Genomic DNA, 55,663 nt, shown 5'->3' with positions numbered 1-55,663 from the left:
GAGAGGATCAGCGCGCCGCCGGGCAGCAGTGCCTGGCGGATCCTGCGCAGCAGGCCGAGGCGCTGGTCGGGGGCGACGAACTGCAGGGTGAAGTTCATCGCCACCAGCGAGGTGGGTTGCAGGTCCAGGGCGAGAATGTCGGCCTCGATCAGCTCGACCGGCAGCAGCTCCTGGTACATGGCGTCCTGGGCATGCAGGTATTCACTGCAGCGCTCGATCATCGCGTGCGAGTTGTCCACCCCGATCACCCGGCAGCCGTCGTTGCGGACGTGGCGGCGCAGCGACTGGGTGACCGCGCCGAGCGAGCAGCCGAGGTCGTAGAGCACGCTGTTCGGCTGGGCGAACTGCGCGCCGAGTACGCCGATGTTCTCGACGATGGTGGGGTAGCCCGGCACGGAGCGCTTGATCATGTCGGGGAACACGCGCACCACGTCTTCGTTGAACACGAAGTCGGCGACACGTTGCTGGGGTTGGGCGAACAGGCGATCGGACTCGCTCACGCGGGTGACCTCGGGCATCACGGCTTTTCAGGGGGCCGAATTGTAGCCGAGGGATGAGCGTCGCCCAACTGCGCGGCGACGATTCACCCATGCGCGCAGGCGAATCACCTGAGCTTGTCGGAGAAGTACTCTCCCGCGCCCTGCAGCGGACCCAGCGGGTTCTTCTTGTCTTCCAGGCGATGGATGTTCGGTTCGCCGTTGCTGACCTTGTGCACCAGCACGTCGTTGACGAAGACGAACACCGCCTTGAACGACCAGCCCTGCAACTCCCGTTTCTTGCGGAAGTTGAACACGTCCGCCCAGAAGCTGCCGACCCGCTGGGTGTCGGTCTTGCTGAAATCGAAGGCGTAGCCGATGCAACGGTCCTTCGCTTCCAGGCATTGCACCAGGCCGCCCGGCAGGTAATCGATGGGGATGTTCGGCTGGATGAACATGAGCCGCACGTCGATGAACGACAGCATGCGGCCGTTGCCCTGGGTCAATGGATCGAAACCCAGCCCGAACAGCTGCGAACGGGTCGTGCTGCCGGGTTGCGCCTGGGAATAGCGCAGTTCGGCATCGAGGTAGTCGACGAAGGGGGATTGGACTTCCGCTCGTTCGCTGGGCAGCAGGCTGCCGCAGGAGGAAACGAAGACAGTGGATGCCCAGAGCAGTGAGTAACGAAGAGCGGTGCCCATGACGCGCCTCCTTTCGGTGCCGTCGTAGATTGAGTAATAGACGACGCCAAAAAGGCCTGCCGGAATTTATTCAATCGGCTGAAAGCAGCGTGGTTGCTGGTCTGGCGGCGGATTTCCGGCGGCCCGGAAAGTCATTCGAAAGAAAGCCTATAGCGCTCGCCGAGGACCTTCAGGGTGCCTTCGCGACGCAGTTGGCGCAGCCCTTCGTCGAGTTCCGCGAGACGCGCGTCGACCTCCGGCAGGTGCGGGCTGAGGCCGACGTGCAGCGGCTGCCGCCCGGGTAGTCCGCCGGCGCGGCGGATCTGTCCGGCGAGCTGCGGATGATGCTCCAGGTAGTGCTCGATGATGTCGCGGTCTTCCAATAGCACGTCGATGCGGCCGAGCAGCAGTTTCTGCAGGTTGCGCGGCAGCACGCGCTCGCCGCCGAGGACCTGCAGGTGCAGGTCGTCGTCGCCGGCCTGGCTGCGCCAGGCTTCGAAGCGCGGATTGTTCACGTAGCCCTGGGCGAGGCCCAGGCGCTGGCCGAGCAGGGATGCATCGCCGGAGTAGTGCCAGTCGCTGTCGTGGCGGGTATAGAAGGCCAGCCCGACCCAGCCGATGGGCTCGCTGCCGACCCGCAGGCCGTCGAGTCCATAGGCGCCGACCAGGCCGTCGCGATGGCCGTCGCGGACCATCTGCACGGCGCGCGGCCAGGGCAGGCTGTCGAAGTGCGGTGGCTCCCGAAGGACCTGGCTGAGCGCCTCGACCAGGTAGCCGGGCCGCTGCGGCGTGCCAGGGCACAGGTAGGGGCAGCCGTCGTCGCCTGCGAAGCGCAACGGTTCGGCCAGCGAGAGCAGAGGAGCGGCGCAGGACAGGGCGAGCAGGACGAAGGAGGCGCGGAGCATGGAGTCCTCAGGGCGACGGGGCCTGTCAAGATAGGCCAGGTCGCCACGGCGCAGGACGTCGCTCTTCGTACAGAATGTGTCCGCCGCGGGCAGCGGTTTCAGCGCACCTGGATCGCGCAGGAAAAGCTTTCCGCCGGTTCCGCGTCCTTTTCCCAGGGCCGCCGGTAGACCAGTTCCAGGCGGTCGTCGCCGCTGGCGGCGACGCGGAAGCGCCAGGTCGATTCGCCGCCGCTGCCAACCAGGCCGCTGTCTTCTTCGGAATTGCTGTAGACCTCCGGGCCAAGGCGCTTGAGCACGCTGGCAGCAGGGTTGCGCAGTTCCCAGCGGAAGCCGGTGGTGGGATTGCTCGGCAGGGTCAGCACCAGTTCCTGGCCTTGCGTCAGCTTCAGCGGCGAACAGTCGTCGGCGTCGTCCAGGGTGACCACCGGCTTCTGTTGCCCGGCGCAGCCGGCCAGGACCACGATGGACAATGGCAGCAGCAGACGGGAGGGGGAAAAGGACATGCAGCGCTCCTCGGCTCGAATGGAAAGGGCGCCAGCATAAACCTTGCTGGCGCCCGAGTGCCAAGGTTGGCGCGGCGGACGGCCGAACCGGTCGGCCATCCGCCGCCGGCTCAGGCCGGGAACAGCACCTTGGCCACGTCGCCGTAGCGCTTGGCGAAATGCACGGTCAGCCCTTCCCTGAGATAGTCGGGCAACTCTTCGAAGTGGCCGCGGTTGGCTTCCGGCAGGATCAGCTCGAAGATCTTCTGCCGGCGCGCGGCGATCACCTTCTCGCGGACCCCGCCGATGGGCAGGACCTGGCCGGTCAGGGTCAGTTCGCCGGTCATCGCCACGCCTTTCTTCGGCACCTGGTTGCGCGCCAGGGAGAGCAGGGCGCTGGCCATGGTGACGCCGGCGCTGGGACCGTCCTTGGGCGTGGCACCTTCCGGCACGTGCAGGTGGACGAACGCCTGGTCGAAGAAGGTCGGGTCGCCGCCATACTTCTTCAGGTGCGAGCCGATGTAGCTATAGGCGATCTCGGCGGATTCCTTCATCACGTCGCCGAGCTGGCCGGTGAGCTTGAAGCCACGGTTCAGCGTGTGGATGCGGGTCGCCTCGATCGGCAGGGTGGCGCCGCCCATGCTGGTCCAGGCCAGCCCGGTGATCACGCCGATCCCGGAAAGCACCTGCTCGCTGCGGAACACCGGCATGCCGAGGTAGTCCTCAAGGTCCCTGGGACCGATCTTCACCTTCGACTCGGGATCCTCCAGCAGTTTGACCACCGACTTGCGCACCAGCTTGCCGAGCTGTTTCTCCAACTGGCGCACCCCGGCTTCCCGCGCATAGCCCTCGATCACCGCGCGCAGCGCGGCATCGCTGATGCTCAGGCGGCCCTTAGGTACGCCGGCCTTTTCCAACTGCTTGGGCCACAGGTGGCGCTTGGCGATGGCCAGTTTTTCCTCGGAGATGTAGCCGGACAGGCGGATCACTTCCATCCGGTCGAGGAGCGGTCCGGGGATCGAGTCGAGGGTGTTGGCGGTGCAGACGAACAGCACCTTGGACAGGTCCAGGCGCAGGTCCAGGTAGTGGTCGAGGAATTCGACGTTCTGCTCCGGGTCGAGGGTTTCCAGCAGCGCCGAGGCCGGGTCGCCCTGGTAGCTGGCGCCGAGCTTGTCGATCTCGTCGAGCATGATCACCGGGTTCATCACCTCGACTTCCTTCAATGCCTGCACCAGCTTGCCGGGCAGGGCGCCGATGTAGGTGCGGCGGTGGCCCTTGATCTCCGCCTCGTCGCGCATGCCGCCGACGCTGAAACGGTAGAACGGCCGGCCGAGGCTCTCGGCGATGGATTTGCCGATGCTGGTCTTGCCCACTCCCGGCGGGCCGACCAGGAGCACGATGGAGCCGGCGATCTCGCCCTTGAAACTACCCACGGCGAGGAACTCGAGGATGCGATCCTTGATGTCGTCGAGGCCCGCGTGATGCTTGTCGAGGACCTTGCGCGCATGCTTGAGGTCGAGCTTGTCCTTGCCGTACACGCCCCAGGGCAGGGCTGTGGCCCAGTCCAGGTAGTTGCGGGTGACGGCGTACTCGGGCGAGCCGCTCTCGAGGATCGACAGCTTGTTCAGCTCTTCGTCGATACGCTTGCGCGCCTGCTCGGGCAGCACCTTGCCTTCCAGGCGGGCGCGGAATTCGTCGGCGTCGGCGCTCTTGTCGTCCTTGGTGATGCCCAGCTCCTGCTGGATGATCTTCAACTGTTCCTTGAGGAAGAATTCGCGCTGGTGTTCGCCGATCTTGCGGTTGACCTCGGCGGACAGTTCCTTCTGCAGGCGCGCGACTTCCACTTCCTTGCGCAGCAGCGGCAAGACCTTCTCCATCCGCTTGAGGATCGGCACGGTGTCCAGCACTTCCTGCAGTTCGCCGCCGGGCGCGGTGGTCAGGGCCGCGGCGAAGTCGGTGAGTGGCGACGGGTCGTTGGGACTGAAGCGGTTCAGGTAGTTCTTCAGTTCCTCGCTGTACAGCGGATTGAGCGGCAGCAGCTCCTTGATCGCGTTGATCAGGGCCATGCCGTAGGCCTTCACTTCGTCACTGGGATCGATCGGGGTCTTCGGATAGTCCACCTCCACCATGAACGGCGGACGATGGCGCTTGATCCAGCCCCGGATACGCACCCGCGACAGGCCCTGGGCGACGAACTGCAGCTTGCCGCCCTCGCGCGAGGCATGGTGCACCCGGACCAGCGTGCCGTGCTCGGGCAGGCTGTTGACGTCGAAGTGGCGCGGGTCTTCCGGAGGATTGTCCATGAAGAACAGGGCCAGCGAATGGTGGTCGGTCTTGGCCACCAGTTCGAGGGTTTCCGCCCAGGGTTCTTCGTTGACGATCACCGGCAGCACCTGCGCCGGGAAGAACGGGCGGTTGTGGATCGGGATCACGTAGAGGGTGGTCGGCAGGGTCTGGCCGGGCAGCACCAGGCCGGTGCCGGCGGGCTGCGCGTCGCTGATGTGTTCGGGATTAACGTCCTGGTCGCTCATGAGGCACCTGACTGACTGAAACATGAGAGTCTAGATGGGGCCCCGGGGGCGGGTTTCAATCCCTGTCCGTTCAAGGATGTTGCCGAAGGTTTCCACGCAGCACGCGGTACGCGGGTACCACTTGCGGCAAGGTGCTGGGCAGCGTCGGGCAAGTCGAGTAGAGTGCGCAAAAATTGAGCAGTTGCCGTTCATGTTCGACACCCGCCTCATCCGTCTGCCCGACCAGTCGCATACCCACGCCCACGAGCATCACCAACTGGTGATGTCGCTGGCCGGGCGCGCCGAATTCGAGGTCAACGGCTGTGGCGGGGAAGTCTGCCGGATGCGCGCCTGCCTGGTGCCGGGCGAGGCGGGCCACGTGTTCGCCGGGGTGGGCGACAACCGCATGCTGATCATCGACCTGGGCGAGGACAACCCGACCCCGGAAGACCCCGACCTGCTCGCGCGCCTGTTCGAGGCGCCGCGCTACCCGACCCTGGACGCCGACTTCCAGAACCTGCTCAGCTACGCCGGCGCCGAACTGGCCCGCTACGGCAGCGACCCGCTGCTGACCCGTGCCCTCGGCGGAGTGCTGATCCGCGCCCTGCACCTGCGCCTGTTCGGCGAGCAGCAGCCCCTGGCGGCCAGCGGGCCGCTCGACCTGGAGCGCCTGGACGCGCATATCGTGCGGAACCTGGCGCGGCGCATCACGGTCGCCGAACTGGCCCAGGTCGCCTGTCTCAGCCCGAGCCATTTCCACGCGCAGTTCAAGGACAGCGTCGGCCTGACCCCGCACCAGTACCTGCTCAAGGTCCGCCTCGACTGCGCCGCGCGGTTGCTGCGGGAAAGCCGCCTGCCTCTGGTGCGGATCGCCGAGGAATGCGGCTTCTCCAGCCAGAGCGCGCTGACCACGGCGATGCGCCGCTACCTGGGGCTGACGCCGAAGTCGCTGCGCAAGGGCTGAGCGCCATCCGCCACCTTCGGCGGATAACCGCAGGCGGTTATTCGCCCTACCGGGAGTGGTGTAGGGCGGATAACGGCGCGGACGTCATCCGCCGAGCGAATTCGTCCCGCACGGCCTGTCTCAGAACGCCACCTTCACCCCCGCCTCGATGCCGCGTCCCGCCGCCGGCACCCGGTCGCGCAGGATCGAACTGGCGTAGCGCACGGTCTGGTTGGTCAGATTGGTGCCCTTGACGAAGGCCAGCCAGCGGCTCTCGCCGAGGTCGAAGTTGTAGCCGAGGCTGGCGCCGAGGGTGGTGTAGCCGTCGGTGGAGAGTTCTTCCTCCGGCACGCGGTGCTGCGAGGCGGCGTGTTCGACATCGACCCGCGCCTGCCACTGCTGCAACTCCCAGATCAGCGCGGTGTTCAGGCGCAGCGGGGCGATGCGTGGCAGCGGTTCGCCGGTGTCCTTGTTCTTGGCGCGGGTGTAGTCCCCGGAGAGTTCCAGGTCGAAGTTGCCGTACGGGCTTTCCAGCAGGTGGATGCGGTCCTGCGCCTCGACGCCGTAGAAGTCCGCGCGAACGCCGCTGTAGAGGTATTCCGGCAGCGCCTCGTCATCGCCGGCGGCGACCACTTCGCCTTCCTCGTTGCGATGGCGACCGCTGGCGAGCAGGCCGATGTAGTTGGAGAAGCGGCTGTAGAACACCCCGACGCTGCCCTTGTGCACGCCGTTGTCGAAGCGCAGGGCGAGGTCGGTGGAGACCGCCTTTTCCTTGTCCGCGTCGGCATCGCCTACCTCGTAGGTGCCGGTGGCGGCGTGCGGACCGTTGGCGTACAGCTCGTAGAAGGTTGGGGCGCGCTCGGTGTAGCTGAGGGTGGCGGCCAGCGACCAGATCGGCGTCAGCTTGTACACCGCGCCGGTGGACAGGCTGCCGGTGGTGAAGCTCTGTGAACCGTCGTTCTCGGCGAAGCGCTCGTTGCCCTTGGCGTCGGGGTCCACGCGGGTGTGCTCCAGGCGGGCGCCGAAGCTGAGGTCGAGGCGGTCGCTGAGCTTCCATTCCTCCAGGGCGAACAGCGCGGCGCTGTCGGTTTCCGTGTGCGGCACGAAGGCTTCCTCGCCGAGGGCGGAGAAGCGGCTGTTGGCGAACTGCGCGCCGACCACCCCGTTCAGCGGGCCGAGCGGGCGGTGGCGGGCCTCGATGCGGCCTTCGTAGCCTTCGTTCTTGAAGGTGGTGCCGGTCTCGCCGTCCTCGATTTCCTTGTGCTCGTACTTGGTATAGGCGGCGTCCAGCTTCAGCGAGGTGAACGGGCCTTCGAGGTCGCGGATCTCGGAGGCGAAGGCGTAGCGGTCCTGCTGCATCTTCAGGCGCACGTCGTCCTCGGCCGGCGAGCCATAGTTGCTGTCGTAGCCGCTGTAGGAGAGGCCGGCGTAACCGTGCTCCCAGTGATAGGAGCCACCGACGGCGCCGCCGTCCTGGCGGCCGTCGCTGTTCTGCACCCGATGCTTGCCGGTGTCGCCGTCGATCTGCCGCTGGCGGCTGGAATGGGCGTAGCCGGGAATCCTGACGTCGTTGAACTCGCGGCTGGCGGCGTCCACGTGCAGGGCGAAGTTGCCGTCGCCGGCCTCCAGTGCGCCGGAGCGGCTACGGGTGGTGTCGGCGCCGCCGTAGCGCAGTTCGCCGCTGCCGTGGATGCCGTCGACGGGTTCGCTGGGGATGCGGTTGTCGAAGCTGTTCACCACCCCGCCGATGGCATTGCCGCCGTAGAGCAGGGCGGCCGGGCCGCGTACCACTTCCAGGCGCTCGACGCTGTTGGGGTCTTCCGGCACCGCGTGGTCGTAGGACAGCGACGAGGCGTCGAGCGCACCGACGCCGTTGCGCAGCAGGCGGATGCGATCACCGTCCATGCCGCGGATCACCGGTCGGCTGGCGCCCGGTCCGAAGTAGGTGGAGGACACCCCGGGCAGGCCGTTGAGGGTTTCGCCGAGGCTGCCTTTCTGTCGCAGGGTCAGCTCGTCGCCTTCGAGCACGCTGCTGGGCGTGGCGGGAGATTCGTTGCCCAGCGGGTTGGCGGTGATCACCTGGGAGGGCAATTCGCTGGGGCGGCCGTCGGCGCCGAGCGTTTCCCCCGAAACAATCAGGCAGGCCAGCGCCAGTGGCGTGAGAGGCCAGAGCGGACGGGAAGGGAAAAGGCCGGAAGAGGACATTGCGGGCTCCATGGTCATGGGTCGGACTTTTTTCAGGCCAAAGCGAACCCAGGCCCTTCCCGGAGGAAGGGCGACGGGGTCGGATCGGCGTATTTATTGGGATGTTATATTATTTCTTTTTGTGTCGGTAGACCCGCGTAGCCACTCTGCATGGCGTCGTGCCGACGTGCAGCGGCAATGTCCGCATGCCTGCCGGCGAAGAGGAACGGGAAAGTTCCGCAGCCAGGAGTTTTCCGCAAAAACTCCAGAGTCTTTCGCAAGAATCGCCCCTCTCGCAGCCACTACATTCCGCTATCCGCTGGTGCCTCGCGCCGGCGGAATGGGCCTGACCCATACTGATCCGTATTCCCGCGCCACAGGACGTGCCGCGCCGCCGGCACAACCCGCCGGCGGCGGTGCCCCGGGCAATGGACGCCTGGCCGGACTTCTTTCAATAACAATGGCTCCACAAGAGGAGGGCGTGATGTTCAAAGCCAGTCACGTCTTGCAGGGCGAGGACCAGACCCGGTCCGCAGCCGAATTCTTCCCTGTCATCAGCGCCAACTACGCGGTCGACGAGGAAGCCTACCTGGGCGAACTGCTGCAGCTCGCCGACCCCGGTCCCGACGGCATCGAGGCTATCCGCCGCAACGCCCGCGCACTGATCGAAACCGTGCGCAGCCGGGACAACGCCGTCGATACCCTCGACGCACTCCTGCGCCAATACAGCCTGGACACCCAGGAAGGCCTGATGCTGATGTGTCTGGCCGAGGCGCTGTTGCGTGTGCCTGACGCGGCGACCGCCGACGCGCTGATCCGCGACAAGCTGTCCGCCGCCGACTGGCAGCGCCATCTCGGCCAGAGCGACAACGTTCTGGTCAATTTCGCCGCCTGGGGCCTGGTGATGACCGGCAAGGTGGTGAACATCGACGAACGCACCGACGGCCGCGCCCCGAGCGTCATCAGCCGGCTGGTGCAGCGCTCCGGCGAACCGGTGATCCGCGCCGCGATGAACCAGGCGATGAAGCTGATGGGCAAGCAGTTCGTGCTTGGCCGGACCATCTCCGAAGCGCTGAAGAACGGTCGTCCATGCCGCGAGCAGGGCTACACCTATTCCTTCGACATGCTCGGCGAGGCCGCGCTGACCGCCGCCGACGCCGAGAAATACATGGCCGACTACCGCCAGGCCATCGACACCGTCGGCGCCGAGCCGCAGGTCGGTCCGGGGCCGCGGCCGTCGATCTCGATCAAGCTCTCGGCGCTGCATCCGCGCTACGAAGTGGCGCAGCGCGAGCGGGTGCTCAGCGAGCTGTTCGCCAACGTCCTGGAACTGGCGGTGCGCGCGCGCAAGCTGAACGTCGGCATCACCATCGACGCCGAGGAAGCCGATCGCCTGGAGCTGTCCCTCGAACTCTACGAGAAGCTGATGCGCGACCCGGCCATCGCCGGCTGGGGCGAGTTCGGCCTGGTCATCCAGGCCTACTCCAAGCGCTGCCTGCCGGTGCTGGTATGGCTGACCCTGCTTGGCCGCGAGCTTGGCGCACGCATCCCGCTGCGCCTGGTGAAGGGCGCCTACTGGGACAGCGAGATCAAGCAGTGCCAGGTGCAGGGCGCCGACGGCTACCCCGTCTACACCCGCAAGGAAGGCACCGACACTTCCTACCTGGCCTGCGCCCGCTACCTGCTCAGCGAGCACACCCGCGGGGTGATCTACCCGCAGTTCGCCAGCCACAACGCCCACACCGTGACCGCCATCCTCGCCCTGGCCGACGAAGCCAGGGCCGCCGGCGGCGAGGAGCGCGACTTCGAGTTCCAGCGCCTGCACGGCATGGGCGACGCGCTGTACGACACGGTGATCGAGAAGTACCGCCGCAACGTGCGCATCTACGCCCCGGTCGGCGCGCACAAGGACCTGCTGCCGTACCTGGTCCGCCGCCTGCTGGAGAACGGCGCCAACTCTTCCTTCGTGCACAAGCTGGTGGACCCGCGCGTGCCGGTGGAGACGCTGATCCAGCACCCGGTTACCCAACTGCGCCAGTTCAAGACGCTGGCCAACGACCGTATCCCTCTGCCCCAGGCGATCTTCGGCGCCGGGCGGAAAAACTCCCAGGGCATCAACATGAACATCCAGAACCAGTGGAACGAGCTGGAGCTCGCCTACAAGCCGCACCTGACCCGCCAGTGGCAAGCCGCGCCGATCGTCAACGGCGAGAAACTTTCCGGCCCGGCCCACGAAGTGCGTTGCCCGTACGACCTGGAGAGGCTGGTCGGCAGCGTCCAGTACGCGTCCGCCGAGCAGGCCGGCAAGGCCCTCGACGTGTTGCAGGCGGCCTGGCCGCGCTGGAGCGCCACCCCGGTGGACGAGCGTGCCGGCATCCTCGAGCGTCTCGCCGACCTGCTGGAAGCCCAGCGCGGCGAGCTGATGGCGCTGTGCACCCTGGAAGCCGGCAAGTCGTTGCAGGACGGTATCGACGAGATCCGCGAGGCGGTCGACTTCTGCCGCTACTACGCCCAGCAGGCCCGCCAGCGCCTGGTCCGCGAGGAACTGCGCGGCCCGACCGGCGAGCGCAACGAGCTGTTCTACGAAGGCCGCGGCATCTTCGCCTGCGTCAGCCCGTGGAACTTCCCGCTGGCGATCTTCCTCGGCCAGATCAGCGCCGCGCTGGTGGCCGGCAACACTGTGCTGGCCAAGCCGGCCGAGCAGACCAGCCTGATCGCCGCGCGCACCGTCGAACTGATGTTCGAAGCCGGCCTGCCGAAGGACGTTATCGCCTTGCTGCCGGGCGACGGCGCCACCCTCGGCGGCGTGTTCTGCCGTGACGCGCGGGTCGCCGGGGTGGCCTTCACCGGCTCCACCGACACCGCCCGCATCATCAACCGCCAACTGGCCGAGAAGCCCGGCGCCATCGCCACCCTGATCGCCGAGACCGGCGGGCAGAACGCGATGATCGTCGATTCCACCGCTTTGCCGGAACAGGTGATCAAGGATGCGGTACAATCCGCGTTCACCAGCGCCGGCCAGCGCTGCTCCGCGCTGCGCGTGATGTACGTGCAGCAGGACATCGCCGAGCGGGTGATCGAGTTGCTCAAGGGCGCCATGGCCGAGCTGAAGGTCGGCCCGACCGACGTGCGCGTCAGCGACGTCGGCCCGGTGATCGACGCCGAGGCCAAGGCCGGCCTGGAGCAGCACATCGCCGCGCTGAAGGCCGCCGGCAAGCTGATCGCCGAGACCAAGGTGCCGGGCAACCTGAACGGTCACTTCGTCGCTCCCGTCGCGTTCGAGATCAGCGGCATCGACGAGCTGAAGAAAGAGAACTTCGGCCCGGTGCTGCACGTGGTGCGTTATGCCGCGCAGGACCTGGAAAAGGTCGTGCAGGCGATCAACGCCACCGGTTTCGGCCTGACCATGGGGGTCCATAGCCGCAACGAGGAAACCGCCCGTCGCATCGAAGAGCTGGCGCGGGTCGGCAACCTCTACATCAACCGCAACCAGATCGGCGCGGTGGTGGGCGTGCAACCGTTCGGCGGCCACGGGCTGTCCGGCACCGGTCCCAAGGCCGGCGGGCCGAACTACCTGCTGCGTTTCGTCAGCGAGCGCACCACGTCGGTGAACACCACCGCGGTGGGCGGCAACGCGTCGCTGCTGTCGCTGGCCGACGCCGAGTGATACTCCGTTCCCGGGCGCCTTGGCGCCCGGGTCGGTTTCCGGGGTTCGCCGCAGCGAACGCCGAGGGAAATGACCGCCGTTCCGGTGCGTGCCCGGAACGGACCATAAAGGACGATTTTCCCTGCCCGACAGGGGAGGGATCGTGAGGCGTGGGCCTGTTCGGACTCGTTTGAGGCCACCCACGTTTCCGGCTTGCTCCGGCAAGCGCTCACGGAGTGACGCCACAAGCGCCATTCTGCCAACCAAGGGCCCGCTACCCGTTGCTTGCACACGCAAGGGCCCGGATAAAAACAAGCAATAGGGGAGTCCCTATGAGTGTCAATACGCCCACGCTGATCACCTTCGTGATCTACATCGCGGCCATGGTCCTGATCGGCCTGGCGGCATATCGCTCCACCAACAACTTCTCCGACTACATCCTCGGTGGCCGCAGCCTCGGCAGCTTCGTCACGGCGCTGTCCGCCGGCGCCTCCGACATGAGCGGCTGGCTGCTGATGGGCCTGCCCGGCGCGGTGTACCTGTCCGGCCTGTCCGAAAGCTGGATCGCCATCGGCCTGATCGTCGGCGCCTACCTCAACTGGCTGTTCGTCGCCGGCCGCCTGCGGGTGCAGACCGAGCACAACGGCAACGCGCTGACCCTGCCCGACTACTTCACCAACCGCTTCGAGGACAACAGCCGCCTGCTGCGGATCTTCTCGGCCCTGGTGATCCTGGTGTTCTTCACCATCTACTGCGCTTCCGGCATCGTCGCCGGTGCGCGCCTGTTCGAGAGCACCTTCGGCCTCTCCTACGAGACCGCGCTGTGGGCCGGCGCCGCGGCGACCATCGCCTACACCTTCATCGGTGGCTTCCTCGCGGTGAGCTGGACCGACACCGTGCAGGCCTCGCTGATGATCTTCGCGCTGATCCTCACCCCGGTGATCGTGATGCTCGCCACCGGCGGCGTCGAGCCGACCTTCACCGCCATCGAGCTGAAGGACGCGACCAGCTTCGACATGCTCAAGGGCGCCTCCTTCATCGGCGTGATCTCGCTGATGGCCTGGGGCCTGGGCTACTTCGGCCAGCCGCACATCCTGGCGCGCTTCATGGCCGCCGACTCGGTGAAATCGATCCCGGCCGCGCGCCGCATCTCCATGACCTGGATGATCCTCTGCCTCGGTGGCGCCGTGGCCGTGGGCTTCTTCGGCATCGCCTACTTCCAGGCGCATCCGGAGCAGGCCGGCGCGGTCAGCGAGAACCCCGAGCGGGTATTCATCGAGCTGGCCAAGATCCTGTTCAACCCGTGGATCGCCGGCGTGTTGCTGTCCGCCATCCTCGCCGCGGTCATGAGCACCCTGAGCTGCCAGCTGCTGGTCTGCTCCTCGGCGCTCACCGAGGACTTCTACAAGGCCTTCCTGCGCAAGGGCGCCAGCCAGCTGGAACTGGTCTGGGTCGGTCGCGCCATGGTGCTGCTGGTGGCGGTGATCGCCATCTGGCTGGCCTCCAACCCGGAAAACCGCGTGCTCGGCCTGGTGTCCTATGCCTGGGCCGGCTTCGGCGCCGCCTTCGGCCCGCTGGTGCTGTTCTCCCTGCTGTGGAAGCGGATGACCCGCAACGGCGCGCTGGCCGGCATGATCGTCGGCGCGGCGACGGTGATCCTGTGGAAGAACCTGTTGGGCTGGACCGGCCTGTACGAGATCATCCCCGGCTTCCTCTTCGCCAGCGTCGCCATCGTCGTCTTCAGCCTGCTCGGCAAGGCGCCTTCGACGAGCATGCTCAAGCGCTTCGACGATGCGGAGCAGGAGTACCGCGAGGCGCACCAGGGTTCCGCCGCTCCGGTAACCCAGCGCTGATCGAGCCTGCGGGCGGGTAAAGCGCCCGCGCATGGAGACGGCCCGCCCCGCAAGGTGCGGGCCGTCGTTTTGTCCGGCGGCTGCTGCGCCTGGCCGCGCAGGACGGATAACGGCAGCCGCGTTGTCCCTGTCCCGCCGCGCCGCTCAGGCGTCCCGCTCCAGCCGGCAAGCGTGCCCCGACTGTCGTGCCTCCAGCCTCAGCCATTCGAAGAATGCCTTCACCGGCGGATGACGTTCCCGTCCGGGCACGCATAGCGCGCTGTAGCCGGCGCCGTCGACACTGATATCCGCTCTGTAGGGTTGCAGCAGGCCGCTGGCGACGCTTTCCGAAACCAGGATCGAACTGGCCAGCACCAGTCCCTGGCCGGCGATGGCCGCCTGCAGGGCGTAGTGCTCCTCGTCGTACTGGCGGATCACCGGCTGGCCCTCCATCCAGTCTTCGCCGGCCTGCGCGCACCAGGCCTCCCAGCCGTGGGCGTAGAGCCTGGAGTTGTGCCAGCGCACGCTGATCAGGGTCGGCTGCCGTTCTGCGGCCAGGGCGACCTGGGCCGGCGAGCCGTAGACCGCGAAGCATTCGTCGAACAGGCAGAGACCGTAGAAGTTCGGATGGTCGTCGAGGCTGTAGCGGATCACCAGGTCGATGCTGGCGTCCTGGTGCAGGTCGAGGACTTCGCAGTTGGTGTCCAGGCGCAGGTTGATCTGCGGGTGCGCGGCGTAGAAGCGGCCGAGACGCGGCACCAGCCAGAGGGCGGCGAAGGCCGGGGTGGTGGAGACCGTCAGGTTGCCTACGCTGCGCTGCGGACGCAGCGTGTCGACGCTCTGCGAAATTTCCAGCAGGGCCCCGTGCAGGCTGCGGAACAGCCGTTCGCCGCAGTCGGTCAGGCGCACTTTCCGTGGCAGGCGCTGGAACAGCGGAACGCCGAGCCAGGCTTCCAGCGAACGGATCTGGTGGGAAACCGCGGTTGGCGTTACCGCAAGCTCCTCGGCGGCGGCCTTGAAGCTCGACTGGCGGGCCGCCGATTCGAAGGTGCGCAACGCGGTCAGCGGCAGGGAAGCGAACATTGGAATCTCCATGGGTGAACTGAATTCACCCTGAACAACTATTGCTCATTTGTCGGGAATCCCCGCTGCCAATAATTTCTGGCTCCAGGAGAAGGGCCTTGAGGCCATTCGAGTCTAGCCGAATCCAAGGAGATACAGATGAGTAGAATTCTTGCAGTGCATGCCAGTCCGCGAGGCGAGCGCTCGCAGTCCCGGCGTCTCGCCGAGGTTTTCCTGGCGGCCTATCGCGAAGCCCATCCGCAGGCCCGCGTGGCGCGCCGCGAAGTCGGCCGGGTACCGCTTCCGGCGGTCACCGAGGCCTTCGTCGCCGCCGCCTTCCATCCCCAGCCGGAACAGCGTTCGCTGGCGATGCAGGCCGACCTGGCGCTGAGCGACCAACTGGTCGGCGAACTGTTCGACAGCGACCTGCTGGTGATCTCCACGCCGATGTACAACTTCAGCGTGCCCAGCGGCCTGAAGGCCTGGATCGACCAGATCGTGCGCCTCGGGGTGACCTTCGATTTCGTCCTCGACAATGGCGTCGCCCAGTACCGGCCGCTGCTGCGTGGCAAGCGTGCGCTGATCGTCACCAGTCGCGGTGGCCATGGCTTCGGCCCGGGCGGCGAGAACCAGGCGATGAACCACGCCGATCCCTGGTTGCGCACCGCGCTGGGTTTCATCGGCATCGACGAGGTCACGGTGGTCGCGGCGGAAGGCGAGGAATCCGGCGGCAGGTCCTTCGAGGACTCCTGCGCCGAGGCGGAACAGCGCCTGCTGACGCTGGCGCGGTCGGCCTGAGGAGCCGCCATGGCCTGGTTCCATCTGCTGGTGGCGGCGGCCTTCGAGGTCGCCTTCGCCATGGGCATGAAGTTCTCCAACGGCTTCGGCAGACTCTGGCCGTCGCTGCTGACGGTGGTCGCGGCGATCGGCGGGATCTATTTCCTGACCCTGGCGCTGCGCGAGTTGCCGGTCAGCGTCGCCTATCCGATCTGGACCGCGATCGGCTCGCTGGGCACGGTGTTCCTCGGCGTCCTGCTGCTTGGCGAGAGCCTGACGGCGGTGAAGCTGGTTTCTGTCGGGTTGATCGTCGCCGGGGTGGCCGGGCTCAAGTAAGCGATGCGGCATTTGGCCTACAATCGGCCGCGTTTCCGTTCCTTCGAGAGCAGCCATGCTGACCACCCTGGCGGTGTCCAACTACCGCACCCTGCGCGACCTGGTGATGCCGCTGCGGCGCCTGAACCTGATCACCGGCGCCAACGGCGCCGGCAAGTCCAACGTCTACCGGGCCTTGCGCCTGCTGGCGGACAGCGCGCGCGGCGAAGTGATCCCGTCGCTGGCGCGCGAGGGCGGCCTGCCATCGACCCTGTGGGCGGGACCGGAGGACATCAGCCGGGCCATGCGCAGTGGCGCCCAGCCGATCGAAGGCAGCGTGCGCCGGCAGTCGGTGAACCTGCGCCTGGGCTTCGCCGGGGAGGATTTCGGTTATTGCATCGACCTCGGCCTGCCGGAGCCAAGCCAGAGCAAGTTCGGTCTCGACCCGGTGATCAAGCGCGAATGCATCTGGGCCGGCCCGTTCCTGCGCCCGGCCAATGTCCTCGTCGACCGTCGCGGGCCGTTGTTGCGCGCACGCGGCGGCGGCGGTCGCTGGGAAGTGGCGGCGCAGCACCTCGCCACCTTCGACAGCATGCTGGGCGCGGCGGTGGACCCGCGACAGGTGCCGGAACTGCTCGGCCTGCGCGAGCGGATCCGCTCCTGGCGCTTCTACGACCATTTCCGCAGCGACGCCGAGGCACCGGCGCGGCGGCCGCAGATCGGCACCCATACGCCGGTGCTGGGCGCCGACGGCGCCGACCTGGCCGCGGCCCTGCAGACCATCCGCGAGATCGGCGATGCGGCGGCGCTGGACGAGGCGGTGGACGATGCCTTTCCCGGCAGCCGCCTGCACATCGACAACCCGGGAGGGCGCTTCGAAGTGCTGATCGAGCAGCCCGGCCTGCTGCGGCCGCTGCGCACCGCGGAGCTGTCGGACGGCACCCTGCGCTACCTGCTGTGGATCGCCGCCCTGTTGTCGCCGCGGCCGCCGGCGCTGCTGGTGCTCAACGAACCGGAAACCAGCCTGCATCCCGACCTGCTGCCGGCCCTCGGGCGCCTGGTCGGCCAGGCCGCGCAGCACTCCCAGGTGCTGGTGGTGTCGCACGCCGCGCGGCTTGTCGCGACGCTCGAAGAGCACCCGGAATGCCATTCGCTGGGGCTGGAGAAGGACTTCGGCGAGACCCGCATCCAGGGGCTGCGCGAGCTGGACCGACCGGCCTGGTACTGGCCGGTGCGCTGAACCGCTACAGGCGGCCGATCTGTTGCGGCGACAACGGTACCTGGCAGCGGGTGGCGGTGCGTGGGTCGAGGTAGTCCCTGAGGAGCGGTGCCATGCCCTTGAGTACCTGCACTGGCAGGGCCGAGGTGAACTTGAACTGGCTCGACTCGCTGCCGTCGACGTAGGCGGTGAGGGTACCGAAGTGCCGCGGGCCGATGTAGAAGACGAAAGTGGCGGTGCGGTTCAGTGCCTTCGAACTGCGCACGTGGCCGCCGGCGCTGAAGGTCTGCAGGCGGTTGTCGCCGGTGCCGGTCTTGCCGCCCATCACCAGTGGCGCGCCGTCCGGACGGCTGAAGGTGCCTTGCAGGCGCCGCGCGGTGCCGGCGTCGACCACCTGGGACAGGGCGTTGCGCAGGGTCGTGGCGACCTCCGAGGTCATCACCCGCTGGCCGAGGGTGGCTTCCGGGGCGAAGCGCGTCTCGTAGGGCGTACCCAGGGCGAAGTCGAGGTGCTCCAGGCGCAGGGTCGGCATGCGCACGCCATCGTTGACGATGATCCCCATCAGTTCGGCCAGCGCCGCCGGGCGGTCGCCGGAGCTGCCCAGGGCGGTGGCGTAGGAGGGCACCAGGTGATCGAAGGGATAGCCGAGTTTCTTCCATTGCTGGTGCAGGTCGAGGAAGGCCTCCACCTCCAGCAGGATGCGGATGCGCTTGTCGCGGGCGTTCTTGTGCCGCGACTTGAACAGCCAGCCGTAGACCTCCTTGCGCTCGGCGCCGCTGGCCGCCACCGCCTCGCCGAAGGTCGCCTGCGGCTGCTTCTGCAGATAGCCGAGCAGCCATAGCTCCAGCGGGTGCACGCGGGCGACGTAGCCCTGGTCGTTGAGGTTGAACTTGCCCGGGCCGTAGCGCTCGTACAACTCGGCGGCGCGCTTGTCTGTCAGGCTGCCGTGGGGCAGGCGTTCGCGGAGGAAGGCGCTGAAGCTCGCCAGGTCGGCCTGTGGCTGCAGGTAGCGGTGGATCGCGGCCAGCCGCACCGGCCAGGGACGCAGGCCGTCGAGGAAGGTCTCCAGGCGCTGGTTGGCGTCCTTGTCGCGGTACTTGACCCAGAAGCGGCGCAGGTAGACCTGGCTTTCCTTGTCGACGAAACGGTCGAGGTAGTCGGCGCGGCGCGGGTCCTTGTCGTCGGCCAGCAACTGCACCTTGCTCCCGGCGTTCTGGTAGATATCGTGGCGGATCAGGTCGCGCAGCAGGCGCACGAAGGGCAGGTTGATCGATTCGCGCAGGGCTTCCAGCAGCATCGGCCGGCGGCCGTTGTCTTCCTTGCGGAAGTTGTTGAAGGTGTGCAGCCCGCCGCCGGTGAAGAAGCTCTCGTAGGGGCTGGCCGAATAGCGCCGTTCCATGGCCGCCTGGAGCATCGCGGAAAGATCGCGGTCGCGGCTGGCGACCAGGTAGTCGATGCCCCAGCGGAGGATGAAATCGAGCGGCTCCACTTCCACCTTGCGCAGCTCGGCGACGCTCATGCCGCCATAGTCGCGGTGGATCTGCGCGACGGTCTCCAGGTAGCTGGCCAGCACCCGTAGCTTGGCGGTGGAGCCCAACTCCAGCTTGCTGCCTTCGTTGATGTCGAAGGGCTGGTCGGTGTTGTCGGTCTGCACCCGCACCTGGTTGCCGCTCGGCGTACGTTCGAACAGGGTGAAGCTGTAGCGTACCGAGCGGGTCGAGGTCGGGGTCAGCAGGCGTTCGCCGATCAGCCCGAGCTGGGCGGCGTAGTCCGGGTCGGCGAGTTTCTGCAAGTAGGCGGTGACGCTTTCCTGCAACTCGTGCTGGAGGGTGGTATTGGCCCGCAGGTCGAGACGGTCGAGGTCGTACAGTGGCACGCCGAGCATCCCGGCCAGGCGGGTGCGAGCCAGGGTCACGCCCTTGTTGGTCGGCAGCGGTTGCACCGTCGGCTGGCTGCGTGGGTCGCGGAACGCCAGCTTCTGCGCCAGCGCCGCATCGCGTAACGGCGCCTCGATGACGCCGGCCTGGGTCAGGACCCGCAGGTGGCTGTCGGTCATCCGGTCCAGCTCGTCGCGGCCGCGCGGCGCCAGATAGAAGGAAGGCCGGCGGTGGGCGATCATCAGCGCCAGCACCTGGCGCAGGGCCAGGCCCTGGGCGGCGAGTCCGGCCTTGCCGTCGAGTGCCTCGCCGACCTGCCGGTAGTCGGCGCCGTACCAGACCCACAGGCCATCGGCCAGGCCGGTGACCTCGCCGTAGCCCGGCGCCGCCGACAGCGGCACCGAGTTGAGGTAGGTGAGCACGATGTCCTGGCGCGCGGCGAAGTTGGCCGGGCCTTCGCGATAGCTGCGTACGCTGGCCGAGAGCATCTGCCGTAGCTTGTCGCCGATGCTGCCGGTGCGCCCTTCGGCAGAGTGGCGGTATTTCTCGATCTGGGTCGCCAGGGTGCTGCCGCCGGAGGAGTGCGCGCTGAAGCCGAGCATCTTGCCGACCTGCGACAGCGCCGCCTGGGTGAAGCGACCCCAGTCCACCGCCGGGTTGAGGTAGGGGCGTTCGTGATCGAGCAGGTCGCGGTTCTCGATGAACAGCAGGCTCTGCACCACCAGCGGCGGCAGGCTGGCGAAGTTCGCGTAGCGCCGTTGCGGATAGCGGAAGTCGTAGATCGGCACGCCGCGGCAATCGGCGATGTCCAGCCCGGCCTGGGCCTTTTCCGCGTAGGGCGGGAGCAGCCGGTGTTCGGCGTAGCGCATCAGTGCCGGGGAGAAGTGCGCCTGGCGGGTGATGGCGTAGTCGCGGTCGTACAGGCGCTGCATGAACGAAGGCAGCAACTGGTAGCCGAGGCGGCGGTCGAAGGGGCCGTCCGCCGGGAACAGGATGGCCTCGCTGGGACCCTGGCGCACCTCGTAGTCCAGGGTCGCGGCATAGCGTGCCAGCTCGCGTGCCTGCAGCCGCGAGGTGTGCGCTTCGTGAAGTACCACGATGCCCACCGCGGCGAGGATCGGCAAGGCGAAGCCGATCAGCATCAGGCGTTGGCGGAGACGGCTTTTTCGAGGAGAAGCGGAGGCAGGGAGACTGCAGGGTTGCAGCTCGGAAGGGTCGTTCGTGGATCGTTCTGATGCACCCATGCTCGCACCGCCTGTAGCTGCGCAATTCATCCGCACCTGGGGGGAAGTCTAGTTGTCCCGCTGCAACCCTGCTGTCATTCGTGCAAGGAAAATCTCCCCGGCGGCAATCGGACGACCGAGGATTGGAGCGGCGTGGCGCAGGGGTTAGAGTGTCTGTCTGAGTTCCTTGTGTTTCGGGTCCGGAATGTCGATGCGCACACTTTTTCCCCTTCTCGTCGGTGTCGTCCTGGCGGGTTTCTCCGGCCTCGCGGCGCAGGCCGCGCCGGCGCCCTTCTACAAATGGCAGAGCAAGCTCGACGGCCAGGTCGCCTGCATGCAGACCTCGCCGGGAGACGGCTGGGTCAGGCTCGACGGCCCCTACCGCGATCTCCGCTGCCGCGAACCCCTGCGCTGACCCCATGCAGCGCAGCCGGCTGCTCGAGCGCAGCTGGCGCCTGCAAGGCCAGCGCGAAACCGTCCACTCCCGGCTCGGCCGGCCGCTGTCCCTGCTGCTGCGCGCGCGGCCCAGGGAGTGAATCCATTCAGCGTTGGCGGTCCTTACGCCTTTGGTCCAGTTGCCCCATCGCGGGGCATGACGGCCTTGAAATCTTGTGTAAAACTCCGGCCCGACCTCAGTTGTAGTCGACTCCCGCAATGCCCACGTTCGCTCCACGAGAGCGGACAGCCTCTTCCGGTGTGCAGTCCTGGAACCTATGACGCCCCGTCGTCGCCCGCTGTGCGGTATCGCGCAGGGGCCGCGCCGTTGGCGAAATCCGCTTCCCTACCCCGACCGCACGAGCGAGTCCGCAACTGATCTATCTCAATAACAAAATGAGGTTGTTCCCATGTCGTCTGTCGGCGAACAGAAGGTTCAAGACGGCTCCCTGAAGCGCGAGCTCGGTGAGCGACACATCCGCCTGATGGCGCTCGGCGCCTGTATCGGCGTCGGCCTGTTCCTGGGCTCGGCGAAGGCCATCCAGATGGCCGGCCCGGCCATCATGATCTCCTACATCCTCGGCGGCCTGGCGATCCTGGTGATCATGCGCGCCCTCGGCGAGATGGCGGTACACAATCCGGTGGCCGGTTCCTTCAGCCAGTACGCCAAGGACTACCTGGGCCCGCTGGCGGGCTTCATCACCGGCTGGAACTACTGGTTCCTCTGGCTGGTGACCTGTGTCGCCGAAATCACCGCCGTCGCCGTCTACATGGGTATCTGGTTCCCCGACGTGCCGCGCTGGATCTGGGCCCTGGCGGCCCTGGCGAGCATGGGCACGATCAACCTCATCGCGGTGCGTGCCTTCGGCGAGTTCGAGTTCTGGTTCGCCCTGATCAAGATCGTCACCATCCTGGCGATGGTGGTGGTCGGCATCGGCATGATCGCCTTCGGCTTCGGCAACGACGGCATCGCCACCGGCATCTCCAACCTCTGGGCCCACGGCGGCTTCATGCCCAATGGCATCCAGGGCGTGCTGATGTCGCTGCAGATGGTGATGTTCGCCTACCTCGGGGTGGAAATGATCGGCCTCACCGCCGGCGAAGCGCGTAACCCGACCAAGACCATTCCCAGCGCGATCAACTCGGTGTTCTGGCGCATCCTGCTGTTCTATGTCGGCTCGCTGTTCGTGATCATGTCGCTCTATCCGTGGAACGAGATCGGCACCCAGGGCAGCCCCTTCGTGATGACCTTCGAGCGCATGGGCATCAAGACCGCCGCCGGGATCATCAACTTCGTGGTGATCACCGCCGCGCTGTCGTCCTGCAATGGCGGCATCTTCAGTACCGGGCGCATGCTCTACAGCCTGGCCCAGCATCGCCAGGCCCCGGCCTTCTTCGGCAAGGCCTCGCGCAGCGGCGTACCGCGCCGGGCGCTGATCCTGTCGATCCTGGCGCTGCTGCTGGGCGTGTTGCTGAACTACCTGGTGCCGGAGAAGGTATTCGTCTGGGTGACTTCCATCGCCACCTTCGGCGCGATCTGGACCTGGGCGATGATCCTGCTGGCCCAGTTGCGCTTCCGCAAGACGCTCAGCCCGGCCGAGTGCGACAAGCTGCAATACCGCATGTGGCTGTACCCGGTCAGTTCCTACCTGGCGCTGGCGTTCCTGGTGATGGTGGTGGTGCTGATGGCCTTCTTCGAGGACACCCGCATCGCCCTCTACATCGGCCCGCCGTTCATCCTGCTGCTGACCGTCCTGTACTACGCCTTCAACCTGGCGCCGAAGGAGCCTGCCGGCACCGGCTCGGTAAGCCGCGCGGCGTCCTGAGCGGTGTAGCGCCGGAAAAGAAAAGGGGCCTCGGACGAGGCCCTTTTTTCGTTGCGCCGATATCCGGTCCGGTGCATCCGGCGGATAACGCCGTTGGCGTTATTCGCCCTACCCAGGCTGGGGCATCAGCCCGCCAGCATGCTCAGCATCACCGCCGCCAGCAGGCCGACGTACACCCGTGCATGCAGCGCATCGGGAATCCGCCCGATCAGCGGGGTCGCCAGGCGGATGCCGAGCCAGCCGCCGCCGGCCAGGGTGGCGAAGGCCAGCAGGTCGATGTAGCCGACGAAGCCTCGGCCCAGGCCTTGCTCCTGGTAGCCGGCCAGGACCAGGTAGGTAAGGGTGCCGCCAAGAGCCACCGGCAGGCTCAGCGGGTTGGCCATGGAGGTCGCCTGGGTCATGCTCAGCCCGCAGCGGCGCAGCAGTGGTACGGTCATCACGCTGCCTCCGACGCCGAGGAAGGTGGCGATCGCACCGATCAGCGTTCCGCCCAGGCGCGTCTCGCCGACGCCCAGCGGCCGCGCCTGGCGCTCCTCGGCGCGGCTGAGGAAGCCGCGACGCAACAGGCAGTCGAGGATGGTGATGGCGAGGTAGGCGACGAAGGCCAGGCGAATGAAGTCGCCGCTGGCCAGGCCGACCAGCGCCGCGCCAAGCACCGCGCCGATACCGATGTACGCGCCCAGCGGCCAGACATAGGCGCGCAGCAGGCTGCCGGCGCGCCGGTGGCGATAGGTGGCGAGGGCGGCGTTGACGATCATCACGCAGGTCGAGGTGGCCACCGCGACCTGCATGGCCGCCTGGGCCAGCGGGTCGTCGGCGGCGCGACCGAGTTGCAGCAGGTGATAGAGCAGCGGCACCACCACGAAGCCGCCGCCAAAGCCGAACAACACGGCGCTGACCCCGGTGAGGCAGCCGCAGAGAAAGAGCAGGAGATAGAACATGGCGGGTTTCCGGAGCGAGAGCGGAAGGCCAGCTTAGGCGTCCCGGGGCTGGCCCGCTTCGCGAGGTTGGCCAATACTATTCGCGTTTCGGCCAGATGCTTCGACCATGCGCAACGCTTCCATCGAGCAGTACGACGCCACGCCCCGGGCCGTGGTGGCCATGGGTACCGACTATCCCGACGGCTACCTGCTGCCGCGCCATCGGCATCGTCGCGCGCAATTGCTGTACGGTGCCAGCGGGGTGATGCAGGTGCGTACCGGCGACGCCGGCTGGGTGGTGCCGCCACAGCGCGCAGTGTGGATTCCGCCGGGCGTCGAGCACGAGGTGCGAATGCTCGGGGTGAGCACCCGCAGCCTGTACATCGAGCCCGGCAGCGCCATGGCGATGCCGGCGCACTGCCAGGTGCTGGCGGTGTCGCCGCTGCTGCGGCAACTGTTGCTGGCGGCGGTGGACATGCCCCTGGAATACGACACCGAAGGTCGCGACGGCGCGTTGGCGACGCTGTTGCTCCATGAGCTGGCGGCGGCCGAGACGCTGCCGCTGCACGTGCCCTTGCCGCCCGAGCCGCGCTGGCTGGCGCTCTGCGAGGCGTTCCTCGTCGAGCCCGACATCCGCGCCAGCGCCGAACGCTGGGCCGGGTTGCTGCATACCAGCCTGCGCAGTTTCAACCGCACCTTCCGTCGCTACACCGGCCTCAGCTTCGGTGCCTGGAAGCAACGCGCCTGCGTGGTGCAGGCACTGGCGCGGCTGGCCGGCGGCGAAACGGTCACCGCCATCGCCCTGGACTGCGGCTACCAGAGCCCGGCAGCCTTCTCGACCATGTTCCGCCGGGTCCTCGGCCAGCCGCCCAGCGCCTTCCAGGCGGGCGCGCTCAGATCGCCAGGAGGTCCATGAAGCGGTTCACCGGCGTGGCTTCCAGCGATGCCTGGTGGCTGCACAGGTCGAAGATCCTCTGGCAGCGCTGCGGCGGGAAGCGCGTGGCCAGGTTGGCCTTGAACTTCTCCTGCAGCAGCGGGATGCCTTCGGCGCGCCGGCGGCGATGGCCGAGCGGGTACTCCACGGCGACCTGGCCGGTGCTGCTGCCGTCGTCGAAGAACACTTCCACGGCGTTGGCGATGGAGCGCTTGTCCGCCTCCAGGTATTCACGGCTGTAGCGCGGCTCCTCGACGATCTCCATTTTCTCGCGCAAGCGATCGATCAGCGGGTGGGCGGCGTGGAAGGCGTCCTCGTAGTGCTCGGCCACCAGGTCGCCGAAGATCAGCGGCACGGCGGTCATGTACTGCAGGCAATGGTCGCGGTCGGCGGGGTTGGCCAGCGGGCCGACCTTGGAAATGATGCGGATCGCCGACTCGTGGGTGGTGATGACGATGCGGCTGATCCGTTGCAGGCGGTCCTTCACCAGCGGATGCAGGCGCACGGCGGCCTCGGCGGCGGTCTGCGCGTGGAATTCGGCGGGGAAGCTGATCTTGAACAGCACGTTTTCCATCACGTAGCTGCCGTAGCCCTGGGGGAAGCTGAAGCGCCGCTTGTCCTCGGGCTTGGTCGCCAGGTCCTTGCTGGTGTGGCTGAACAGGACATCGTAGAAACCCCATTGCGGCGCGCTGAGCACGCCGGGGATGCCCATCTCGCCGCGCAAGGCGATGTCCGCCAGGCGCACGCCGCGGCTCGTCGCGTCGCCTGCGGCCCAGGACTTGCGCGAGCCGGCGTTCGGTGCGTGACGGTAGGTGCGCAGGGCCTGGCCGTCGACGAAGGCGTGGGAGAGGGCGGCCAGCAGTTGCTCGCAGTCGGCCCCCATCAGCTTGGCGCAGACGGCGGTGGACGCGACCTTGACCAGCAGCACATGGTCGAGGCCGACGCGATTGAACGAGTTCTCCAGGGCGATCACGCCCTGGATCTCGTGGGCCATGATCATCGCTTCCAGTACCTGGCGCATGCTCAGCGGCGCTTCGCCGTTGGCCAGGCGTTTCTGCGAGAGGTGGTCGGCGACGGCGAGGATGCCGCCGAGGTTGTCCGAGGGATGGCCCCACTCGGCGGCCAGCCAGGTGTCGTTGTAGTCCAGCCAGCGGACGATGCAGCCGATGTCCCAGGCGGCCTTGACCGGGTCGAGCCGGAAGGAGGTGCCCGGCACCCGCGCGCCGTGCGGGACCAGGGTGCCCTCGACCAGCGGGCCGAGGTGCTTGGTGCATTCCGGGAAGCGCAGCGCCAGCAGGCCGCAGCCGAGGGTATCCATCAGGCAGTTGCGGGCGGTGTCCAGGGCCTCCGTGGAATCGATGCGGTAGTCCAGCACGTAGTCGGCGATGTCCTGCAGGACGGCGTCGTAGTCGGGACGTTGGTTGAGATCGACGTTGGCACTCATCGCGTACTCCAGTGGTTCGTAAGTGGTGGGTTTCCTCTCGGGTCAGGCTGGTTCGGGGATGGTTTTTCTTGTCGTGGCTGCAAGACGCCCCGGCCTTTCGCGGTGGCGGAAGGCCGTGGCAAGGATAGGTCGGTTCAGAAGGCGTCGCCGGGTACGCGCACCCAGCCTTCCATGAGGATTCGCGCGCTGCGGCTCATGATCGCCTTGGTCACCGTCCATTCGCCGTTCGCCTGGCTGGCCTCGGCGCCCACTCGCAGGGTGCCGGAGGGATGGCCGAAGCGTACCGCGCTGCGTTCGCCGCCGCCGGCGGCGAGGTTCACCAGGGTGCCGGGAATGGCTGCGGCGGTGCCGATGGCCACCGCCGCGGTACCCATCATCGCGTGGTGCAGCTTGCCCATGGACAGCGCGCGGACCAGCAGGTCGATATCGCCGGCCGCCACCAGCTTGCCGCTGGCGGTGCGGTAGTCGCGGGGCGGGGCGACGAAGGCGATCTTCGGCGTGTGCTGGCGGGTCGCGGCTTCCTCGGGGGTCTTGATCAGGCCCATGCGCAGGGCGCCGGCGACGCGGATCCGTTCGAAGCGCGCCAGTTGCTGCGGGTCGCCGTTGATCTCTTCGCGCAGCTCGGTGCCGCGGTAGCCGATCTCCTCGGCATTGACGAACACCGTGGGAATCCCGGCGTTGATCATGGTCGCCTTGAAGGTACCGACCCCCGGCACCTCCAGATCGTCCACCAGGTTGCCGGTGGGGAACATGGCGCCGCCGTCCTCGCCGTCGTCGGACGGGTCGAGGAACTCCAGCACGATCTCGGCCGCCGGGAAGGTCACTCCGTCCAGCTCGAAGTCGCCGGTTTCCTGGACTTGGCCGCCGCTCACCGGCACGTGGGCGATGATGGTCTTGCCGATATTGGCCTGCCAGATGCGCACCTCGCAGATGCCGTCTTCCGGTATCCGCGCCGGATCCACCAGCCCGGCGTGCAGGGCGAAGGCGCCGGCCCCGGTGGAGAGGTTGCCGCAGTTGCCGCTCCAGTCGACGAAGGGCTTGTCGATGGAGACCTGGCCGTAGAGGTAGTCGACGTCATGGCCCGGCTGGCTGCTCTTCGAGAGGATCACGCACTTGCTGGTGCTGGAGGTGGCGCCGCCCATCCCGTCGATGTGCGCGGCATAGGGGTCGGGACTGCCGATCACCCGCATGAACAGCCGGTCGCGCGCCTCGCCGGGGACCCGGCAGGATTCCGGCAGGTCTTCCAGGCGGAAGAACACGCCCTTGCTGGTGCCGCCGCGCAGGTAGGTGGCGGGGATGCGGATCTGGGGTGGGTGGGCCATGCGTCGTCGTCCTCGGCAATCGAATTCAGGGGCAGCGGCTGCGTTCGACAGCCGCTGCCGGTCGTCGGCGGATGACGCTACGCGTCGTCCGTCCTACCAGGGTGTTTCGCCGGCGCCATCAGGCGCCGGCCGCCTCCAGGAAGTCCTGGGCGAAGCGTTGCAGTACGCCGCCGGCTTCGTAGATGGAGACTTCCTCGTCGCTGTCCAGGCGGCAGGTCACCGGCACTTCGAGCCGCTCCCCGTCGCGCCGGTGGATGACCAGGGTCAGGTCGGCGCGCGGCCGGCGAGCGCCGAGCACGTCGAAGGTCTCGCTGCCGTCGATCCCCAGGGTCAGGCGGGTGGTACCCGGCTTGAACTCCAGCGGCAGCACGCCCATGCCGATCAGGTTGGTGCGGTGGATGCGCTCGAAGCCCTCGGCGACGATCGCCTCCACCCCGGCCAGGCGCACGCCCTTGGCTGCCCAGTCGCGCGAAGAACCCTGCCCGTAGTCGGCGCCGGCGACGATGATCAGCGGCTGCTTGCGCTCCATGTAGGTCTCGATGGCTTCCCACATGCGCATCACCTTGCCTTCCGGCTCGACCCGCGCCAGCGAACCCTGCTTCACGCTGCCGTCGGCGTTGCGCACCATCTCGTTGAACAGCTTCGGGTTGGCGAAGGTCGCGCGTTGTGCGGTGAGGTGGTCGCCGCGGTGGGTGGCGTAGGAGTTGAAGTCCTCCTCGGGCAGGCCCATTTTCGCCAGGTATTCGCCCGCCGCGCTGTCGGCGAGGATCGCGTTGGACGGCGACAGGTGGTCGGTGGTGATGTTGTCCGGCAGCACCGCCAGCGGGCGCATGCCGCGCAGGGTGCGTTCGCCGGCGAGGGCGCCTTCCCAGTACGGCGGGCGGCGGATGTAAGTGCTCGTCGGGCGCCAGGCGTAGAGCGGGTCGACCTTCTCGCGCTCGCCGTGGGTGATGTCGAACATCGGGATGTAGACCTGGCGGAACTGCTCGGGCTTCACCGCCGCCCTGACCACCGCGTCGATCTCCTCGTCGCTCGGCCAGAGGTCCTTCAGGCGGATCTCCTTGCCGTCCACCACGCCGAGCACGTCGCGCTCGATGTCGAAGCGGATGGTCCCGGCGATGGCGTAGGCCACCACCAGCGGCGGCGAGGCGAGGAAGGCCTGCTTGGCGTAGGGGTGGATGCGCCCGTCGAAGTTGCGGTTGCCGGAGAGCACCGCGGTGGCGTACAGGTCGCGCTCGACGATCTCCTGCTGGATCGCCGGGTCGAGGGCGCCGGACATGCCGTTGCAAGACGTGCAGGCGTAGGCCACCACGCCGAAGCCGAGGGCTTCCAGGTGCGGCAGCAGGCCGGCTTCGCGCAGGTATTCGGTGACCACCTTGGAGCCGGGTGCCAGCGAGGTCTTCACCCATGGCTTGCGGACCAGGCCGAGGCGGTCGGCGTTGCGCGCCAGCAGGCCGGCGGCGATCACGTTGCGCGGGTTGCTGGTGTTGGTGCAACTGGTGATCGCGGCGATGATCACCGCGCCGTCCGGCATCAGGCCCTCGGCTTCCTCGGCGCGGGCCCGCTCGAGGTTGCCGGCGATGCCTTTCGCCGCCAGTTCGCTGGTGGCGACCCTGGCGTGCGGATTGGACGGGCCGGCCATGTTGCGCACCACGCTGGACAGGTCGAACTTCAGTACCCGCTCGTACTCGGCGTCGACCAGGCTGTCGGCCCAGAGTCCGGCGGTGCGCGCATAGGCCTCCACCAGGGCGACCTGCTCGTCGTCGCGGCCGGTGAGGCGCAGGTAGTCGATGGTCTGCTGGTCGATGGCGAACATCGCCGCAGTGGCGCCGTATTCCGGAGCCATGTTGGAGATGGTCGCGCGGTCGCCGAGGGTCAGGCTGGAGGCGCCTTCGCCGTAGAACTCCAGGTAGGCGCCGACCACCTTCTGCTTGCGCAGGAACTCGGTCAGGGCCAGCACCACGTCGGTGGCGGTGATGCCCGGCTGGCGACGGCCGCTCAGCTCGACGCCGACGATGTCCGGCAGGCGCATCCAGGAGGCGCGGCCGAGCATCACGTTCTCCGCTTCCAGGCCACCGACGCCGATGGCGATCACGCCCAGGGCGTCGACGTGCGGGGTATGGCTGTCGGTGCCCACGCAGGTATCGGGGAAGGCCACGCCGTCGCGCGCCTGGATCACCGGCGACATTTTCTCCAGGTTGATCTGGTGCATGATGCCGTTGCCCGGCGGGATCACGTCGACGTTGCGGAAGGCCTGCTTGGTCCAGTCGATGAAGTGGAAGCGGTCCTCGTTGCGGCGGTCCTCGATGGCGCGGTTCTTGGCGAAGGCCTCGGGGTCGTAGCCGCCGCATTCCACCGCCAGCGAGTGGTCGACGATCAGTTGCACCGGCACCACCGGGTTGACCTGGGCCGGGTCGCCGCCCTTGTCGGCGATGGCGTCGCGCAGGCCGGCGAGGTCGACCAGCGCGGTCTGCCCGAGGATGTCATGGCAGACCACCCGCGCCGGGTACCAGGGGAAGTCGAGGTCGCGCTTGCGCTCGACCAGTTGGCGCAGCGAAGCCTCCAGGGTCGCCGGGTCGCAGCGGCGCACCAGGTTCTCGGCGAGCACGCGGGAGGTATAGGGCAGCTTGGCGTAGGCGCCGGGCTGGATCGCCTCGACCGCCTCGCGGGCGTCGAAGTAGTCCAGGCGGGTGCCGGGGAGCGGTTTGCGGTGTGCGCTGTTCATGGCTCGGACTCAATCACGGGGTGTTCGGAAGCGTGTCGCTCGCGCCGTGGCGCAGCCCACGCCGGCCTTTCGAATTCTGGGTGCGGCAACCGTCCGGCGCGCTCGCGTTCGGCGCGCCGGACGGCATGGATCAGCGTTGCTCCAGCGGCACGAACGCACGCTGCTCGACGCCGGTGTACTCGGCGCTCGGGCGGATGATGCGGTTGTTGGCGCGCTGTTCGAAGACGTGGGCGGTCCAGCCGCTGGTCCGCGAGCAGACGAAGATCGGCGTGAACAGCTTGGTCGGGATGCCCATGAAGTGATACGCCGAGGCGTGGTAGAAGTCGGCGTTGGGGAACAGCTTCTTCTGCTCCCACATGGTCTTGTCGATGGCCTCGGAAACCGCGAACAGGACCTTGTCGCCGACCTCGTCGGCGAGCTGCTTCGACCAACCCTTGATCACTTCGTTGCGTGGGTCGGAATCCTTGTAGATGGCATGCCCGAAGCCCATGATCTTGTCCTTGCGCTCGAGCATCTTCAGCAGCTCGGCGGTGGCTTCCTGCGGCGAAGAGAAGCGTTCGATCAGTTCCATCGCCGCCTCGTTGGCGCCGCCGTGCAGCGGGCCGCGCAGCGAGCCGATGGCGCCGGTGACGCAGGAGTAGAGGTCGGACAGGGTCGAGGCGCAAACCCGCGCGGTGAAGGTGGATGCGTTGAACTCATGCTCGGCGTAGAGGATCAGCGAGACGTTCATCACCTTCACGTGCAGCTCGCTGGGCTTCTTGCCGTGGAGCAGGGCGAGGAAGTGCCCGCCGATGGTCGGCTCGTCGCTGTTGCAGTCGATGCGCTGGCCTTCGTGGGTGAAGCGGTACCAGTAGGTCATGATCGCCGGGAAGGCGGCGAGCAGGCGGTCGGCGACGTCGCGCTGCTGGTCGAAGCTCAGCTCCGGTTCCAGGGTGCCGAGGACCGAGGCGCCAGTGCGCATCACGTCCATCGGGTGGGCGTCCTTGGGAATCCGTTCGAGAACTTCCTTCAGCGCCTGCGGCAGGTCGCGCTGGCCCTGGAGCTTCTTCAGGTAGGCGTCGAGCTGTTGCTTGTTCGGCAGTTCGCCGTAGAGCAGCAGGTAGGCGACTTCCTCGAAGATCGCCGCCGCCGCCAGGTCGCGGACGTCGTAGCCACGGTAGGTCAGGCCGGCGCCTTCCTGGCCGACGGTGGACAGGGCTGTCTGACCGGCCACCTGGCCACGCAGGCCGGCGCCACTCAGTACTTTTGCTTCAGCCATTGCTCTCTCCTTTCTTGAACTTTTTCTGGATGCTGCAACTCGGTTTCACGGGGTTCGCGGACCGGCGCTCAGGCGCACGCCGGGCTCGATGTTCAGGCGTTCTTCTTCTGCGCGAAGAGCGCGTCGAGCTTCTGCTCGAAGCTGTGGTAATCGATGCGATCGTACAGCTCCATGCGGGTCTGCATGGTATCGATCACATTCTTCTGGGTGCCGTCGCGACGGATCGCGGTGTAGACGTTCTCCGCCGCCTTGTTCATGGCGCGGAAGGCCGACAGCGGGTAGAGCACCAGGGACACGTCGGCGGAGGCCAGTTCGTCGGTGGTGAACAGCGGGGTGGCGCCGAACTCGGTGATGTTGGCCAGCACCGGCACCTTCACCGCGGCGGCGAATTCCTTGTACATGGCCAGTTCGGTCATGGCTTCCGGGAAGATCATGTCGGCACCGGCCTCGACACAGGCGCAGGCGCGGTCGATGGCGGCCTGCAGGCCTTCCACGGCCAGCGCGTCGGTGCGCGCCATGATCACGAAGGAGTCGTCGCTGCGGGCATCGACGGCGGCCTTGATGCGGTCGACCATCTCCTGCTGCGAGACGATCTCCTTGTTCGGCCTATGGCCGCAGCGCTTGGCGCCGACCTGGTCCTCGATATGCATCGCGGCGGCGCCGAACTTGATCATCGACTTCACCGTGCGGGCGACGTTGAACGCCGAGGAGCCGAAGCCGGTGTCGACGTCCACCAGCAGCGGCAGGTCGCAGACGTCGGTGATCCGGCGCACGTCGGTGAGCACGTCGTCGAGGCCGCTGATACCCAGGTCCGGCAGGCCCAGGGAACCGGCGGCGACGCCGCCGCCGGACAGGTAGATGGCCTTGAAGCCGGCGCGCTTGGCCAGCAGGGCGTGGTTGGCGTTGATGGTGCCGACCACCTGCAGCGGGTGTTCGGTGGCCACGGCTTCGCGGAAGCGCTGGCCGGGGGTAAGGGACGTCTGGCTCATCACGGACCTCTTAGACGGTGGAGGAAGCGGAGGCGAGCTTCGCCGGCTGGGGTTCCAGCTGGCGCTCGATATTGCGGCGCGACGCACTGATGTGGCGGCGCATCAGCAGCTCGGCCAGTTCGCCGTCACGGTCGGCGATGGCGTCGAGAATGCGGTGGTGTTCGGCGAAGGCCTGGCGCGGCCGGTTCGGCGTGGTCGAGTACTGGATGCGGTACATCCGCACCAGTTGGTAGAGCTCGCCGCAGAGCATGCGGGTGAGAGTGGCGTTGCCGCTGCCCTGGATGATCCGGTAGTGGAAGTCGTAGTCGCCTTCCTGCTGGTAATAGCCGCGCCCGGCCTGGAACGCCTCGTCGCGCTCGTGGGTGTCGAGCACTCGGCGCAACTCGTCGATCTCGGCCTGGCTCATGCGCTCGGCGGCCAGTCGGCAGGCCATGCCTTCCAGGGACTCGCGGATCTCGTAGAGCTCGATCAGCTCGGCGTGGCTCAGCGACACCACCCGCGCCCCGACATGCGGCACCCGCACCAGCAGGCGCAGGCCTTCCAGGCGGTGGATCGCCTCGCGCAGCGGGCCGCGGCTGATGCCGTAGGTGCGCGCCAGCTCCGGCTCGGAGATCTTGCTGCCCGGCGCGATCTCGCCGCTGACGATGGCGCTCTGGATCTTGCGGAAGACGTGTTCCGACAAGGTCTCTCCGTCGTCATGGGCAATCTCGAGAGGGGGCGGGTTCTGGGTCATGGTACTGGCTGTCCGGGTCGATGTGTCGACAATGTTTGCGAAAGCTACCGCCTGGATTGCGTGGGGTCAATCATTCGTCGCTTGATTGTCGACAATCGTCTAATGCATCGCTGGTCTATGCTTTCCCCTCCAGCCGCTGTGCCAGGAGAGAGTTTCGTGGGCATCTATGACCGTTACGTGTTGCCGCGCCTGATCGACTTCGCCTGCGGCATGGGCGACGTGATGAAGCAGCGTTCGCTGCTGGTGCCGCGCGCCCATGGGCGGGTGCTGGAGATCGGTCTGGGCACCGGGCTCAACCTGGGCTTCTACGACGCGGCGAAGGTGTCGGCGATCGTCGGCGTCGACCCGGCCGCGCAAATGCAGGCGCTGGCCCGCGAGCGCGCGGCGCAAATCGGCATCCCGGTGGAAATGGTCGCCCTCGAGCTTGGCGAGATCCGCGCCGAGGCGGAAAGCTTCGACACCATCGTCTGCACTTTCACCCTTTGCTCCATCGCCGCGCCGCTGCCGGCGCTGGGCGAGATGCGTCGGGTGCTGAAGCGTGGCGGCGAATTGCTGTTCTGCGAGCACGGGCGCGCGCCGGACGCCTCGGTGCTGGCCTGGCAACGGCGCCTGACGCCCTGGTGGAAACCGCTGGCCGGCGGTTGCCATCTGGACCGCGACATGCCGGCCTTGCTGCGCGAGGCCGGCTTTCGCATCGACGAGCTGGAACAGGGCTACCTGCCCGGGCCGCGGCCGATGACCTACGTCTACCGCGGCGTCGCGCGCTGAATCCGGGCGGCCCTCAGAGCGCCTTGGGCAAGGGCGCGAACAGCGCGTCGATATCGGCCTCGTCGAGCTTCCAGCCGTCGCCGTTGCCTTCGCTGAACAGGCCGTCGGCGAGGGCGGCCTTTTCCTGCTGCAGGTGCTGGATCTTCTCTTCCACCGTGCCGCGGGCGATCAGCCGGTAGACGAACACCGGCTTGTCCTGGCCGATGCGGTAGGCGCGGTCGCTGGCCTGGTTCTCCACCGCCGGGTTCCACCAGGGATCGTAGTGGATCACGGTGTCCGCCGCGGTCAGGTTGAGGCCGACCCCGCCTGCCTTCAAGCTGATCAGGAACACCGGCACCTTGCCGCTCTGGAAGCGCTGTACCGGGGCGCGGCGGTCGCGGGTCTCGCCGGTCAGCAGGACGTAGTCGACGCCGCGCTGGCGCAGGGCGTCCTCGATCAGCGCGAGCATCGAGGTGAACTGCGAGAACAGCAGGACCCGGCGACCCTCGGCGATCAGTTCGTCGAGCATGTCGAGCAGGTAGGCCAGCTTGCCCGAGCTGAGCGCCCGGCCGCTGCGCGCGCCGTCTTCCTGGCGTTGCAGCAGGCGCGTGTCGCAGCAGACCTGGCGCAGCTTGAGCAGCGCCTCGAGGATCACGATGCGGCTGCGCGCCAGGCCGCGCCGGGCGATCTCCTCGCGGACCTTGCGGTCCAGCGCCAGGCGCACGGTCTCGTAGAGTTCGCGTTGCGCCTCGCTGAGTTCGACGAACTGGGTGAACTCGCTCTTCGGCGGCAGTTCCGAGGCCACCTGTTCCTTGGTCCGTCGCAGCAGGAACGGCCGCAGGCGCGCGGCCAGGTGACTGAGGCGTGCCTCGTCGCCGTGCTTCTCGATCGGCGTGCGGTAGTCCTGGGCGAACTGGCGGGCGTCGCCGAGCCAGCCGGGCATCAGGAAATGGAACAGCGACCAGAGTTCGCCGAGGTGGTTCTCCAGCGGCGTGCCGGTCAGGCACAGGCGATGCCGTGCCGCCAGCTCGCGGGCGGCGACGGCGGCCTTGGTGGTGGCGTTCTTGATGTTCTGCGCCTCGTCGAGGATCAGCAGGTGGAACCGCCGCTTGCCCAGCTCGGCGGCGTCGCGTGGCAGCAGGGCATAGGTGGTCAGCACCAGGTCGTGCTCGTCGATGCGGGCGAAGTCGCGGCGCCGGCCGGCGCCGTGCAGGGCCAGCACGCGCAGATCGGGGGCGAAGCGCTCGGCCTCGTCCAGCCAGTTGGGGATCAGGCTGGTGGGCATCACCACCAGCGCCGGCGTGTCGAGCCGCCCGGCCTGCTTTTCCAGGAGCACGTGGGCCAGCGACTGCAAGGTCTTGCCCAGCCCCATGTCGTCGGCCAGCACGCCGCCGCTGTCGAGTTCGCGCAGGGTCTGCATCCAGCTCAGGCCTTCGAGCTGGTAGGGCCGCAGTTCGGCGCGCAGGCCTTGCGGCGGGGTCGCCGGACGAGCCTGGAAACTGCGTAGGCGGCGGGCGAAGTCGCGCAGGTTGTCGCCGCCTTCCCAGGCCAGCGGCAACTCGTCGAGATCGGCCAGGCGCGCCGCGTCCGGTGCGCCCAGGCGCAGCTTGCGCTGCGGTTCGGGGTCGCCCAGGTAGAAGTCGGAAAGCGCCGCCAGCACCGGCTTCAGGCGGCCGAAGGGCAGCGCCACGCGCAGCGGCGGGTTGAGTTCCAGGCGCAGCACCAGTTGCTCTTCGTCGGCGTGCCGGGCGAGGGCGCGCGGATCGAGCAGGGCCGGGCTGCGGCGGATCAGTTCGGTCAGCGCCGGCAGCAGGCTGACCCGCTGGCCGGCGACCTGGATGCCCAGTTCCAGCTCGAACCACTGGCGGTCGTCGGCTTCCTCGACCTCGGCGTACCAGGCGTCGATGGGCGTCAGGTCGTAGGCGAAGTCGGCGCGGATGTCGATGAACCAGCCTTGCTGGCGCAGGCGCGGCAGGTCGTCCTGCATGAAGTGCAGCCAGGCGTTGTCGCCGGGCAGTTCGAACATCTCGCCGGCGCTCTCCTCGAGCGCGTCGCTGCGCCGGGTCGCCGGCTTGAAGCCGAGGCGGCGCAGGGTCTCGCGGTAGTCCTGCTCGTGCGCCGGACGCCGTTCGATACGCCGCTGGGCGTCCCGTGGCTCGCTGCCGGGACGCCCGGAAACCGCCTCGCCGGCATAGATGAAGGCCAGCGCCGCACGGTGCCGGGAAATGCTCTGCATGCGTCCGCTGCGCAGGTCGTAGCCGCTGTGCACGTGGCTGCCGAGGGTCAGCCGCGCATACGGCCGGGCCGGGTCGATGGCCAGGCTGAGCTGGGTGTCTGGGGCGGAGGGTGAAGTCATCCGGTATGTCCTTCGGCGAAACCAGCCGAAACCGCAAACAGCCGATATTACCAAGCTCGGCGCGCTTGCGCAGAGCGGAGATGGACGTATGGCGCGGCGGACGAATGCGACGGGATACGACCCGCACTCGTCGGACCCCGGCAATCCCTGGCGCGACGCGACCTGGCGGTCGTCCGGAGCAAGTACAAATGCGAACGTAATTGAGATACAGTCGCAAACCTTCCGAATCGACGACCGCCTCGCCACCCGCGAGCGCGGCGTCGCCGTGCCAGCCAGACGAGGTAGCGACGATGCAAGGCCCAGTTTCCACCCGGGACGCCGCCCCATGACCAGCCAGGCCCTGGCCGGCGGACTGTCCGTCACCGGCCGCATCCTCGTCGCGGTGCTGCTCGGCTACGCGCTGGCCTACGCGGTCACCGCCTGCCTGAGCATCTACCTGCCGCTGCCGCGTCCCGACCGGGTCTCGTTCGGCAGCCTCGGCTGCTTCGCCGTGTGGGTCGCGGCCATCGTCTACGCCTTCGCCGCGCGCAGCGCCTGGCGCGCCTGCTGGGTGCTGGCGCTGGCCAGCCTGGCGCTGGGCGGCCTGGCCTGGCTCGGCCTCGACTACGGAGCGCGTCCATGAACCTGCGTCAATCGATGTCCGGCCTGCATACCTGGTCGGGGCTGCTGGTCAGCTGGCTGCTGTTCGTCATCGTCTTCGCCGGCAGCCTGGCCAGCTTCGACAAGGAGCTGACCCGCTGGATGCAGCCGGACCTGCACCTGCCCGGCGCGCAGTCGCTGGGCGCCGACCAGGTGCGCGACTGGTTGCGCCAGCGCGCCCCCGATGCCCATGCCTGGTGGATGCTGCCGCCGAGCGAGCGGGCGCCCTACTGGAACGCCGGCTGGGAGCCGCGCGACGGCAGCGAGTTCAAGGTCTTTCAGCTGGACGCGGTGAGCGGCCAGCCGCTGCCGAAGACAGTCGGCGGCGAGTTCTTCTTCACCCTGCACTACGACCTGCACGCCGGCATGGTCGGCCTGTACATCGTCGGCATCGCCGGGATGCTGATGCTGGTGGCGCTGGTCAGCGGGACCATCGTGCACCGGCGGATCTTCAAGGACTTCTTCACCCTGCGCCCGCAGGCGGCGCGGCAGCGCGCCTGGCTCGACGCGCACAACGTGCTGGGGGTGATCGGCCTGCCGTTCCACCTGATGATCGCCTACACAGGCCTGGTGATCTTCATCGTCTACTACATGCAGGCGGGCCTGCAGGTGGTCTACCAGAACGATGGCGAGCGCTTCTTCCATGAAGTGCAGGGCTCCTACGAACGCGAGGAGGTCGGCCGCCCGGCGGGGCCGCCGGCGTCCATAGACGGCCTGATCGTCGAGGCCGGCAAGGTCTGGGGCGACGGCGGCGCGCCGGGCTGGATCAGCGTCCACCATCCCTATGACGAGGCGGCCACCGTGGACATCCGCCGGCGCGACGCCTCGCGCATCCTCGACGACCAGCGCACGGTCAACTTCGATGCCTCCAGCGGCGAACTGCTGCATGCCCAGCCGTCCTATGCGCCCGGCTACGCCACCTACGGCTGGCTGACCGGCCTGCACATGATCCAGTGGGGTGGCCAGTTGGTGCGCTGGATGTACCTGTTGCTCGGGCTGTCCGGGGCGATGATGATCTTCGGCGGGTTGCAGGTCTGGCTGGCCAAGCGCGAGGTCCGCGGCAGTCGTGGCGTTGGTCTGGTGCGGGCGCTGAACCTGGCGGTCTGCGGCGGCCTGCCGCTGGCCAGCCTGGCGCTGCTGTGGGGCAACCGCCTGCTGCCGACGCAACTGGCCGGCCGCGACACCTGGGAGATCCGCGTGTTTTGCGCCAGTTGGGCGCTGGTCGCGCTGTGGGCCATCGTCCGCCGCAACAGCGGGACCCTCGGTCGCACGCAACTGCGCCTCGCCGCCGTGCTGGCGCTGGGCCTGCCGCTGCTCGGCCTGCTGCGTAGCCCGGAAGGCAACCTGTTGGCCAGCCTGCAGCGCGGCGACTGGGTGCTGGCCGGCGTCGACCTCAGCCTGCTGGGCCTCGGCCTGCTCTGCGCCTGGCTAGGTTGGCGACGTCGGCAAGCGTCGAGCAAGCCCGTCCGGCGACGCCTGAACGTCCAGGAGGTGGCCTGATGCTGCTGGTCTTCGGCCTCAACCTGCTGGCTTTCACCGCTCTCTGCCTGGCCATGAACCGCCACCACAAGAACCTCCTCGGCCACGAGCCGTCGGCTCCCCGGGTGCTTCTGCTACGCGGCGTGGCGCTGCTCGACCTGGGCCTGGCACTGGCCTTCTCGATCCACCGGCAGGGCGTGGAGATCGGCATCGTCTTCTGGTCCTGCCTGCTGATGCTGGCGGCCGGCACGCTGGTCCTGCTGCTCGCCTGGCGGCCACGCTGGGCATTGCCTTGCGCCGCCGGAGTGCCGTTGCTCGGCGGGGTGCTGGCGCTGCTGCGCTGAAGGGCGCGCCGCCCATCCGTGCCTCGGGGGCGGTCCGGTCCAGCGTCTATGCTGGTGGTCGTGCTTTCCCCCGGAGGTATGCGCCATGCACACGCCCGCCAGCAACACCGTCGCCAGCGTCATTCCCTGCCTGCGTTACCGCGATGCGCCGGCCGCCATCGACTGGCTGTGCCGGACCTTTGGCTTCCAGCGCAAGCTGGTGGTGCCCGGCGAGGACGGACAGGTGCTCCACGCCGAGTTGACCTACGCCAGCCCGAACGGCGCCAACGGCATGCTGATGCTCGGCTCGAGCGTCCGCGACAACGCCTACGGTCGGCTGATGCGGCACGTCGACGAAGCCGGCGGCAATACCCAGAGCCTCTACCTGGTGGTCGCCGATCCCGACGCCCTGTTCCGCAGCGCCCAGGCCGCCGGCGCCGAGATCGTCATCGACATCAAGGACGAGGACTACGGCGGTCGCGGCTTCACTTGCCGCGATCCGGAGGGCCACGTCTGGAGCTTCGGCAGCTATGATCCCTGGGCATGAGGCCCCGTCCATTCACCACAGGAGACGCTGCATGAAAACGCTCACGCTGATCGATGGCCAGGAGGTCGCCGCCATCGGCCAGGGTACCTGGCATATCGGTGAGCAGCCCGGAGAACGCAAGCGCGAGGTCGCGGCGCTGCGCGAAGGCATCGAGCTGGGGATGACGCTGATCGATACCGCCGAGATGTACGCCGAGGGCGGCGCCGAAGACGTGGTCGGCGCGGCTATCGCGGGACGCCGCGAAGAGGTCTTCCTGGTCAGCAAGGTCTACCCGCACAACGCCAGCCGCAAGGGTCTGCCGGCGGCCTGCGAGCGCAGCCTGCGCCGGCTCGGTTGCGAAACCATCGACCTCTACCTGCTGCACTGGCAGGGCCGGTATCCGCTGGAGGAAACCATCGAAGCCTTCGAGCGGTTGCGCGACCAGGGCAAGATCCTGCGCTGGGGCGTGTCCAACTTCGACCTGGGCGACATGTACGAACTGGACGGCAGCGCCTGTGCCGCCAACCAGGTGATGTACAACCTGGAGGAACGCGGTATCGAATACGACCTGCTGCCCTGGTGCCAGGAGCGCGGCATGCCGGTGATGGCCTACTGTCCGGTGGGGCAGGGCGGCAGGCTGCTACGGCACCCGGCGCTCGGCGAGATCGCCGCGCGCCACGACGCCAGCAGCGCCCAGGTCGCCCTGGCCTGGCTACTGGAGCAGGGGGTGATCGCGATCCCGAAGGCGGTGACGTCCGCTCACATCCGCCAGAATGCAGCGGCGGCCGACCTGGAACTGAGCGCCGATGACCTGCGGGCGCTCGACCAGGCGTTTCCGCCGCCTACCCGCAAGCGAAACCTGGCGATCGTCTGAGTGGAGTACGGGAGAAACGGCCTGCGCTTGTTTCCCCTGGCCGCGGGAATATGACGAAGTTGGCGAGGAAATATTTAAAAAGGAATAAGTAAATATTTATTTCCTGCGTGGGAACTTTCTTCAACTTAACCTGTACTTTTCGCTGTCCCACAAAAAAGCCCCGTCGGGGACGGGGCTTTTCCTTGCATTCGCGCTGATGCTTGCATGATTCAGGCAGCCAGTGTTTTCTTGCGAACTCGATTGATCACTTCTTCCATTTTGCCGGAGTCGTCGTACTGCTCCGGATACAGGCGCTCGCTGTGGCAGGCCACGCCATGCTGGTCAACGATGGTGAAACTGAAGTTTCCTTTACGAGTTGCCTGGATCAGGCAGTCGAACGGCGCAAATGCGGCGGTTAGGGTGCGAATTGCATCCTGAGTACGATGTTGAATAGACATATTCTTATGTTCCTTTACTTTCACGCTTATGGAGCAGCGTATATTGCAAATGTTCCCGCTCCGTGACAGTGCCAAGAAAGCTTTGTGTCGGGGGAACGTACTGGTTATGCCGGCTTTTTTCGAAAAGAGCAAGCTGGCAGTTCAGGTACTAATCAGAGGATCGATTGGCAAGAAAGTTTCCAGGCCAGGATCCTGATCAATCTGCGGGTGGTATTGCGGGACGCCGGTCTTCCCATCGGCCCTGCGTGGCAGGGGATTGCTTCAGAAGAGTGGCGACCGAAGAACCATCGGAAGGCTGTAACCCTGATGGTAGAGCCCTTTTCATCTGTGGGCCCGGTCGTGGGGTAAAGCCTGATTGACTTTCAGTTTGGTACGCAGTCCCGGATTCTATGTCTTTCGACGAAGAAAGGCCAGGACATTTTTTGAGCAGATGTCGCCCCGGCGGCGGGAATGTTTGAGCATTTGTTTCGGCGGACGCCTGCCAACCGGGCAAAGGTTATGGGCCTGGCGTCGGCGGCGCGTGGCAGGATTGCCGTTCCATCGCCGCGCCGAGGTTATCCATGCCGTCGCCCGCTCGCACGCTGCTCGTGGCCTTCGTGTCCGCCTGGTTCCTGCTGGGTGGGCTGGGCCATTTCGTCTTCACCGATTTCTTCGTCGGCATCGTCCCGCCCTACGTGCCCTGGCCGCTGGCGGCGGTGTGGGTCAGCGGGGTCTTCGAACTGCTCGGCGCCGCCGCCCTGCTGGTGCCGGCATGGCGCCGGCTGGCGGCGTGCGGGCTGTTCATCCTGACCCTCTGCGTGACCCCGGCCAACCTCTACATGTGGCAGCACCCCGACCTGTTCCCATCCTTCCCGCCGACGCTGCTGGCCGCTCGCCTGGCGCTGCAGGCGTTCCTCCTCGGCTGCATCCTGGCGCTGATGCTGGCGCGGGACGAGGCGCCGCTGGCACGACGCTAGGCGCAGGCGAAAAAAAGCCACTGTGCGGGGGGGGACAGTGGCCGGGAATGCCAGGAGATGGAGGAGCAATCGGACCTGGCGTGGATAGAGTAGTAGCCGCTCTGTCGAGGGTCTGTATGGCTATTGGTGAACTTTGTGAAGAAGTGCAAAGTAGAGCGGCCAACGGACGAACGGTGTTGCACGCGGCGGGACGCTCGCGGTAGTTTTTTCCCATGATCACGTTTCCCGTGGTCGCCCTCGAAGCCCGGCCCCAGCGCCGGGCTTCGTCGTTTCTGCCCGCCGCGCAACCGGACGCAGCGGGCGGCGACCGGTGCGAAAGGCTCTGGGGTGCGCCCGCACGGCGTCCGGCCAGCTTAAAGTTCGGTTGTGCCGGGTGCTGTCATAACGCCATCGTTCAGTGGCCTCGGTGAGCCCCCGCACCCCCAGTTCGCTGGGGCTTGCCTTTGGTGTATCCCTTTTGCCCGGCCGCGTGCCGGGCTTTTTTATGCCCGGTCTTCTTCCTTCCGGTTTAGCCGGGGTCCGCGTTTCCTTGGCCGGCCCCTGAACCTCATCGCTGCATCGACGTCCCTAGCTACAGGCGAGCCTGTGGCCGGGGGCTTTCCATCATCCGCAAAAAGGTGAAAACCATGCTGACCATCGACTACAACAGCTATCGCACCACTACCCCCTACGGCAAACGCGTGCGCTTCCTGGTGCTGCACTACACCGCGCTCGACTTCGCCGCCTCGGTCAAGGCGCTGACCACCGGCGCCGCCAGTGCCCACTACCTGATCCCGGCGCCGCACGACCCCAGCTACAAGGCCGCCGGCTTCAAGGGCCAGCGCATCTTCAACCTGGTCGCCGAGGAAGACCGCGCCTGGCACGCCGGCGTCAGCGGCTGGGCGCGCCGCGACAACCTCAACGACACCTCCATCGGCATCGAGATCGTCAACCTCGCCCGCGACGACGACGGCGTGTTCACCTTCCCCGACTACGAGCGCTCGCAGATCAACGCACTCAAGCAACTGGCGAAGAACATCCTGCAGCGCTACCCGGACATGACCCCGAAGAACGTGGTCGGCCACTCCGACATCGCCGTCGGGCGCAAGTCCGACCCGGGTCCGAAGCTGCCCTGGAAGGAACTCTACGAGGCCGGTATCGGCGCCTGGTACGACGACGCTACCCGCGATCGCTATCGCGAAGGCTTCGAGCGCGACGGCCTGCCGCCGCGCGCCGACCTGCTGGAGGCGTTCCGCCTGTACGGCTATGCGCTGCCGGCGACGGTCGACGACGCCTACTTCGCCAGCCTGCTGCGCGCCTTCCAGATGCATTTCCGCCCGGAGAACTACGACGGCGCGCTGGATGTGGAGACGGCGGCGATCCTCTACGCTCTGAACGAGAAATACCCGGCCTGAGCCATCAACCGCGAGCGGCCGCCCGATGCGGCGGCCGCTCCCTTGCCCACCCCCATGGAGGACTTGCCATGACTGCCGTCGCACAGGTCGTCGCCAAGGCGGAAATGCTGATCCGCCGCCCCATCGCCGAGGTCTTCGAAGCCTTCGTCGATCCGGCCATCACCGCCAGATTCTGGTTCAGCCGCGGCGATGCCCGCCTCGAAGCCGGGAAACGGCTGCGCTGGCACTGGGACATGTACGGGGTTTCCCAGGAAATCGAAGTGAAAGACCTGCAAACGAACCGCCGCATCCTCATCGAATGGCCGAATGGCGACAGCAACCCTTCCCAGGTGGAGTGGCTGTTCGAGGAACTGCCCGGCGCCGGGACCTTCGTCAGCATCCGCAACAGCGGTTTCGTCGGCACCCCGGAAGAGGTCATCCCGCGGGTGGTAGATGCCACCGAAGGTTTCACCCTGGTGCTGGCCGGGCTCAAGGCCTGCCTGGAGCACGGTATCGCCTTGAACCTGGTGGCCGACCGTTTTCCCCGCGGTCTCGATGGCTGAGCATTGCCTGAGTGCGCGTCCCGCACCGCGCAGCGTGCCCTCAAGCAATGCTCAGCCGAACGCGAAGTCGGCCAGCAGTTGCAGGTTCAGGCCGACGATCGCCAGCGCTACCGCCCAGGCCAGCCACCGGGTCCCGGCGCCGATCGCCAGCGGGCCCATCAGGCGCCGGTCGGAAACGAACTGTAGCAGCGGGATCACCGCCAGCGGCAACTGCATCGACAGGATCACCTGGCTGAAGATCAGCAGCCGCGCGGTGCCGTCCTCGCCGTAGAGCAGGGTCACCAGCAGCACCGGCAGCACTGCGACGCCCCGGGTCAGCAGGCGCCGCGCCCAGGGCGCCAGGCGCAGGCGGAGGAAGCCCTCCATGACGATCTGCCCGGCCAGGGTGGTGGTGACCGTCGAGTTGAGGCCGGACGCGAGCAGCGCCACGGCGAACAGCAGCGAGGCGAGTTCCAGGCCGAGCAATGGCGAGAGCAGCGCGTGGGCCTGCTCGATATCGACCACTTCGGTGTGCCCGTTGCGGTGGAACACGCTGGCGGCGACGATCAGGATCGCCGCGTTGACCAGCAGCGCCAGGGTCAGCGCCAGGCTGCTGTCGGCCACCGCCCAGCGCAGCGCCTGGCGCTTGCCGGCGAGGCTGCGTGGGTAGGCGCGGCTCTGCACCAGCGAGGAATGCAGGTAGAGGTTGTGCGGCATGACGGTCGCGCCGACGATGCCGATCGCCAGGTACAGGGCAGCCGGATCGCTGAGCACCCGCGGGCTCGGCAAGAACCCTTGGAGCACCTCGCCGAGTTCGGGACGCGAGAGCAGCAACTGTACCGCGAAGCAGGCGAAGATCAGTGTCAGCAACGCCACCACGAAGGCCTCCAGCGGCCGCTGACCACGTCCGATCAGGACCAGCACCAGCAGCGCGTCGCCCACGCAGAGCAACGCGCCCCAGGCCAGCGGCAGGCCGAACAGCAGCTTCAGGGCGATGGCGGTGCCGATCACCTCGGCCAGGTCGCAGGCGATGATCGCCGTCTCGCAGGCCAGCCACAGCAGGCGGCAGGTGCTCGGCGAGTAGCGTTCGCGGCAGGCCTGGGCCAGGTCCAGGCCGCTGGCGATGCCCAGGCGCGCGGACAGCGCCTGCAGCAGCATCGCCATCAGGCTGGAGAGCAGGATTACCGAGAGCAGCAGGTAGCCCAGTTGCGCGCCGCCGGCGACGTCGGTGGCCCAGTTGCCCGGGTCCATGTAGCCCACCGCGACCAGGTAGCCGGGGCCGGCGAAGGCCAGCAGGCGGCGCCACCAGTGGCCGCCACCGGGGACTTCGACCGGCTGGGCGCGACCGGGCTCGGTGGCCTGGGGGGCCGGGGTATCCTTCGCGGACATGACGAAGCTCCTGCCGGACGCGTGCCGGCGCTGCGCGCGCCTTTCCCGGCGCGCCGTGGCGCGCGGGTTGGGCGAGCGGTTCAGGGGGCAGGAAGGAGGAAGTCGGTCAGGCCGAGGCCGCCAGTTGCCGGTGCAGGTCCGGCAGGTCGCTGGCGATCAGGTCCCAGTCCTGCTCGGCGGCGAGGTCCTGGGTCTGGCCGGGGCCGTATTCCAGCGGCCGGGCGATGAACGCGGTCTTCAGGCCGAGGGCGCGCGCGGCCTTGAGGTCGTAGTTGTGCGCCGCGCAGAGCATCACCTCCTGCGGCGGCAGGTCGAGCAGGCGGCAGGCGCCGAGGTAGACCTGCGGGTCGGGCTTGTAGTGGCCGAACAGGTCGGCGCACAGCAGCATGTCCCAGGGCAGCCCGGCGTGCCGCGCGACGTCGAGCATCAGCGCGGTGTTGCCGTTGCTCAGCGCGGCGAGCCAGTAGTCGGCCTTCAGCGCGTGCATCCCGGCGAGCGTGTCCGGCCACGGCCGCAGGCGGTGCCAGAAGCCAGTGATGCGTTGCAGCAGGGCCTCGTCCAGCGCCAGGCCGAACTCTCCGGCCAGGGCCTCGAGACTCTGCCGGTGCAACTGGTCGAGGTGCTGCCAGGGCGCCTGGCCGTTGCGTACCCGGTCCAGCGCCGGCTTGTATTGCTGGCGCCAGCGGTCGGTCAGTTCCACGCAGGGCAGGGTCCCGCCGAGTTCGCGCTCCAACGCCTGGAACTGCTCGATCAGGCTGGAACGCCAGTCCACCAGGGTACCGAACACATCGAACAGGATCGCGCGCATCGTGCCTCCTCGGCCGTGGCCGTCATCGCTTCAGTGCTTCTGTGGCAGCGCGGTGGGCAGGCCGCGGCCGCTCCAGGCGGTGACCACAAGGGCTACCGCCGCCATCAGGCAGAGCGCCAGCCAGCCGGGGACGAAGCTGTGGCTGAAGTCCTTGAGCAGCCCCAGCGCCGGCGGCGCGAGAACGATCGCCAACTGGTTGATGGCCATCGCCAGGCCGAGGGCGAAGCCGGTCTTGCCGACCGGCGCGGTATCCGCCACATAGGCCACCCAGGGACCGTACCAGCCGAAGCCGAAGAAGCCCAGCCAGGCCACTACCAGGCCCATCCCCAACGGTGATTGCAGGGGCAGCAGGACCAGCGCCAGCAGGCCGAGGATCACCGCGCCGAGGCAGACCATCACCGGGAAGTAGCGCCCGGCGCGGCAGCGGTCGCTCCAGGCGGCCAGCAGGATGCGCCCGGCGACGCCGCTGCCCTGGGCGACGAACAGCAGGGTCGCGGCCATGCCGATGCCGATCTCCAGGGTCTCGTGCAGGTAGAGCACGGTGAACACCAGGATGCCGTACTGCACCGAGATCAGCGCCACCCCGGAACAGACGATGTTCTTCATCGCCGGGTCGGTGATCATCGCCAGCCGCGACTTCACCACCGCGCCCAGGTCGCGTTCGGCGGGGTTCGCGCCGGGCGCGGGGGCGTCCGGCGGGGTGCGGTAGAAGAGCATGAAGGCCAGCGCGCCGAGGAACGCTACCAGGCCGCCGGCGAGGAATGCGCTGCGCCAGCCGTAGATCCCCGCCAGGTATGGCAGCAGCGCGGCGGACAGCGCGCCGCCCAGCGGCAGCCCGGCCTGGCGGATGCCCATGGCGAAGCCCAGCTGGGTCTTGGCGAACCAGCGTGACACCGACTTGCTGCCGCCCGGCTGCGCCGTGCTGTAGCCGGCGCCGACGACCACCAGGAACAGCAGGATGGTCAGGTAGTCGGTGGCCCACAGCGAGGCGCAGAGGGCCAGCGCGACGATCAGCGTGCCGAGGCCGACCACCAGCCGCTCGGAGTAGCGGTCGAGCAGCTCGCCGGCCACCAGCAGGCCGACGATCGGCACCAGCTGCGCCGCCGACACCAGCAGGCCGATCTGTAGCGACGAGAGTTGCAGGTCGTTCTGGATGAACACGGCGATCGCGCCGATGCCCTGGACGAAGAAGCAGGCGCAGGCCTGGGCGAAGGTGGCGATCAGCAGGATGACCCAGCGGTAGCGCTGGGTCGGGTTCGCGGCGAGGGCGGCGGTCACTGGACGAACTCCCGTGCGAGGGTGAAGTTGGCTTCGCCGAGCGGATGCAGGCGCTGCAGCGACAGGTATTCGCCGAGGGTGCGTTCCATGCCCATGCGCTGGAAGATCCGTTCGCCGTCGAGCTCGGCCTCGGCGCCGTTGGCGCGCAGTTCGTCGAGAGCCTGGCGCAGCAACTGGCAGTTGTCGCTGAGCGTCACCTGGCCGTCATCGTCCACCGCGTAGGGCGTGTCCTCCATGCCGACCCGCAGCACGTCGACCTGGCTGTCCGCCTGCGCGGCATAGGCGGCCAGCCGGCGCACCGCGCAGAGCGGGGTGCCGGCGCGAGGGCCGACGTCGAGCGGCCGGAAGTGCTGCGCGGCATGCTGCGGCATCACCGCCGCGCCGACCGTGATGCTGACCTTGCGCTTGCGCACGCCGGGTTCGCCGATGTCGTACTCCAGGCTCTTGGCGCTCTCGATCACCGCGCGGAACTGCTGGTAGGTCTCCGGGAACGGCAGGCGTGGCGAGAAGCCGAACAGCAGGATCACGTTCAACTGGCCGGAACCGCCCAGGCGCAGGCGCGGGTGCTCCACGGCGAAACGGGTCATGGCGTAGCTGCGCACATGCTGCACCCACTCCACCTCGTGGAACAGGCCGAGCTTCTGGCGCGCCTGGATGGCGTTGCGGTAGACCTGGAACTGGGTCATCGGCGAGGTCACCCCGTAGTCGGCGCCCTTGCTGGTGGAGTGGGTCTGCAACTCGGCCCTTTCCAGCGCCGTCGACGGCTGGTAGTCGCGCAGGTCGGCGAGGAAGGCCGGGCTGGAGGCATAGTCGAGGTCGAGCTTGCGCCTTTGCTTCTCCAGCTCGCAGATCACCTGCAATTCGATGGCCGCCTGGATCGTCACGAAGTGCGCACCGCCCAGGTGCAGCGGGATGGCGCAGTGGCTGACCCGCTCCCACTCGCCGAAGCGGCGGATGTTCTCCTGCACCTCGCTGCCGTTGCGGCTGGCGCCGAAGCTCAACATCAGGTCGGGGAAGCGGTTCTGCAGGGCGCGGCTGACCGCCTGGTAGATGTCGTTGTCGGTGGTCTGTTCCTGGGTCAGCGGGTTGCGCGCGTGATAGTGGTAGTAGCGGCAACCCATCTCGTAGAGCTGGCGCGCTTCGTCCAGCAGTTCGCCAGGGGCGGTGCGGATGGTGGCGCCGGTGCAGATGCTGTCGAGCAGGCGGTCGCCGGTGGCGGCGTGGTTGCGCGGGGTGAACTTGGCGCCGGTGGAGGCGCATCCGAGAATCAGGGTTTTCCGGGATCCGGTCATGATCGTCTTTCCTCCATTCATCATTCCATTGAGGGCGGAGCGGTCCGCGGGGGACCGAAAGGCTGCCCAGGGCGTCGAAAGTCGTCGGTGTCTCAGGCAGGTGAAAGATGTCGCTGGCGGGATCGTTATGCGTTGTTCTACGAGAGGGATTTAAACCGCATGGCGGCGGCCGTGCGCGGCGCATTCGGCAACGCTCGTTGCCGCCGGCACAAAGACCTTGCGCAAATCGCCCGGCGTTGCGCCAACCGCCGGCACGGCGGCGCAACGTTGCCATTCGCGCAAGGTCGCTCAACTGGCGGCGCGCTGTCGCAGGCAATCCTCCAGGGCCTCGCCGAGGCGCTCTATCTCGCCGTCGTCGGTCAGGTAGTGCGGAGTCAGGCGCAGTACCCCCGGCAGCGCCTGCTCGCGCAGCGCCCAGCGGGCATACTGCGGGCCGATGTAGGAGGCGTTCACGCCGCGCGCGTGGAGGCGCTTCAGCCATTGCTCGCCGCTCAGTTCGGGGGCTGCGTAGGTCATCAACGCGCTGGCGTGCGGCCCTTGTTCCAGTGGCGTCCAGCCGAGCCGGCGGTAGAGCTGCTGGGCGATGCGTTCGCGCAACTGGCGGTTACGCCGGGCGATGCGCCGGACGTCGGTCTGCAACAGGTAGTCGCAACTGGCCTTGAGCGCCAGGCGCAGCCCCGGGTTGAACTCCGAGCATTCGAAGCGCCGCGCGTCATCCCGTGCCTGCAGGGCGAAGGCGTCGCTCCATTGCGCGCCGCCGACGTCCAGCCCGTCGGGCAGGGCCAGGCGCTCCAGGGCACGTTCGCCGAGATAGAGCACGCCGAGTCCCTTCGGCCCGCGCAGCCACTTGCGCGGCGGGAACACCAGCACGTCGCAGCCGATCGCCTCCACCGCCAGCGGCAACTGGCCGACCGCATGGCTGGCATCGAGGAAGAACAGCCCGTCATGGGCGCGGATGCGCTCGGCCACGCCCTCCAGCGCGGTAGCCGCGCCATGCCCGGTGGGCACCGCGCTGAGCGACAGCAGCGGCGTCTGGCCGGGGGCGAGGTCGTGCAACTGCTCGTCGAGCCGTTGCAACAGCTGTGCGGCGTCGCCGCGTGCGTCGATCAGGCGCAGCTCCAGCCCGCGCTGCTGGCGCGCGGCGAGCAGGCACAGGCTGTTGGAACCGTATTCGTCGAAGCTGCTGATCGCCCGTATCCGTGGATGGGCGGCCAGGGCCGCGGCAAAGGCCACCGACCATGCGCGGCTGGCGCAGTCGAGCAGGGCGATGTGCCGTGGCTGGGTGCCGAGCACTCGCGCGACGCTGTCGCGGACCGCCAGCAAGGGCTCGGCGAAATGCTCGGCGGCGCGCTGCACGCCCCAGCGCCGCTCGGCTTCCAGCCAGCTGTCGAGGGCGTCGTAGAGCACCTGCGGCGGCAGGCTGGCGGAGCCATGGGCGAAGTGCGCGTAGCTGCCCCAGGCCGGGGTCTCGCGGCGCAGGCGCAGCAGTTCGTCGGCACCGAAGGCGTCGGGGGCGGCGGGGAAGAGCGCGCTCATGGCCGCACCGCCGCGATCAGTTCCACCTCCACCGCGGCGCCGCGCGGCAGCTCGGCCACGCCGACGGCGGCGCGGGCGTGGCCGCCGCGCGCGCCGAGCACCTCGTCGAAATATTCGCTGGCGGCATCGATCACCGCCGGCTGCTGGACGAAACCCGCCGCGCTGGCGACGTAGCCGGTCACCTTGAGCAGCCGCTCGACCCGTTGCAGGCCGCCCAGCGCCTCCTCCAGCGCCTGCAGGCAGCGCGCCGCGCAGAGCCGGGCGGCCTGGCGGGCCTGTTCCAGGTCGAGTTCGCTGCCGACCTTGCCGGTCCAGCGCAGCTCGCCGTGCTGGCGCGGCAACTGGCCGCTGACGTAGGCGATGCCGGCGTGGAGCACCACCGGCTGGTAGGCGCCGCCGGCGACGATGGCCGGAGCGGGGGATGTCTGCATGGTCCTGTCCTCGTGGCGGACCCGCCCGGCCACGATGCTCGGGCGGGTCGATGGCTGGAAAAGCGCGACCTCACTACTGTGGGCCGCTTTTCCCGGTCTGTTTTGCGGGAGTCGACGAGCTGCTTGCCAAATCGGCAAAACAAACCGAACTTTAGCCTTGCAACAGGCACCGCCGCGCGAAGTAGACTGAAAACGCCCGACCGTTGAGGAACGCGCAACGATGATCGACCTGGTGATGCTCAAGGACTTCCTCGTCCTCTGTCGGATCAAGAGCTTCAGCCGTGCGGCGCAGGAGTGCCATGTCTCCGTGTCCGGGCTCAGCCGGCGTATCCAGACCCTGGAACACTGGCTCGGCGCGCCGGTCTTCGAGCGCCACAAGCACGCCCTCGAACTGACCGAGGCCGGCCGCCAGTTGCAAGGCGTGGCGCAGGACGCGGTGCGCGCCCTGGACAACCTGCGCCAGTCGATCCGCGAGCGCGACGAAGACGCCCAGCGGCGCATCCGTTTCTGCGCCCCGCACATCCTCTCCTCGGTGTTTTTCCCGCACTGGATTCCGCGTCTGCAGGCGGACTTCCGCAGCGCCAAGTTCAGCGTCGACTGCGATTACCTGCCGCAATGCCTGTCGCGCCTGCGCGACGGCTCGGTAGACTACGTGGTGGCGTTGCTCGACGAAGGCGAGGCGGTGTCGCGCCGCCTGGGCATCGACAGCGAAGCCGAGTTCCAGCGCCTGGAGCTTGGCCACGAACAACTGGTGGCGGTCTGCGCGCCGGACGCCGCCGGCCAGCCGTTGTTCAACCTCGACCGCCTGCAGACCGAAGCGCTATCGTTCCTCGGCTACTCCGAGGAATGCCACCTGGGCTGGGCCCTGGAACCGCTGCTGCGCGACAGCGGCCTGTTCCTCCAGCGCCATCACAGCTCCAGCCAGACCGAGGGGCTGCGCTTCTTCGCCCAGTCGCGCCTGGGCGTCGCCTGGCTGCCGCATACCCTGGTCCGCGAGGACCTCGCCAGCCGTCGCCTGGTGCGCGCCGGCGGCCAGCGCTTCGACGTGCCGTTGCGCTACACCCTGATCCGTCGCCGCCTGCCGCTACCCGGCGAGGCCGAACGCCTGTGGACCTTCCTCGGCGAGCTGGCGCGCCCGGCGCCGCGCTACGCGGTGGTCGGCGCGGCCTCCTGAGCCGCCGTCTCGGCCAGCAGGGCGCGGCGGAATTCACCGACCAGGTCGTCCTGCGCCGAACCGCTGCGGCTGACCATCACCAGCTCGCGCTGGAATTCCAGCGCGCCCAGTTCGATCACCCGTACCCGCGCCGGCTCGCGTAGCCACAGCCCGGCCCGGGGCAGCAGCGCCACGCCGAGACCGTTCTCCACCATCCGCGCGATCGCGTCGATCTCATCCAGCTCCATCACCTGGCGCGGCCTGAGCTGCTGCGCCTCGAGGAAATCGCCCACCAGGCGACCGCCGAAGGACACATGGTCGTAGCGGATGAACGGTTGCGTGCGCAGCAATTCCAGCGCATCCGTCGTGGTGCATTGCGGCGGCGCGATCAGCACGAACGGCTGGCGCTCGACCCGTTGCGCGGAGAGCCCGCGCGGCAGGTTGAACGGCGGGCGGATGAGGATCGCCAGGTCCAGTTCGGCGGCGTCCACCTGGTCCAGCAGGTGCAGCGAGACGCCCGGCACCACCTGCGGCTCGATGTGCGGCGCCTGTTCGGCGAGGCGCTTGAGCACCTCCGGCAGCAGCCCGGTCTGCGCCGTGTTCACCGCACCGATGCGCAGGCGTCCGCGCGGGCTGTCGCCCTGGCCGATGCCGTCGAACAGCGTGAGGATCTGCTCGGCCGTACGCACCGCCTGCCGCCCGACCTCGTTCAGGTGCGCCGCGCGCGGTGTGCGCTTGAACAACTCGACGCCGACGCTGCGTTCCAGCGCGCGGATCTGCGCGCTCACCGCCGACTGCGTCAGCCCCACCTGTTCCCCCGCCGCGGCGAAGGAGCCCCGGCGCGCCACGGCGACCAGGGTGCGGAGTTCGCGGATCATCCAAGCCTCGAAAAAAGTGTTGCTCAGGCGAAATATTATGCGCTTTCCATCGAAATCGGCACGGCAAATAATCCCGGCACACCCACAGAGGAACCGCGCCATGAGCCTGATGCCCTTCCACCTCGCCATCCCTGTCCACGACCTGCCCGCCGCCCGGCGCTTCTACGGCGAGGTCTTCGGCCTGAGCGAAGGCCGCTCCGCCGAGCACTGGGTCGACTTCGACTTCTTCGGCCACCAGTTGGTCATCCACCAGCACCCGCAGACCGACTCCCAGCGCCACGCCGGCAGCAACCCGGTGGACGGCCACGACGTGCCGGTGCCGCACTTCGGCGTGGTCCTCGCCTGGGACGACTGGCACGCCCTGGCCGAACGCCTGCAGCAGCGCGGCACCCGCTTCGTGATCGAGCCCTACATCCGCTTCAAGGGCCAGGTCGGCGAGCAGGCCACGCTGTTTCTCTTCGACCCCTGCGGCAACGCGCTGGAGTTCAAGAGCTTCCGCGACATGGGCCAGTTGTTCGCCAAGTGAGATTGCCGGCGCTCCACCTTACTGTGCGCAGTCCGTGCAGAACTCCAGCGCCGCGCAGCTGGACTGCTCGTCCGGTAGGCTCGATGTCGCGCACTCTTTCTTGCGCACCACGCTACCCAGCGGCGCCAGCTTGAACCGCTCCGGCGACGGGCTGGCCGGCTTTGCGCTTGTCGTCCCGTCGAGGTCGGGCTTGAAGGCGTGTTCAAGGTCGCCCAGGCGTTCGTCCAGGGTGGCGGAGGAGGCGAGGGCGGGCGTCAGGGCCAGGATGAGCAGGAGAACGCGGCAGGGCATAGGGTTTCCGGTGTGGGTGGCGATGCGCTGGAGCCGGGCACGGCATCCCCGCATGACGAGGAATCGAAGCGGCCATTCAAGGCGATTGCGTGTTGGCGATGGGATGCGCTCGCCCTCTGTTTGGCATTTTGTGAAGCGCTTCGCACCTTGCCGGAGCGGCACCTTGTCCGGGCAAAACCGTCACCGCACAGTCCCCTTCCACCTTCATCCCCCTGCGACGCACCTCGCAATGCAACCAGCATCCCGGCTGCGCCACCCTCTACCTGGACTGCAGCGCAGCCAGCGAAGATCTGTTCGACACCGCCCGCACCCGTCTGGAGTCGGCGATCGGAACGCTGAGCGTCCTCGACCTGCTCGACGAAACCGAAGAACCCGGTGAAAGCATCTGCCGCATCACCGGCTCCCTGCTGTCGCTGTTCGAGGCGGAATACGCACGCAGACACCGATAACCGACGGAGGCGGTGCCCCCGGCGAGGCCGGGGGTTGGAGGAGTCTCTAATGTGAGCTGGTATGTCCATTGAGCCGAACTCACACAGGCCTTAACTATGAGCGTCTGTGCCGTACTATCCGCCTTGTCTGGCTAGGCTGTTGTGGTGAATTGGGCATGCCTTATCGCTACACCGATGTGGGTATGCCTTGCAGGGTTTGGCGGATATGATCTGCCTTTAATCACTGGCTGGGCTGGCCGATCGGTTGGGGGGGCTAGTCCGTCGTTAGCCGACAATTAAGCAAAAGGAAGCTTGTATGACTAATTTACTGCTGGAAGAAGAAATCGCCGCAGCAGTTGGCGAGGTTCGGACAGATTCCTTTGATATGACCTTTGGCGAGATTGCTAATTTGCATGTCAATAAAGAGTTGGTAATTCAGCCAGAGTATCAGCGTCTATTCCGTTGGTCGAATCAGCAAAAATCTCATCTGATTGAGTCCATTCTCTTGGAGTTGCCCGTTCCTCAGATTTTTGTCATTGAGAATCCGGATGGTGTTCTAGAGTTGATAGATGGCTTGCAGCGAGTTAGTACAATACTCCAATTCATGGAGCCGCAGAGTATTGAGTTAGAGCCTCTTGTCTTGGATGGCTGTTCGCTCATTCGTGGTCTCAATAATTTGTCCTTTGCTGATTTGCCGCTTTCTCTTCGGTTGCGATTAAAGCGTTCGCCTATCAGGGTTGTTGTTATTAAAAAGCAAAGTAAAGGTTTCTTGCGCTATGAAATGTTCAAGCGCCTGAATACAGGTGGCTCGAATCTTGAGCCGCAAGAAATTCGAAATTGCTCTGCTAGGATGGTAGGTGAGGCAGGTATCAAGTTTTATAACTTCTTGGTGCGCCTGTCTGAGAGTGAGGATTTTGCTGCTTGTGCAGAGTTCCTTGCTCAGCAAGATAAAGATAAAAAAGCAGCAGAGGAGCTTGTTTTGCGTTTCTTTGCCGTGAAGAACTATATTGATGAATTTAAGGGTAGTGTCAGAGACTGGCTTGATAATTATATGGAGGGGATACTGCTAGAGGCGCTTCCATTTGATTATGAGAAGGAGGAAGCAGCTTTTATCCAGACTCTAGCTATCGTTCGGGCAAAATTGGGCGATGCTGCGTTTTTGCGGCATCGAGGCGATGCTCCTGTGGGCTCTCTGCCTCCTGCATACTTTGAGGCAATCGCAATTGCCTTCTACTCTGAGTTTGATCGTGTAAAGGATAAAGCTCCCGAGGTTTTGCGTAGAGCAGTTTCTGAGCTTATTCAGGGGGGCGATTTTAGGGCCGTCACCGGGCCAGGCGCGAACTCTAGAGAAAAAATGAGAGCTCGAATTAATCTGACTGCTCAAGCGATTGTGGCCGCCTAATGAGCTTTGATCAATCAATTGAGGATGATCTCAAGTGGAGGGAGGCCGAATTGGCCTCTCTAAAGCGCTTGGCAATTACTGCGCCAGAAGGGAGTGTATCAAGAAAGAGTATATTGCGGGCAATGTGGGCTATTCTTTATGCACATTATGAAGGTTTCACTAAGTTTTGCTGGGATACAGTTTTTGATCATATTCAGTCGAAGTGTATTCCTAAAGGTAAACTTGCTGAGAACTTTTCTTTGATTGCAATGGAGAAAGATTTCAAAGAGCTGAGGGGCAGGATGGATAGCGCCTCGTTGCTGCGCTTCTTTAATGATGAACTTGCTGCGTTGCTGACTGATAAAGCAGAATTTCCAGAGGATTTTCGACTTAAAACTGAAAGCAATCTGTGGCCAAATATTTTTGAGCGTGAGTCTTCCAAGATTGGCTTGGTTTGTGGTGAATTGGATAATCATCGCGTCAGGATAAAGACTTTGGTTGGGCGTAGAAATGAAATTGCGCATGGTAATGGGGTCTTTATAAATACTCTGAATGAGTATAGTGAGTATGAGGAAGCTACTATTTGTTTAATGCATGATCTCGCTCTGAGGGTTATAGAGCTTTTAGATGGAGAGCATTATTTGTTGAAGGCGTGATTTCTATGAAGCCCACACTTAGGTGGGCTTCATTTTTATATTGTTCTTGGTCGTCTGTCTCGATGGCTTTTGATGCTCTTGGTGAGCTTTTCTCCAAAGCGCTCAACAAAGTCTACTTGGTAGCTGGTTAGCCGCTGAATTGCTTCTGGTATTGGGAGTAATTTCAGTGCTTCCAGCTTATGCCTGATTGCAGCGCCCTCATCATAATGTAATTCGCCCATGTCCCTGGCGGCTCTCCCGGATATTGCATCTGTTACGGTTTTGTCTATAAAGGTGTTTTGCTGTTCTTCTGTGGCATGGCCTGTAATTGAATCAATTATGTGCTGTTCTGCATTCGGTTTTCCATCGCGTCGAGCATGCCGCAAGTTGGTCTCAAGTGTGTGCCGAAATGAATACAGGCTTTTGCCATCATGCGCTTTATGTACGCCTATCTCGACGAGATAACCTTTAGGGGCTTCGTTGAAAAATTTACTGGCGCTCTTGGCCCACCCTTCTTTGTTGTGGTCGAGATCTTCATTTCGAGGAGGCAGGTAAGCAAGGCCGTCCCCAAAGAGCTTTTTCTGTTTGGCTTTTCGCTGGCTCTCGACGTAGTCAAGGAACCCTAATTCAATAAGTTGTGGATGAATGGGAACCTGCCGCGCTTCCTC

49 protein-coding genes (2 of these 49 cut by a window edge) are annotated in these 55,663 nt (G+C 66.8%); 23 read left to right on the top strand and 26 right to left on the bottom strand.

The window, feature by feature from the left end:
• The 5 genes from cmoA to lon all read right to left on the bottom strand — a co-directional run.
• A protein-coding gene (gene cmoA, locus AC1RB9_RS21780) for a carboxy-S-adenosyl-L-methionine synthase CmoA (protein ID WP_003123029.1) crosses the window boundary here: on the bottom strand, positions 1-500 show its 5' portion. Its footprint begins 241 nt before the window's first position; the window shows 500 of its 741 coding nt (coding positions 1-500); it begins with the start codon at positions 498-500; the stop codon falls past the left edge of the window.
• 104 nt (positions 501-604) lie between these two features.
• Positions 605-1,177, bottom strand: coding sequence for a hypothetical protein (locus tag AC1RB9_RS21775; protein WP_003085577.1), 573 nt, complete (start codon positions 1,175-1,177; stop codon positions 605-607).
• Positions 1,178-1,308: 131 nt separating this feature from the next.
• Complete coding sequence (locus AC1RB9_RS21770) at positions 1,309-2,061, bottom strand: substrate-binding periplasmic protein (protein ID WP_003101979.1); 753 nt, start codon at positions 2,059-2,061, stop codon at positions 1,309-1,311.
• A gap of 98 nt (positions 2,062-2,159) precedes the next feature.
• Positions 2,160-2,564 carry a protease inhibitor I42 family protein gene (locus AC1RB9_RS21765; RefSeq protein ID WP_003085581.1) on the bottom strand — a complete coding sequence of 135 codons (405 nt, stop codon included), beginning with the start codon at positions 2,562-2,564 and terminating at the stop codon, positions 2,160-2,162.
• A gap of 110 nt (positions 2,565-2,674) precedes the next feature.
• Positions 2,675-5,074, bottom strand: coding sequence for an endopeptidase La (lon, locus tag AC1RB9_RS21760; protein ID WP_003101982.1), 2,400 nt, complete (start codon positions 5,072-5,074; stop codon positions 2,675-2,677).
• Positions 5,075-5,264: 190 nt separating this feature from the next.
• Between lon and AC1RB9_RS21755 the strand changes: the two genes are divergently transcribed.
• The gene (locus tag AC1RB9_RS21755) at positions 5,265-6,017 is read left to right on the top strand and encodes an AraC family transcriptional regulator (RefSeq protein WP_003085585.1); all 753 of its coding nucleotides are present in this window, start codon (positions 5,265-5,267) and stop codon (positions 6,015-6,017) included.
• 120 nt (positions 6,018-6,137) lie between these two features.
• Here AC1RB9_RS21755 and AC1RB9_RS21750 read toward each other — a convergent pair whose 3' ends face one another.
• Positions 6,138-8,201 carry a TonB-dependent receptor gene (locus tag AC1RB9_RS21750; RefSeq protein ID WP_003101985.1) on the bottom strand — a complete coding sequence of 688 codons (2,064 nt, stop codon included), beginning with the start codon at positions 8,199-8,201 and terminating at the stop codon, positions 6,138-6,140.
• A 463-nt stretch (positions 8,202-8,664) separates the two neighbouring features.
• Between AC1RB9_RS21750 and putA the strand changes: the two genes are divergently transcribed.
• On the top strand, positions 8,665-11,847 hold the full coding sequence (putA, locus tag AC1RB9_RS21745) for a bifunctional proline dehydrogenase/L-glutamate gamma-semialdehyde dehydrogenase PutA (protein WP_003085590.1): 3,183 nt from the start codon (positions 8,665-8,667) through the stop codon (positions 11,845-11,847).
• A 311-nt stretch (positions 11,848-12,158) separates the two neighbouring features.
• Entirely contained in the window at positions 12,159-13,679 is a 1,521-nt protein-coding gene (gene putP, locus AC1RB9_RS21740) for a sodium/proline symporter PutP (protein ID WP_003103073.1), read from the top strand.
• Positions 13,680-13,823: 144 nt separating this feature from the next.
• Here putP and AC1RB9_RS21735 read toward each other — a convergent pair whose 3' ends face one another.
• On the bottom strand, positions 13,824-14,753 hold the full coding sequence (locus tag AC1RB9_RS21735; RefSeq protein ID WP_003123025.1) for a LysR substrate-binding domain-containing protein: 930 nt from the start codon (positions 14,751-14,753) through the stop codon (positions 13,824-13,826).
• A 126-nt stretch (positions 14,754-14,879) separates the two neighbouring features.
• Here AC1RB9_RS21735 and azoR1 point away from each other — a divergent pair, with 126 nt between their 5' ends.
• From azoR1 to AC1RB9_RS21720, 3 genes are read left to right on the top strand one after another with little or no spacing between them, the layout of a single operon-like run.
• Positions 14,880-15,518 carry an FMN-dependent NADH-azoreductase AzoR1 gene (gene azoR1 / locus AC1RB9_RS21730; RefSeq protein ID WP_003454671.1) on the top strand — a complete coding sequence of 213 codons (639 nt, stop codon included), beginning with the start codon at positions 14,880-14,882 and terminating at the stop codon, positions 15,516-15,518.
• Positions 15,519-15,527: 9 nt separating this feature from the next.
• Positions 15,528-15,833 (top strand): DMT family transporter, encoded by a 306-nt coding sequence (locus tag AC1RB9_RS21725; RefSeq protein ID WP_003103070.1) that lies wholly within the window; start codon positions 15,528-15,530, stop codon positions 15,831-15,833.
• 55 nt (positions 15,834-15,888) lie between these two features.
• Positions 15,889-17,052, top strand: coding sequence for an AAA family ATPase (locus AC1RB9_RS21720; RefSeq protein WP_003109755.1), 1,164 nt, complete (start codon positions 15,889-15,891; stop codon positions 17,050-17,052).
• A 4-nt stretch (positions 17,053-17,056) separates the two neighbouring features.
• On the opposite strand, the gene AC1RB9_RS21715 is transcribed toward AC1RB9_RS21720, so the two are convergent.
• Entirely contained in the window at positions 17,057-20,182 is a 3,126-nt protein-coding gene (locus AC1RB9_RS21715; RefSeq protein WP_033873705.1) for a transglycosylase domain-containing protein, read from the bottom strand.
• Between the two features lie 154 nt (positions 20,183-20,336).
• On the opposite strand from AC1RB9_RS21715, the gene AC1RB9_RS21710 reads away from it, so the two are divergent.
• Entirely contained in the window at positions 20,337-20,546 is a 210-nt protein-coding gene (locus tag AC1RB9_RS21710; RefSeq protein ID WP_009875978.1) for a hypothetical protein, read from the top strand.
• A 430-nt stretch (positions 20,547-20,976) separates the two neighbouring features.
• Entirely contained in the window at positions 20,977-22,392 is a 1,416-nt protein-coding gene (locus tag AC1RB9_RS21705; RefSeq protein ID WP_003103066.1) for an amino acid permease, read from the top strand.
• A 125-nt stretch (positions 22,393-22,517) separates the two neighbouring features.
• Here AC1RB9_RS21705 and AC1RB9_RS21700 read toward each other — a convergent pair whose 3' ends face one another.
• Positions 22,518-23,333 carry a sulfite exporter TauE/SafE family protein gene (locus AC1RB9_RS21700; protein ID WP_003159593.1) on the bottom strand — a complete coding sequence of 272 codons (816 nt, stop codon included), beginning with the start codon at positions 23,331-23,333 and terminating at the stop codon, positions 22,518-22,520.
• Between the two features lie 106 nt (positions 23,334-23,439).
• On the opposite strand from AC1RB9_RS21700, the gene AC1RB9_RS21695 reads away from it, so the two are divergent.
• Entirely contained in the window at positions 23,440-24,228 is a 789-nt protein-coding gene (locus AC1RB9_RS21695; RefSeq protein ID WP_003103062.1) for an AraC family transcriptional regulator, read from the top strand.
• Here the strand turns inward: AC1RB9_RS21695 and prpD are convergent.
• The 6 genes from prpD to AC1RB9_RS21665 all read right to left on the bottom strand — a co-directional run bounded on the left by prpD (position 24,206) and on the right by AC1RB9_RS21665 (position 32,717).
• Positions 24,206-25,690 (bottom strand): 2-methylcitrate dehydratase, encoded by a 1,485-nt coding sequence (prpD, locus tag AC1RB9_RS21690; RefSeq protein WP_003454669.1) that lies wholly within the window; start codon positions 25,688-25,690, stop codon positions 24,206-24,208. The two genes, AC1RB9_RS21695 and prpD, sit on opposite strands and share 23 nt — an antisense overlap.
• Positions 25,691-25,824: 134 nt before the next feature.
• Positions 25,825-27,012, bottom strand: a complete 1,188-nt coding sequence (gene prpF / locus AC1RB9_RS21685) for a 2-methylaconitate cis-trans isomerase PrpF (protein WP_003103056.1) — start codon at positions 27,010-27,012, stop codon at positions 25,825-25,827.
• 118 nt (positions 27,013-27,130) lie between these two features.
• Positions 27,131-29,737, bottom strand: a complete 2,607-nt coding sequence (gene acnD, locus AC1RB9_RS21680) for a Fe/S-dependent 2-methylisocitrate dehydratase AcnD (protein ID WP_003085627.1) — start codon at positions 29,735-29,737, stop codon at positions 27,131-27,133.
• A 130-nt stretch (positions 29,738-29,867) separates the two neighbouring features.
• Complete coding sequence (prpC, locus tag AC1RB9_RS21675) at positions 29,868-30,995, bottom strand: bifunctional 2-methylcitrate synthase/citrate synthase (protein ID WP_003103050.1); 1,128 nt, start codon at positions 30,993-30,995, stop codon at positions 29,868-29,870.
• Between the two features lie 92 nt (positions 30,996-31,087).
• Positions 31,088-31,984, bottom strand: coding sequence for a methylisocitrate lyase (prpB, locus tag AC1RB9_RS21670; RefSeq protein WP_003103044.1), 897 nt, complete (start codon positions 31,982-31,984; stop codon positions 31,088-31,090).
• Positions 31,985-31,994: 10 nt separating this feature from the next.
• Positions 31,995-32,717, bottom strand: a complete 723-nt coding sequence (locus AC1RB9_RS21665; protein WP_003085635.1) for a GntR family transcriptional regulator — start codon at positions 32,715-32,717, stop codon at positions 31,995-31,997.
• Between the two features lie 117 nt (positions 32,718-32,834).
• On the opposite strand from AC1RB9_RS21665, the gene AC1RB9_RS21660 reads away from it, so the two are divergent.
• A complete protein-coding gene (locus AC1RB9_RS21660; RefSeq protein WP_003118644.1) occupies positions 32,835-33,485 on the top strand; it encodes a class I SAM-dependent methyltransferase in 651 nt (216 codons plus the stop codon).
• Between the two features lie 13 nt (positions 33,486-33,498).
• On the opposite strand, the gene AC1RB9_RS21655 is transcribed toward AC1RB9_RS21660, so the two are convergent.
• Positions 33,499-35,820, bottom strand: a complete 2,322-nt coding sequence (locus AC1RB9_RS21655; RefSeq protein WP_003454664.1) for a DEAD/DEAH box helicase — start codon at positions 35,818-35,820, stop codon at positions 33,499-33,501.
• A gap of 325 nt (positions 35,821-36,145) precedes the next feature.
• Between AC1RB9_RS21655 and AC1RB9_RS21650 the strand changes: the two genes are divergently transcribed.
• The 5 genes from AC1RB9_RS21650 (at position 36,146) to AC1RB9_RS21630 (ending at position 39,661) form a co-directional block, all read left to right on the top strand.
• On the top strand, positions 36,146-36,442 hold the full coding sequence (locus tag AC1RB9_RS21650) for a DUF3649 domain-containing protein (protein ID WP_003085639.1): 297 nt from the start codon (positions 36,146-36,148) through the stop codon (positions 36,440-36,442).
• Positions 36,439-37,959 (top strand): PepSY-associated TM helix domain-containing protein, encoded by a 1,521-nt coding sequence (locus tag AC1RB9_RS21645; protein ID WP_003103038.1) that lies wholly within the window; start codon positions 36,439-36,441, stop codon positions 37,957-37,959. The genes AC1RB9_RS21650 and AC1RB9_RS21645 overlap by 4 nt, the downstream gene beginning before the upstream one ends.
• Complete coding sequence (locus AC1RB9_RS21640; protein ID WP_003114195.1) at positions 37,959-38,282, top strand: DUF3325 domain-containing protein; 324 nt, start codon at positions 37,959-37,961, stop codon at positions 38,280-38,282. Before AC1RB9_RS21645 ends, AC1RB9_RS21640 begins: the two co-directional genes overlap by 1 nt.
• Before the next feature lie 85 nt (positions 38,283-38,367).
• Positions 38,368-38,808 carry a VOC family protein gene (locus AC1RB9_RS21635; protein ID WP_003085641.1) on the top strand — a complete coding sequence of 147 codons (441 nt, stop codon included), beginning with the start codon at positions 38,368-38,370 and terminating at the stop codon, positions 38,806-38,808.
• A 31-nt stretch (positions 38,809-38,839) separates the two neighbouring features.
• Entirely contained in the window at positions 38,840-39,661 is an 822-nt protein-coding gene (locus AC1RB9_RS21630; RefSeq protein ID WP_003109743.1) for an aldo/keto reductase, read from the top strand.
• A 209-nt stretch (positions 39,662-39,870) separates the two neighbouring features.
• Here AC1RB9_RS21630 and AC1RB9_RS21625 read toward each other — a convergent pair whose 3' ends face one another.
• A complete protein-coding gene (locus AC1RB9_RS21625; protein ID WP_003085644.1) occupies positions 39,871-40,098 on the bottom strand; it encodes a hypothetical protein in 228 nt (75 codons plus the stop codon).
• A gap of 560 nt (positions 40,099-40,658) precedes the next feature.
• On the opposite strand from AC1RB9_RS21625, the gene AC1RB9_RS21620 reads away from it, so the two are divergent.
• From AC1RB9_RS21620 to AC1RB9_RS21610, 3 genes are all read left to right on the top strand, one after another.
• Positions 40,659-41,054, top strand: coding sequence for a DoxX family protein (locus AC1RB9_RS21620; protein WP_003106627.1), 396 nt, complete (start codon positions 40,659-40,661; stop codon positions 41,052-41,054).
• 626 nt (positions 41,055-41,680) lie between these two features.
• On the top strand, positions 41,681-42,448 hold the full coding sequence (gene ampDh3 / locus AC1RB9_RS21615; RefSeq protein WP_003114198.1) for an N-acetylmuramoyl-L-alanine amidase AmpDh3: 768 nt from the start codon (positions 41,681-41,683) through the stop codon (positions 42,446-42,448).
• Between the two features lie 68 nt (positions 42,449-42,516).
• Entirely contained in the window at positions 42,517-42,990 is a 474-nt protein-coding gene (locus AC1RB9_RS21610) for an SRPBCC family protein (RefSeq protein ID WP_003085649.1), read from the top strand.
• 51 nt (positions 42,991-43,041) lie between these two features.
• Here AC1RB9_RS21610 and AC1RB9_RS21605 read toward each other — a convergent pair whose 3' ends face one another.
• The 6 genes from AC1RB9_RS21605 to AC1RB9_RS21580 form a co-directional block, all read right to left on the bottom strand.
• A complete protein-coding gene (locus AC1RB9_RS21605) occupies positions 43,042-44,358 on the bottom strand; it encodes an Nramp family divalent metal transporter (RefSeq protein ID WP_003454659.1) in 1,317 nt (438 codons plus the stop codon).
• Positions 44,359-44,464: 106 nt separating this feature from the next.
• The gene (locus AC1RB9_RS21600; RefSeq protein ID WP_003454656.1) at positions 44,465-45,166 is read right to left on the bottom strand and encodes a haloacid dehalogenase type II; all 702 of its coding nucleotides are present in this window, start codon (positions 45,164-45,166) and stop codon (positions 44,465-44,467) included.
• Between the two features lie 30 nt (positions 45,167-45,196).
• Entirely contained in the window at positions 45,197-46,444 is a 1,248-nt protein-coding gene (locus AC1RB9_RS21595; RefSeq protein ID WP_003085654.1) for an MFS transporter, read from the bottom strand.
• Positions 46,441-47,736, bottom strand: a complete 1,296-nt coding sequence (locus AC1RB9_RS21590) for a 3-keto-5-aminohexanoate cleavage protein (protein ID WP_003454652.1) — start codon at positions 47,734-47,736, stop codon at positions 46,441-46,443. Before AC1RB9_RS21590 ends, AC1RB9_RS21595 begins: the two co-directional genes overlap by 4 nt.
• Before the next feature lie 288 nt (positions 47,737-48,024).
• Complete coding sequence (locus AC1RB9_RS21585; RefSeq protein WP_003454650.1) at positions 48,025-49,272, bottom strand: aminotransferase class V-fold PLP-dependent enzyme; 1,248 nt, start codon at positions 49,270-49,272, stop codon at positions 48,025-48,027.
• Positions 49,269-49,703: a RidA family protein gene (locus AC1RB9_RS21580; RefSeq protein WP_003116494.1), complete on the bottom strand. Its 435-nt coding sequence runs from the start codon at positions 49,701-49,703 to the stop codon at positions 49,269-49,271. Before AC1RB9_RS21580 ends, AC1RB9_RS21585 begins: the two co-directional genes overlap by 4 nt.
• A gap of 220 nt (positions 49,704-49,923) precedes the next feature.
• On the opposite strand from AC1RB9_RS21580, the gene AC1RB9_RS21575 reads away from it, so the two are divergent.
• Positions 49,924-50,877 (top strand): LysR family transcriptional regulator, encoded by a 954-nt coding sequence (locus AC1RB9_RS21575; RefSeq protein WP_003454591.1) that lies wholly within the window; start codon positions 49,924-49,926, stop codon positions 50,875-50,877.
• On the opposite strand, the gene AC1RB9_RS21570 is transcribed toward AC1RB9_RS21575, so the two are convergent.
• Positions 50,850-51,734, bottom strand: a complete 885-nt coding sequence (locus AC1RB9_RS21570) for a LysR family transcriptional regulator (protein WP_003454589.1) — start codon at positions 51,732-51,734, stop codon at positions 50,850-50,852. The genes AC1RB9_RS21575 and AC1RB9_RS21570 overlap by 28 nt on opposite strands.
• Positions 51,735-51,834: 100 nt before the next feature.
• On the opposite strand from AC1RB9_RS21570, the gene AC1RB9_RS21565 reads away from it, so the two are divergent.
• On the top strand, positions 51,835-52,260 hold the full coding sequence (locus AC1RB9_RS21565) for a VOC family protein (RefSeq protein WP_003114206.1): 426 nt from the start codon (positions 51,835-51,837) through the stop codon (positions 52,258-52,260).
• Between the two features lie 18 nt (positions 52,261-52,278).
• Here the strand turns inward: AC1RB9_RS21565 and AC1RB9_RS21560 are convergent, their stop codons facing one another.
• Entirely contained in the window at positions 52,279-52,551 is a 273-nt protein-coding gene (locus AC1RB9_RS21560; protein ID WP_003454587.1) for a hypothetical protein, read from the bottom strand.
• A gap of 206 nt (positions 52,552-52,757) precedes the next feature.
• On the opposite strand from AC1RB9_RS21560, the gene AC1RB9_RS21555 reads away from it, so the two are divergent.
• The 3 genes from AC1RB9_RS21555 (at position 52,758) to AC1RB9_RS21545 (ending at position 55,016) form a co-directional block, all read left to right on the top strand.
• The gene (locus tag AC1RB9_RS21555) at positions 52,758-53,000 is read left to right on the top strand and encodes a hypothetical protein (RefSeq protein ID WP_043884955.1); all 243 of its coding nucleotides are present in this window, start codon (positions 52,758-52,760) and stop codon (positions 52,998-53,000) included.
• Between the two features lie 295 nt (positions 53,001-53,295).
• Entirely contained in the window at positions 53,296-54,381 is a 1,086-nt protein-coding gene (locus tag AC1RB9_RS21550; RefSeq protein ID WP_003454574.1) for a DUF262 domain-containing protein, read from the top strand.
• Positions 54,381-55,016 (top strand): MAE_28990/MAE_18760 family HEPN-like nuclease, encoded by a 636-nt coding sequence (locus AC1RB9_RS21545; protein WP_023130175.1) that lies wholly within the window; start codon positions 54,381-54,383, stop codon positions 55,014-55,016. Before AC1RB9_RS21550 ends, AC1RB9_RS21545 begins: the two co-directional genes overlap by 1 nt.
• A 35-nt stretch (positions 55,017-55,051) precedes the next feature.
• Here AC1RB9_RS21545 and AC1RB9_RS21540 read toward each other — a convergent pair whose 3' ends face one another.
• A protein-coding gene (locus AC1RB9_RS21540; protein WP_023130174.1) for a site-specific integrase crosses the window boundary here: on the bottom strand, positions 55,052-55,663 show its final stretch. 1,296 nt of this gene lie beyond the right edge of the window; the window shows 612 of its 1,908 coding nt (coding positions 1,297-1,908); its start codon lies off the right edge, out of view; it ends in the stop codon at positions 55,052-55,054.

This window comes from Pseudomonas sp. 20-5, from assembly GCF_056782835.1.
This window is presented reverse-complemented; position numbering and strand designations above follow the sequence as displayed.

Excerpts from the sequence above, each read along its gene's own strand:
- AC1RB9_RS21775 (WP_003085577.1), bottom strand. The coding sequence starts at position 1,177 with ATGGGCACCGCTCTTCGTTACTCACTGCTCTGGGCATCCACTGTCTTC.
- AC1RB9_RS21770 (WP_003101979.1), bottom strand. The coding sequence starts at position 2,061 with ATGCTCCGCGCCTCCTTCGTCCTGCTCGCCCTGTCCTGCGCCGCTCCT.
- AC1RB9_RS21765 (WP_003085581.1), bottom strand. The coding sequence starts at position 2,564 with ATGTCCTTTTCCCCCTCCCGTCTGCTGCTGCCATTGTCCATCGTGGTC.
- lon (WP_003101982.1), bottom strand. The coding sequence starts at position 5,074 with ATGAGCGACCAGGACGTTAATCCCGAACACATCAGCGACGCGCAGCCC.
- AC1RB9_RS21755 (WP_003085585.1), top strand. The coding sequence starts at position 5,265 with ATGTTCGACACCCGCCTCATCCGTCTGCCCGACCAGTCGCATACCCAC.
- AC1RB9_RS21750 (WP_003101985.1), bottom strand. The coding sequence starts at position 8,201 with ATGTCCTCTTCCGGCCTTTTCCCTTCCCGTCCGCTCTGGCCTCTCACG.
- putA (WP_003085590.1), top strand. The coding sequence starts at position 8,665 with ATGTTCAAAGCCAGTCACGTCTTGCAGGGCGAGGACCAGACCCGGTCC.
- putP (WP_003103073.1), top strand. The coding sequence starts at position 12,159 with ATGAGTGTCAATACGCCCACGCTGATCACCTTCGTGATCTACATCGCG.
- AC1RB9_RS21735 (WP_003123025.1), bottom strand. The coding sequence starts at position 14,753 with ATGGAGATTCCAATGTTCGCTTCCCTGCCGCTGACCGCGTTGCGCACC.
- azoR1 (WP_003454671.1), top strand. The coding sequence starts at position 14,880 with ATGAGTAGAATTCTTGCAGTGCATGCCAGTCCGCGAGGCGAGCGCTCG.
- AC1RB9_RS21725 (WP_003103070.1), top strand. The coding sequence starts at position 15,528 with ATGGCCTGGTTCCATCTGCTGGTGGCGGCGGCCTTCGAGGTCGCCTTC.
- AC1RB9_RS21720 (WP_003109755.1), top strand. The coding sequence starts at position 15,889 with ATGCTGACCACCCTGGCGGTGTCCAACTACCGCACCCTGCGCGACCTG.
- AC1RB9_RS21715 (WP_033873705.1), bottom strand. The coding sequence starts at position 20,182 with ATGAATTGCGCAGCTACAGGCGGTGCGAGCATGGGTGCATCAGAACGA.
- AC1RB9_RS21710 (WP_009875978.1), top strand. The coding sequence starts at position 20,337 with ATGTCGATGCGCACACTTTTTCCCCTTCTCGTCGGTGTCGTCCTGGCG.
- AC1RB9_RS21705 (WP_003103066.1), top strand. The coding sequence starts at position 20,977 with ATGTCGTCTGTCGGCGAACAGAAGGTTCAAGACGGCTCCCTGAAGCGC.
- AC1RB9_RS21700 (WP_003159593.1), bottom strand. The coding sequence starts at position 23,333 with ATGTTCTATCTCCTGCTCTTTCTCTGCGGCTGCCTCACCGGGGTCAGC.
- AC1RB9_RS21695 (WP_003103062.1), top strand. The coding sequence starts at position 23,440 with ATGCGCAACGCTTCCATCGAGCAGTACGACGCCACGCCCCGGGCCGTG.
- prpD (WP_003454669.1), bottom strand. The coding sequence starts at position 25,690 with ATGAGTGCCAACGTCGATCTCAACCAACGTCCCGACTACGACGCCGTC.
- prpF (WP_003103056.1), bottom strand. The coding sequence starts at position 27,012 with ATGGCCCACCCACCCCAGATCCGCATCCCCGCCACCTACCTGCGCGGC.
- acnD (WP_003085627.1), bottom strand. The coding sequence starts at position 29,737 with ATGAACAGCGCACACCGCAAACCGCTCCCCGGCACCCGCCTGGACTAC.
- prpC (WP_003103050.1), bottom strand. The coding sequence starts at position 30,995 with ATGGCTGAAGCAAAAGTACTGAGTGGCGCCGGCCTGCGTGGCCAGGTG.
- prpB (WP_003103044.1), bottom strand. The coding sequence starts at position 31,984 with ATGAGCCAGACGTCCCTTACCCCCGGCCAGCGCTTCCGCGAAGCCGTG.
- AC1RB9_RS21665 (WP_003085635.1), bottom strand. The coding sequence starts at position 32,717 with ATGACCCAGAACCCGCCCCCTCTCGAGATTGCCCATGACGACGGAGAG.
- AC1RB9_RS21660 (WP_003118644.1), top strand. The coding sequence starts at position 32,835 with ATGCTTTCCCCTCCAGCCGCTGTGCCAGGAGAGAGTTTCGTGGGCATC.
- AC1RB9_RS21655 (WP_003454664.1), bottom strand. The coding sequence starts at position 35,820 with ATGACTTCACCCTCCGCCCCAGACACCCAGCTCAGCCTGGCCATCGAC.
- AC1RB9_RS21650 (WP_003085639.1), top strand. The coding sequence starts at position 36,146 with ATGACCAGCCAGGCCCTGGCCGGCGGACTGTCCGTCACCGGCCGCATC.
- AC1RB9_RS21645 (WP_003103038.1), top strand. The coding sequence starts at position 36,439 with ATGAACCTGCGTCAATCGATGTCCGGCCTGCATACCTGGTCGGGGCTG.
- AC1RB9_RS21640 (WP_003114195.1), top strand. The coding sequence starts at position 37,959 with ATGCTGCTGGTCTTCGGCCTCAACCTGCTGGCTTTCACCGCTCTCTGC.
- AC1RB9_RS21635 (WP_003085641.1), top strand. The coding sequence starts at position 38,368 with ATGCACACGCCCGCCAGCAACACCGTCGCCAGCGTCATTCCCTGCCTG.
- AC1RB9_RS21630 (WP_003109743.1), top strand. The coding sequence starts at position 38,840 with ATGAAAACGCTCACGCTGATCGATGGCCAGGAGGTCGCCGCCATCGGC.
- AC1RB9_RS21625 (WP_003085644.1), bottom strand. The coding sequence starts at position 40,098 with ATGTCTATTCAACATCGTACTCAGGATGCAATTCGCACCCTAACCGCC.
- AC1RB9_RS21620 (WP_003106627.1), top strand. The coding sequence starts at position 40,659 with ATGCCGTCGCCCGCTCGCACGCTGCTCGTGGCCTTCGTGTCCGCCTGG.
- ampDh3 (WP_003114198.1), top strand. The coding sequence starts at position 41,681 with ATGCTGACCATCGACTACAACAGCTATCGCACCACTACCCCCTACGGC.
- AC1RB9_RS21610 (WP_003085649.1), top strand. The coding sequence starts at position 42,517 with ATGACTGCCGTCGCACAGGTCGTCGCCAAGGCGGAAATGCTGATCCGC.
- AC1RB9_RS21605 (WP_003454659.1), bottom strand. The coding sequence starts at position 44,358 with ATGTCCGCGAAGGATACCCCGGCCCCCCAGGCCACCGAGCCCGGTCGC.
- AC1RB9_RS21600 (WP_003454656.1), bottom strand. The coding sequence starts at position 45,166 with ATGCGCGCGATCCTGTTCGATGTGTTCGGTACCCTGGTGGACTGGCGT.
- AC1RB9_RS21590 (WP_003454652.1), bottom strand. The coding sequence starts at position 47,736 with ATGACCGGATCCCGGAAAACCCTGATTCTCGGATGCGCCTCCACCGGC.
- AC1RB9_RS21585 (WP_003454650.1), bottom strand. The coding sequence starts at position 49,272 with ATGAGCGCGCTCTTCCCCGCCGCCCCCGACGCCTTCGGTGCCGACGAA.
- AC1RB9_RS21580 (WP_003116494.1), bottom strand. The coding sequence starts at position 49,703 with ATGCAGACATCCCCCGCTCCGGCCATCGTCGCCGGCGGCGCCTACCAG.
- AC1RB9_RS21575 (WP_003454591.1), top strand. The coding sequence starts at position 49,924 with ATGATCGACCTGGTGATGCTCAAGGACTTCCTCGTCCTCTGTCGGATC.
- AC1RB9_RS21570 (WP_003454589.1), bottom strand. The coding sequence starts at position 51,734 with ATGATCCGCGAACTCCGCACCCTGGTCGCCGTGGCGCGCCGGGGCTCC.
- AC1RB9_RS21565 (WP_003114206.1), top strand. The coding sequence starts at position 51,835 with ATGAGCCTGATGCCCTTCCACCTCGCCATCCCTGTCCACGACCTGCCC.
- AC1RB9_RS21560 (WP_003454587.1), bottom strand. The coding sequence starts at position 52,551 with ATGCCCTGCCGCGTTCTCCTGCTCATCCTGGCCCTGACGCCCGCCCTC.
- AC1RB9_RS21550 (WP_003454574.1), top strand. The coding sequence starts at position 53,296 with ATGACTAATTTACTGCTGGAAGAAGAAATCGCCGCAGCAGTTGGCGAG.
- AC1RB9_RS21545 (WP_023130175.1), top strand. The coding sequence starts at position 54,381 with ATGAGCTTTGATCAATCAATTGAGGATGATCTCAAGTGGAGGGAGGCC.